Origin of the sequence: Paracoccus sp. DMF-8 (genome assembly GCF_029309835.1) — a bacterium.
Lineage (GTDB): Bacteria > Pseudomonadota > Alphaproteobacteria > Rhodobacterales > Rhodobacteraceae > Paracoccus.
Window position 1 is genome coordinate 1 of the sequence record NZ_JARJHL010000015.1, and the last position, 55,124, is coordinate 55,124.

60 protein-coding genes and 11 pseudogenes (1 of these 71 running past the window's edge) are annotated in these 55,124 nt (G+C 64.7%); 26 read left to right on the forward strand and 45 right to left on the reverse strand.

The features are described 5' to 3' along the window. Positions 1-8 precede the first annotated feature (8 nt). From ahpF to PE067_RS16415, 4 genes and pseudogenes are all read right to left on the reverse strand, one after another. Positions 9-1,499, reverse strand: coding sequence for an alkyl hydroperoxide reductase subunit F (gene ahpF / locus PE067_RS16400; RefSeq protein ID WP_276190785.1), 1,491 nt, complete (start codon positions 1,497-1,499; stop codon positions 9-11). Positions 1,500-1,640: 141 nt separating this feature from the next. After that, a pseudogene (ahpC, locus tag PE067_RS16405) lies at positions 1,641-2,202 on the reverse strand (alkyl hydroperoxide reductase subunit C). 188 nt (positions 2,203-2,390) lie between these two features. Continuing rightward, the gene (locus PE067_RS16410; RefSeq protein WP_276190786.1) at positions 2,391-3,464 is read right to left on the reverse strand and encodes a sulfotransferase; all 1,074 of its coding nucleotides are present in this window, start codon (positions 3,462-3,464) and stop codon (positions 2,391-2,393) included. Beyond that, positions 3,464-4,057 carry a TetR/AcrR family transcriptional regulator gene (locus tag PE067_RS16415; RefSeq protein WP_276190787.1) on the reverse strand — a complete coding sequence of 198 codons (594 nt, stop codon included), beginning with the start codon at positions 4,055-4,057 and terminating at the stop codon, positions 3,464-3,466. The genes PE067_RS16410 and PE067_RS16415 overlap by 1 nt, the downstream gene beginning before the upstream one ends. Positions 4,058-4,365: 308 nt before the next feature. On the opposite strand from PE067_RS16415, the pseudogene PE067_RS16420 reads away from it, so the two are divergent. From PE067_RS16420 to PE067_RS16445, 6 genes and pseudogenes are all read left to right on the forward strand, one after another. After that, a pseudogene (locus tag PE067_RS16420) lies at positions 4,366-4,656 on the forward strand (ketoacyl-ACP synthase III); the annotation flags it as partial. A gap of 313 nt (positions 4,657-4,969) precedes the next feature. Further along, positions 4,970-5,164: a 3-oxoacyl-[acyl-carrier-protein] synthase III C-terminal domain-containing protein gene (locus PE067_RS16425; protein ID WP_276190851.1), complete on the forward strand. Its 195-nt coding sequence runs from the start codon at positions 4,970-4,972 to the stop codon at positions 5,162-5,164. 120 nt (positions 5,165-5,284) lie between these two features. Continuing rightward, positions 5,285-7,252, forward strand: coding sequence for an NAD-dependent epimerase/dehydratase family protein (locus PE067_RS16430; protein WP_276190788.1), 1,968 nt, complete (start codon positions 5,285-5,287; stop codon positions 7,250-7,252). Positions 7,253-7,366: 114 nt separating this feature from the next. Then, positions 7,367-7,603: a hypothetical protein gene (locus tag PE067_RS16435; RefSeq protein WP_276190789.1), complete on the forward strand. Its 237-nt coding sequence runs from the start codon at positions 7,367-7,369 to the stop codon at positions 7,601-7,603. Between the two features lie 212 nt (positions 7,604-7,815). Next, a complete protein-coding gene (gene ybaK, locus PE067_RS16440) occupies positions 7,816-9,117 on the forward strand; it encodes a Cys-tRNA(Pro) deacylase (RefSeq protein ID WP_276190790.1) in 1,302 nt (433 codons plus the stop codon). Between the two features lie 60 nt (positions 9,118-9,177). Further along, the gene (locus tag PE067_RS16445) at positions 9,178-9,393 is read left to right on the forward strand and encodes a hypothetical protein (protein WP_276190791.1); all 216 of its coding nucleotides are present in this window, start codon (positions 9,178-9,180) and stop codon (positions 9,391-9,393) included. Positions 9,394-9,653: 260 nt separating this feature from the next. Here PE067_RS16445 and PE067_RS16450 read toward each other — a convergent pair whose 3' ends face one another. The 10 genes and pseudogenes from PE067_RS16450 to PE067_RS16495 all read right to left on the reverse strand — a co-directional run. Beyond that, positions 9,654-10,427, reverse strand: coding sequence for a hypothetical protein (locus PE067_RS16450; RefSeq protein WP_276190792.1), 774 nt, complete (start codon positions 10,425-10,427; stop codon positions 9,654-9,656). A gap of 194 nt (positions 10,428-10,621) precedes the next feature. Next, positions 10,622-11,110, reverse strand: coding sequence for a hypothetical protein (locus PE067_RS16455; protein ID WP_276190793.1), 489 nt, complete (start codon positions 11,108-11,110; stop codon positions 10,622-10,624). A 71-nt stretch (positions 11,111-11,181) separates the two neighbouring features. Next, complete coding sequence (locus PE067_RS16460) at positions 11,182-12,183, reverse strand: RHS repeat-associated core domain-containing protein (protein WP_276190794.1); 1,002 nt, start codon at positions 12,181-12,183, stop codon at positions 11,182-11,184. Beyond that, positions 12,110-12,703, reverse strand: a complete 594-nt coding sequence (locus PE067_RS16465; RefSeq protein WP_276190795.1) for a hypothetical protein — start codon at positions 12,701-12,703, stop codon at positions 12,110-12,112. The genes PE067_RS16460 and PE067_RS16465 overlap by 74 nt, the downstream gene beginning before the upstream one ends. After that, on the reverse strand, positions 12,636-13,955 hold the full coding sequence (locus PE067_RS16470; protein ID WP_276190796.1) for a hypothetical protein: 1,320 nt from the start codon (positions 13,953-13,955) through the stop codon (positions 12,636-12,638). Before PE067_RS16470 ends, PE067_RS16465 begins: the two co-directional genes overlap by 68 nt. A gap of 151 nt (positions 13,956-14,106) precedes the next feature. Continuing rightward, positions 14,107-15,921, reverse strand: coding sequence for a PAAR domain-containing protein (locus PE067_RS16475; RefSeq protein ID WP_276190797.1), 1,815 nt, complete (start codon positions 15,919-15,921; stop codon positions 14,107-14,109). Between the two features lie 4 nt (positions 15,922-15,925). Then, entirely contained in the window at positions 15,926-16,354 is a 429-nt protein-coding gene (locus PE067_RS16480; protein ID WP_276190798.1) for a DUF1795 domain-containing protein, read from the reverse strand. Positions 16,355-16,356: 2 nt separating this feature from the next. Then, positions 16,357-17,454: a type VI secretion system tip protein TssI/VgrG gene (gene tssI, locus PE067_RS16485; protein WP_276190799.1), complete on the reverse strand. Its 1,098-nt coding sequence runs from the start codon at positions 17,452-17,454 to the stop codon at positions 16,357-16,359. Next, on the reverse strand, positions 17,381-18,007 hold the full coding sequence (locus PE067_RS16490) for a phage late control D family protein (RefSeq protein ID WP_276190800.1): 627 nt from the start codon (positions 18,005-18,007) through the stop codon (positions 17,381-17,383). The genes tssI and PE067_RS16490 overlap by 74 nt, the downstream gene beginning before the upstream one ends. A 52-nt stretch (positions 18,008-18,059) precedes the next feature. Next, positions 18,060-18,392 (reverse strand): annotated as a pseudogene (locus PE067_RS16495) (contractile injection system protein, VgrG/Pvc8 family); the annotation flags it as partial. A gap of 524 nt (positions 18,393-18,916) precedes the next feature. Here PE067_RS16495 and PE067_RS16500 point away from each other — a divergent pair. From PE067_RS16500 to PE067_RS16535, 8 genes are all read left to right on the forward strand, one after another. Then, positions 18,917-19,240: an alkaline phosphatase gene (locus PE067_RS16500; RefSeq protein ID WP_276190801.1), complete on the forward strand. Its 324-nt coding sequence runs from the start codon at positions 18,917-18,919 to the stop codon at positions 19,238-19,240. Further along, on the forward strand, positions 19,185-19,484 hold the full coding sequence (locus PE067_RS16505; protein WP_276190802.1) for an alkaline phosphatase: 300 nt from the start codon (positions 19,185-19,187) through the stop codon (positions 19,482-19,484). Before PE067_RS16500 ends, PE067_RS16505 begins: the two co-directional genes overlap by 56 nt. Continuing rightward, positions 19,420-20,418: an alkaline phosphatase gene (locus PE067_RS16510; protein WP_276190803.1), complete on the forward strand. Its 999-nt coding sequence runs from the start codon at positions 19,420-19,422 to the stop codon at positions 20,416-20,418. The genes PE067_RS16505 and PE067_RS16510 overlap by 65 nt, the downstream gene beginning before the upstream one ends. A 70-nt stretch (positions 20,419-20,488) precedes the next feature. Then, complete coding sequence (locus PE067_RS16515) at positions 20,489-20,914, forward strand: hypothetical protein (RefSeq protein ID WP_276190804.1); 426 nt, start codon at positions 20,489-20,491, stop codon at positions 20,912-20,914. 99 nt (positions 20,915-21,013) lie between these two features. Next, on the forward strand, positions 21,014-21,583 hold the full coding sequence (locus tag PE067_RS16520; protein ID WP_276190805.1) for an ATP-binding cassette domain-containing protein: 570 nt from the start codon (positions 21,014-21,016) through the stop codon (positions 21,581-21,583). Continuing rightward, positions 21,580-22,917 carry an FtsX-like permease family protein gene (locus PE067_RS16525; protein WP_276190806.1) on the forward strand — a complete coding sequence of 446 codons (1,338 nt, stop codon included), beginning with the start codon at positions 21,580-21,582 and terminating at the stop codon, positions 22,915-22,917. The genes PE067_RS16520 and PE067_RS16525 overlap by 4 nt, the downstream gene beginning before the upstream one ends. A 348-nt stretch (positions 22,918-23,265) precedes the next feature. Then, positions 23,266-24,471: a PepSY-associated TM helix domain-containing protein gene (locus PE067_RS16530; protein ID WP_276190807.1), complete on the forward strand. Its 1,206-nt coding sequence runs from the start codon at positions 23,266-23,268 to the stop codon at positions 24,469-24,471. 46 nt (positions 24,472-24,517) lie between these two features. Further along, positions 24,518-25,009 (forward strand): thiamine pyrophosphate-binding protein, encoded by a 492-nt coding sequence (locus PE067_RS16535; RefSeq protein ID WP_276190808.1) that lies wholly within the window; start codon positions 24,518-24,520, stop codon positions 25,007-25,009. 72 nt (positions 25,010-25,081) lie between these two features. Here the strand turns inward: PE067_RS16535 and PE067_RS16540 are convergent, their stop codons facing one another. The 11 genes and pseudogenes from PE067_RS16540 to PE067_RS16595 form a co-directional block, all read right to left on the reverse strand. Continuing rightward, the gene (locus PE067_RS16540; protein ID WP_276190809.1) at positions 25,082-27,049 is read right to left on the reverse strand and encodes an ABC transporter permease; all 1,968 of its coding nucleotides are present in this window, start codon (positions 27,047-27,049) and stop codon (positions 25,082-25,084) included. An 8-nt stretch (positions 27,050-27,057) separates the two neighbouring features. Further along, complete coding sequence (locus PE067_RS16545) at positions 27,058-27,636, reverse strand: efflux RND transporter periplasmic adaptor subunit (protein WP_276190810.1); 579 nt, start codon at positions 27,634-27,636, stop codon at positions 27,058-27,060. Next, the gene (locus tag PE067_RS16550) at positions 27,564-28,268 is read right to left on the reverse strand and encodes a biotin/lipoyl-binding protein (RefSeq protein ID WP_276190811.1); all 705 of its coding nucleotides are present in this window, start codon (positions 28,266-28,268) and stop codon (positions 27,564-27,566) included. The genes PE067_RS16545 and PE067_RS16550 overlap by 73 nt, the downstream gene beginning before the upstream one ends. After that, entirely contained in the window at positions 28,265-29,260 is a 996-nt protein-coding gene (locus PE067_RS16555) for a zinc ABC transporter substrate-binding protein (RefSeq protein ID WP_276190812.1), read from the reverse strand. The genes PE067_RS16550 and PE067_RS16555 overlap by 4 nt, the downstream gene beginning before the upstream one ends. After that, a pseudogene (locus tag PE067_RS21940) lies at positions 29,250-30,150 on the reverse strand (metal ABC transporter permease). Before PE067_RS21940 ends, PE067_RS16555 begins: the two are co-directional and overlap by 11 nt. Beyond that, positions 30,147-30,638: an ATP-binding cassette domain-containing protein gene (locus tag PE067_RS16570; protein ID WP_276190815.1), complete on the reverse strand. Its 492-nt coding sequence runs from the start codon at positions 30,636-30,638 to the stop codon at positions 30,147-30,149. The pseudogene PE067_RS21940 and the gene PE067_RS16570 overlap by 4 nt, the downstream one beginning before the upstream one ends. A gap of 151 nt (positions 30,639-30,789) precedes the next feature. Further along, a pseudogene (locus PE067_RS16575) lies at positions 30,790-30,975 on the reverse strand (hypothetical protein); the annotation flags it as partial. Continuing rightward, entirely contained in the window at positions 30,975-31,808 is an 834-nt protein-coding gene (locus PE067_RS16580; RefSeq protein WP_276190816.1) for a zinc ABC transporter substrate-binding protein, read from the reverse strand. The pseudogene PE067_RS16575 and the gene PE067_RS16580, both read right to left, overlap by 1 nt. A gap of 94 nt (positions 31,809-31,902) precedes the next feature. After that, entirely contained in the window at positions 31,903-32,184 is a 282-nt protein-coding gene (locus tag PE067_RS16585) for a hypothetical protein (RefSeq protein WP_276190817.1), read from the reverse strand. Then, positions 32,144-32,485, reverse strand: coding sequence for a DUF6162 family protein (locus PE067_RS16590; protein ID WP_276190818.1), 342 nt, complete (start codon positions 32,483-32,485; stop codon positions 32,144-32,146). Before PE067_RS16590 ends, PE067_RS16585 begins: the two co-directional genes overlap by 41 nt. Next, positions 32,482-32,814 (reverse strand): hypothetical protein, encoded by a 333-nt coding sequence (locus PE067_RS16595; protein ID WP_276190819.1) that lies wholly within the window; start codon positions 32,812-32,814, stop codon positions 32,482-32,484. The genes PE067_RS16590 and PE067_RS16595 overlap by 4 nt, the downstream gene beginning before the upstream one ends. A gap of 294 nt (positions 32,815-33,108) precedes the next feature. On the opposite strand from PE067_RS16595, the gene PE067_RS16600 reads away from it, so the two are divergent. The 3 genes and pseudogenes from PE067_RS16600 to PE067_RS21945 form a co-directional block, all read left to right on the forward strand. Beyond that, a complete protein-coding gene (locus PE067_RS16600; protein WP_276190820.1) occupies positions 33,109-34,077 on the forward strand; it encodes a TRAP transporter substrate-binding protein in 969 nt (322 codons plus the stop codon). Between the two features lie 6 nt (positions 34,078-34,083). Further along, positions 34,084-34,578 carry a TRAP transporter small permease gene (locus PE067_RS16605; RefSeq protein ID WP_276190821.1) on the forward strand — a complete coding sequence of 165 codons (495 nt, stop codon included), beginning with the start codon at positions 34,084-34,086 and terminating at the stop codon, positions 34,576-34,578. Next, positions 34,571-35,853: pseudogene (locus PE067_RS21945) on the forward strand (TRAP transporter large permease); the annotation flags it as partial. The gene PE067_RS16605 and the pseudogene PE067_RS21945, both read left to right, overlap by 8 nt. A 242-nt stretch (positions 35,854-36,095) precedes the next feature. Here PE067_RS21945 and PE067_RS16620 read toward each other — a convergent pair. The 14 genes and pseudogenes from PE067_RS16620 to PE067_RS21975 all read right to left on the reverse strand — a co-directional run. Then, the gene (locus tag PE067_RS16620) at positions 36,096-36,863 is read right to left on the reverse strand and encodes a hypothetical protein (RefSeq protein ID WP_276190823.1); all 768 of its coding nucleotides are present in this window, start codon (positions 36,861-36,863) and stop codon (positions 36,096-36,098) included. Between the two features lie 80 nt (positions 36,864-36,943). Further along, positions 36,944-37,489 (reverse strand): hypothetical protein, encoded by a 546-nt coding sequence (locus PE067_RS16625; RefSeq protein ID WP_276190824.1) that lies wholly within the window; start codon positions 37,487-37,489, stop codon positions 36,944-36,946. 221 nt (positions 37,490-37,710) lie between these two features. After that, on the reverse strand, positions 37,711-38,070 hold the full coding sequence (locus PE067_RS16630; RefSeq protein WP_276190825.1) for a hypothetical protein: 360 nt from the start codon (positions 38,068-38,070) through the stop codon (positions 37,711-37,713). Positions 38,071-38,108: 38 nt separating this feature from the next. Then, positions 38,109-38,825, reverse strand: coding sequence for a DUF4123 domain-containing protein (locus PE067_RS16635; protein WP_276190826.1), 717 nt, complete (start codon positions 38,823-38,825; stop codon positions 38,109-38,111). Between the two features lie 687 nt (positions 38,826-39,512). After that, positions 39,513-39,728 (reverse strand): annotated as a pseudogene (locus tag PE067_RS16640) (transposase); the annotation flags it as partial. Between the two features lie 253 nt (positions 39,729-39,981). Beyond that, positions 39,982-40,338, reverse strand: coding sequence for a DUF1850 domain-containing protein (locus tag PE067_RS16645; RefSeq protein ID WP_276190827.1), 357 nt, complete (start codon positions 40,336-40,338; stop codon positions 39,982-39,984). Beyond that, complete coding sequence (locus PE067_RS21950) at positions 40,293-40,910, reverse strand: TRAP transporter large permease subunit (RefSeq protein ID WP_346429713.1); 618 nt, start codon at positions 40,908-40,910, stop codon at positions 40,293-40,295. Before PE067_RS21950 ends, PE067_RS16645 begins: the two co-directional genes overlap by 46 nt. 5 nt (positions 40,911-40,915) lie before the next feature. After that, positions 40,916-41,284, reverse strand: a complete 369-nt coding sequence (locus PE067_RS21955; protein ID WP_346429714.1) for a hypothetical protein — start codon at positions 41,282-41,284, stop codon at positions 40,916-40,918. A 15-nt stretch (positions 41,285-41,299) separates the two neighbouring features. Beyond that, on the reverse strand, positions 41,300-41,974 hold the full coding sequence (locus PE067_RS21960; protein ID WP_346429715.1) for a TRAP transporter large permease subunit: 675 nt from the start codon (positions 41,972-41,974) through the stop codon (positions 41,300-41,302). After that, positions 41,952-42,203, reverse strand: coding sequence for a hypothetical protein (locus PE067_RS21965; protein ID WP_346429716.1), 252 nt, complete (start codon positions 42,201-42,203; stop codon positions 41,952-41,954). Before PE067_RS21965 ends, PE067_RS21960 begins: the two co-directional genes overlap by 23 nt. Before the next feature lie 345 nt (positions 42,204-42,548). Beyond that, a complete protein-coding gene (locus PE067_RS16655) occupies positions 42,549-42,668 on the reverse strand; it encodes a TAXI family TRAP transporter solute-binding subunit (RefSeq protein ID WP_346429717.1) in 120 nt (39 codons plus the stop codon). 62 nt (positions 42,669-42,730) lie between these two features. After that, the gene (locus PE067_RS16660; protein ID WP_276190828.1) at positions 42,731-42,985 is read right to left on the reverse strand and encodes a hypothetical protein; all 255 of its coding nucleotides are present in this window, start codon (positions 42,983-42,985) and stop codon (positions 42,731-42,733) included. A gap of 72 nt (positions 42,986-43,057) precedes the next feature. Continuing rightward, positions 43,058-43,201 carry a TAXI family TRAP transporter solute-binding subunit gene (locus PE067_RS21970; RefSeq protein WP_346429718.1) on the reverse strand — a complete coding sequence of 48 codons (144 nt, stop codon included), beginning with the start codon at positions 43,199-43,201 and terminating at the stop codon, positions 43,058-43,060. 77 nt (positions 43,202-43,278) lie between these two features. Further along, positions 43,279-43,386: pseudogene (locus tag PE067_RS21975) on the reverse strand (hypothetical protein); the annotation flags it as partial. Positions 43,387-44,136: 750 nt separating this feature from the next. Here PE067_RS21975 and PE067_RS16675 point away from each other — a divergent pair. Both PE067_RS16675 and PE067_RS16680 read left to right on the forward strand, forming a co-directional pair. Further along, complete coding sequence (locus tag PE067_RS16675; protein WP_276190829.1) at positions 44,137-44,388, forward strand: type II toxin-antitoxin system CcdA family antitoxin; 252 nt, start codon at positions 44,137-44,139, stop codon at positions 44,386-44,388. After that, positions 44,333-44,674: a CcdB family protein gene (locus tag PE067_RS16680; RefSeq protein WP_276190830.1), complete on the forward strand. Its 342-nt coding sequence runs from the start codon at positions 44,333-44,335 to the stop codon at positions 44,672-44,674. The genes PE067_RS16675 and PE067_RS16680 overlap by 56 nt, the downstream gene beginning before the upstream one ends. A 164-nt stretch (positions 44,675-44,838) precedes the next feature. Here PE067_RS16680 and PE067_RS16685 read toward each other — a convergent pair whose 3' ends face one another. The 4 genes from PE067_RS16685 to PE067_RS16700 form a co-directional block, all read right to left on the reverse strand. Next, on the reverse strand, positions 44,839-45,030 hold the full coding sequence (locus PE067_RS16685) for a hypothetical protein (protein ID WP_276190831.1): 192 nt from the start codon (positions 45,028-45,030) through the stop codon (positions 44,839-44,841). Between the two features lie 87 nt (positions 45,031-45,117). After that, positions 45,118-47,184 carry a TRAP transporter permease gene (locus PE067_RS16690; RefSeq protein WP_276190832.1) on the reverse strand — a complete coding sequence of 689 codons (2,067 nt, stop codon included), beginning with the start codon at positions 47,182-47,184 and terminating at the stop codon, positions 45,118-45,120. A 76-nt stretch (positions 47,185-47,260) separates the two neighbouring features. Then, the gene (locus PE067_RS16695) at positions 47,261-48,268 is read right to left on the reverse strand and encodes a TAXI family TRAP transporter solute-binding subunit (RefSeq protein WP_276190833.1); all 1,008 of its coding nucleotides are present in this window, start codon (positions 48,266-48,268) and stop codon (positions 47,261-47,263) included. A gap of 382 nt (positions 48,269-48,650) precedes the next feature. Beyond that, positions 48,651-50,072 (reverse strand): sodium:alanine symporter family protein, encoded by a 1,422-nt coding sequence (locus PE067_RS16700; RefSeq protein ID WP_276190834.1) that lies wholly within the window; start codon positions 50,070-50,072, stop codon positions 48,651-48,653. On the opposite strand from PE067_RS16700, the gene PE067_RS16705 reads away from it, so the two are divergent. From PE067_RS16705 to PE067_RS16715, 3 genes are all read left to right on the forward strand, one after another. After that, positions 50,059-50,835: an ATP-binding protein gene (locus PE067_RS16705; protein WP_276190835.1), complete on the forward strand. Its 777-nt coding sequence runs from the start codon at positions 50,059-50,061 to the stop codon at positions 50,833-50,835. The two genes, PE067_RS16700 and PE067_RS16705, sit on opposite strands and share 14 nt — an antisense overlap. Further along, positions 50,826-51,095, forward strand: a complete 270-nt coding sequence (locus PE067_RS16710; RefSeq protein ID WP_276190859.1) for a hypothetical protein — start codon at positions 50,826-50,828, stop codon at positions 51,093-51,095. The genes PE067_RS16705 and PE067_RS16710 overlap by 10 nt, the downstream gene beginning before the upstream one ends. A gap of 439 nt (positions 51,096-51,534) precedes the next feature. After that, positions 51,535-52,263, forward strand: a complete 729-nt coding sequence (locus PE067_RS16715) for an IclR family transcriptional regulator (RefSeq protein ID WP_276190854.1) — start codon at positions 51,535-51,537, stop codon at positions 52,261-52,263. 6 nt (positions 52,264-52,269) lie between these two features. Here PE067_RS16715 and PE067_RS16720 read toward each other — a convergent pair whose 3' ends face one another. Next, positions 52,270-52,455 carry an FAD-linked oxidase C-terminal domain-containing protein gene (locus tag PE067_RS16720; RefSeq protein WP_276190855.1) on the reverse strand — a complete coding sequence of 62 codons (186 nt, stop codon included), beginning with the start codon at positions 52,453-52,455 and terminating at the stop codon, positions 52,270-52,272. Beyond that, a complete protein-coding gene (locus PE067_RS16725) occupies positions 52,379-53,665 on the reverse strand; it encodes an FAD-binding oxidoreductase (RefSeq protein ID WP_276190836.1) in 1,287 nt (428 codons plus the stop codon). Before PE067_RS16725 ends, PE067_RS16720 begins: the two co-directional genes overlap by 77 nt. A 304-nt stretch (positions 53,666-53,969) precedes the next feature. Between PE067_RS16725 and PE067_RS16730 the strand changes: the two are divergent. The 4 genes and pseudogenes from PE067_RS16730 to PE067_RS16745 form a co-directional block, all read left to right on the forward strand. After that, positions 53,970-54,064: pseudogene (locus PE067_RS16730) on the forward strand (hypothetical protein); the annotation flags it as partial. A gap of 11 nt (positions 54,065-54,075) precedes the next feature. Then, positions 54,076-54,228, forward strand: a pseudogene (locus tag PE067_RS16735) (hypothetical protein); the annotation flags it as partial. A 133-nt stretch (positions 54,229-54,361) separates the two neighbouring features. Beyond that, positions 54,362-54,898, forward strand: coding sequence for a TRAP transporter substrate-binding protein DctP (gene dctP, locus PE067_RS16740; RefSeq protein WP_276190837.1), 537 nt, complete (start codon positions 54,362-54,364; stop codon positions 54,896-54,898). A gap of 193 nt (positions 54,899-55,091) precedes the next feature. Then, positions 55,092-55,124 (forward strand): annotated as a pseudogene (locus PE067_RS16745) (TRAP transporter small permease) (it continues 347 nt past the right edge of the window).

Here is a 55,124-nt window from a genome sequence, read left to right on the forward strand (position 1 = left end):
GTCGCCGTTCAGTTACGTAGTACTAGGTTAAGAACGACTATACTCGTGTGACAGCACCTAAGACGCCGGGGACCGAGGATCGCGCCGTGGCCGTCCATGACGATCTCGCCCCGCGCGGTCAGATCGACGACGCCTTTCAGCCAGTCGGTATTGGGCAGCAGGCCGATCTGGACGAAAATCCCCTGCACCTCCAGATCATGCGCCTGATCGGCGGCACGGTCGCGCCAGGCAAGGCCGGTGACGCGGGCGCCGTCGCCCTTGACCTCGGTGGTCAGCGCATTGGTGATGACGGCGACATTCGGCAGGCTGCGCAGTTTGCGCTGCAACACGTCATCGGCGCGCAGCACCTTGTCATATTCGATCAGCGTGACATGGCTGACGATGCCGGCCAGATCAATCGCCGCCTCGACCCCCGAATTGCCGCCGCCGATCACCGCGACCGATTTGCCCTTGAACAGCGGGCCGTCGCAATGCGGGCAATAGGTCACGCCCTTGTTGCGGTATTCCTGTTCGCCGGGCACCCCCATCGACCGCCAGCGCGCCCCGGTCGACAGGATCACGCTGCGCGCCGACAGGGTGGCGCCGCTTTCCAGCCCGATCTGCACCAGATCGCCCGACAGGCTCAGCGATTTGGCGGTTTGCAGGGTCATGATGTCCACGTCATATTCGCGGATGTGGTTTTCCAGCGCCTGCGCCAGTTTCGGCCCTTCGGTATGGGGGACGGAAATCAGGTTTTCGATGGACATGGTGTCCAGCACCTGCCCGCCAAGTCGTTCGGCGACGATGCCGGTGCGGATGCCCTTGCGCGCGGCATAGATCGCGGCGGCTGCACCGGCAGGCCCGCCGCCGACGACCAGCACGTCATAGGTTTCCCGCGCCGCCAGCTTTTCGGCGTCGCGCGCGGCGGCGCCGGTGTCGATCTTCGACAGGATTTCTTCCAGCGCCATGCGGCCCTGACCGAACACCTTGCCGTTCAGATAGATCGTCGGCACGGCCATGACCTGCCGCTTTTCGACCTCTTGCTGGAAATCGGAACCGTCGATGGCGACATGCCGGATGCGCGGGTTCAGCACCGCCATCAGGTTCAGCGCCTGCACCACGTCGGGGCAGTTCTGGCAGGATTGCGAGAAATAGGTTTCAAAGGTGAAATCGCCGGGCAGGTTGGCGATCTGGTCCAGAATCTCGCGTTCCGCCTTGGGCGGGTGGCCGCCGACCTGCAGCAGCGCCAGCACCAGCGATGTGAATTCATGCCCCATCGGCAGGCCCGCAAAGCTCAGCGAGATATCATGGCCGGGGCTGGTCAGCGAAAATGACGGGCGGCGGTCGTCCTGCCCGTCAAGGCTGACGGATACCTTGTCCGACAGTTCCGCGATTTCATGCAGCAAGCCCACCATCTCGGCCGATTTCGCCGATGCGCTGGTCGAGGCGATCGGCACGACCGGCCGCGTCAGCCGTTCCAGATAGGCACGCAACTGGGTTTTGAGATTGGCGTCAAGCATGGGAAATCCTCGGGCGAATAAGGGGCGGATGGACGCCCCGCGCCGGTGGCGCGGGACGGGTTCAGGGCCGCAGACAAGCGGAAACCGGAAATCGTGAACTGCGGCCCATGAAGTCAGGACGATGACGTCACGGTGCGGCGATCAGATCTTGCCGACCAGCTCCAGCCGAGGGGCCAGCGTCTGTTCGCCTTCCTGCCATTTGGCGGGGCAGACTTCGCCCGGATGGGCGCGGACATATTGCGCGGCCTTGATCTTGCGGACCAGATCGGTGGCGTCGCGGCCAATGCCTTCGGCGGTGATTTCCATCGCCTGAATGATGCCGTCCGGGTCGACGATAAAGGTGGCGCGGTCGGCCAGACCTTCTTCTTCGCGCATCGCGTCGAAGTTGCGGGTGATGATGCCCACCGGGTCGCCGATCATCGCATGTTGAATCTTGCCGATGGTGTCCGAGCTGTCATGCCAGGCCTTGTGGGTGAAATGGGTGTCGGTCGAAACCGAAAACACCTCGACGCCCAGTTTCTGCAACTCGTCGTAATGGTCGGCGACGTCGCCCAGTTCGGTCGGGCAGACAAAGGTGAAGTCGGCCGGATAGAAAGAACACCGCCCATTTGCCCGCGATATCGGCGTCCGAGACATTGATGAACTTGCCCTGCTTGAAGGCGGTGGCGGTAAAGGGTTTGATCCGGGTGTTGATAAGGGCCATGTGAACACCTGTCTGCTTGAAACGGTCGGGGCGGGGAATCGCCCGTATCCTCTGCGTTGCAGCATAGCGGTTGCGCGGCTTGGGGTGAAATAGATCGGGCGGCAGATTTCGATAGGTTTTGGCTATTGATAATTCCGCGGGTAATTTGCCCTGCCGTTGCCCGGTTCTGCCGTGATTTGATATTCGTATTATAATTCAGTGCGTTGATCTGGTTTCGCGCCAAAGCGCCGGGCCAGAAAGGCGGCAATCGCTGCTTCGCCCATGGCGCAGGATTCCCGTAGCCGCTGGCGGTCGGGCTGCGACAAATCGTCCAGTCGGGACGGGCGCTTTTGCGGCAGCGCGGCGGCCCGGTCCAGCCAGTCGTCCGGCGCCTCTCCCGCCAGAAACCTGCCCACGGCCCGCAACTGGCGGCGGGGGTCCGCGACCAGCGATTCATAGGACAGATGGGCCAGATCGCCGGGCGGAATCGCCGCCATCGCCTGCGTGCCGCGCTGCATCATCGCCGACCAGAAGGCGCCGACATCGGCCGGATCCGGGCGCGTGTCCAGAATCCGCGTGACCGGAAAGATCCGGCCCGAAGCCTGCAGCGCCCGCCAGATCCGCCCCCGCCCGTAATGGCTGCCGGGTGCCATCAGGTCGATGCCAAGCGGGCGCAGGCGTTTCCACATCCAGACGGCGATGCGGGTCGCGGGGTAATCGGCCATCGACAGCACCGTATCCGGCCCGTTGCGGGTCAGCAGCAGGTGGCGCGCGCCGGGAAACAGGCGCAGCAGCGTGCGGGTCGCGATGATCGAGCCGCCCGATCTTTCGACCCAGACCCTGCGGCCCTGCTGCCGGGCCAGCGCCGAAAACAGGTCGCGATAATGCGCCCCCGCATCCTGACGCGGCGCGGCCAGCGCGCGCGATTGCAGCCAGTGAAACAGCGCGTCGGGATCGTCGGACAGATGGGGCAGGGCGATTTGCAGGATCGGCGGGCAGAACCACGGGTCAAACTGCGCCGGCCCCGCGCGCCCATACAGGAATTCGCGCGGCGCCCGGTCCGGGTTGGCGATGGCCGATGCAAAGCGCGTCGGCCGTGCCAGCCCGTGCCAGAACCGCCCTGCGCCGATCCGGCCTTGTGGAAAGGCGTTCGGGCCTGCGGTCGAAAACACCTCTGACAGGCTGAGGATGGCGGGGTGCAGGCGCAGGATATCCGACAGCAGCGTCGATCCGCAGCGGGCCGATCCCAGAACGAAACCGCCGTGAAGGGAATTGGCGCGCATCAGGTGCGGAACCGGGCCAGCATCATGTCCAGAATCGCCTCGGTCACATGGTTCAGGGGTTGCGGCGTCACCAGATCCAGCCGCCGCCCCAGATCCAGCGAGATCGCGCCATGGACCGCCAGATAAAGCTGTTCGGCCTGCGCCCAGGCCCGCGCGTCGTCGGTTTCCCCGGTCACTTCGCGCAGCATGTCGCGCAACTGGCCCAGCAGGAACCGGACAGAGGCCGTATACCAGTCGGGAAAGCTTTCGCGCTTGCGCGTGCCGCCGAACAGCGCCGCCCACAGCGCCGGATTGCGCTGCATGAAGGCGATATAGCGGCGCAAAAGTTCCTTGAGCCGGACATCGGGCGGGGCGCTTTCGGGCAGGTCGACAAAGATCAGCCGCAGGTCGGTCAGGGTGCGGCGGTTCACCTCGATCAGCAGGTCCGACATGGATTCAAAGACGTTGTAGATCGACGCCGCCGTATAGCCGACGCGCTTGGCAATGGCGCGCGCGGTCAGCGCATCGACGCCCTCGTCGCGCAGGATATCCTGTGCGGCGTCAAGGATGGCCTGTCGCAATTCCTCGCGGGGCAGGCGTTGGGGGCGGGCCATGTCGATCCTTTCTGAACAATGTTCAAAAATTCGCTTGACGGAAACGGAAAGGCAAGGCAAATTTTGTTGAACAGTGTTCAATAATGGTGAACCCGATGCTTTCCAAGGCCATGACGACGAATCGGCCAGCCGGGATGCGAATTCTGGGGACAGGGAAATACCTGCCTGTTCAAAGGGTTGGGTCGGATGAAATCGACGGGCGGCTTGGCTGGCCGCGCGGGACCACCGAAAACCGCTATGGTCTGGCGGCGCGTCATGTCGCAGGCGATGGCGAGACCAGTTCCATGATGGCGGCTCAGGCCGCGCGCATGGCGCTGGACAATGCCGGGCTGGACGCCCGCGACCTCGATCTGATCCTTGGCGGCTGCGGCGTGATGGAACAGGCGATCCCGTCAACCGCGACGCTGGTGCAGGCGCGGCTTGGTCTGGGGGACACGGGCATTCCCGCCTATGACGTGAATGCGACCTGCCTGAGCTTTGTTCAGGCGCTGGATCTGGCCGCGATGAAGATCCGCTGCGGGCAGGCGCGGCATGTGCTGGTCTTCGCGGCCGATATCGCCTCGGTCGGGCTGGATTGGGCGGAACCCGATACGGCGGCGATCTTTGGCGATGGCGCGGCGGCGGTGGTGCTGGGCGCCGATGGCGACGGCCCGCTGGCCGCGCGGTTCGAAACCTATGGCGCGGCGCGCGATGCCTGCGTGCTGGAAGGTGGCGGCACCCGGATCACGGCGGCCGTGGACCCCGAGGCCGCGATCCGCGCATCCTATTTCCGCATGGACGGGCAGGCGGCCTTTCGCGCCGCCGCCCGCCATCTGCCGCGCTTTCTGAAACGCCTGCTTGGCGATGCCGGGGCCAGCCTGTCGGATCTGGCCTGTATCGTGCCCCATCAGGCCAGCGGGCTGGCGCTGGAACATGGGCTTGCGCGGCTTGGCCTGCCGGTGCAGCGCGTCATCAAGACCTTCGCGCTATGGCAACCAGATCGCCGCATCCATCCCGACGGCGCTGCATACCGCGGTCGAGGAAGGCCGGATCCAGCGTGGCGATCTGGTCTTGCTGCTTGGCACATCCGCCGGGGTGTCGATCGGCGGCATGGTGGTGCGTTACTGATGGGCCGGGTTCTGGTCACAGGGGCAACCGGATGCCTTGGCGGCGCGCTGGTCCGCGCCTTGCTGGATCGTGGCGACAGCGTCATCGCGCAGGGCCGCGACCTGCGGGCCGGGGCCGCGCTTGGCCCATGCCGGGGCGCAGTTCCTGCCGCTGGACCTGTGCGATCCCGCGCCGCTGACCCCGCATCTGGCCGGGGTCGAGACGATCCACCATTGCGCTGCCCTGTCATCGGCATGGGGCCGGCCCGAGGATTTTCAGGCGATCAACGTCACCGCCACCCGTCGCCTGCTGATCGCCGCGCGCAGATCGGGGGTGCGGCGGTTCATCTTGCCTCGTCCCCGCAGCATTTACGTGGATGGCAGTGACCGGCTGAACCTGACCGAGGACGCGGCCCTGCCCACTCCGCTTCGCCAGCGATTACGCGCACCAAACACGCAGCCGAGGCGGCTGGTGCTGGCAGCCGACGGGCATGGGCTGCGCACCGCCGCGCTGCGGCCCCGTGCGATCTATGGCGCGGGGGACCGCGCGCTGCTGCCCTGGCTGGAAACCGCGATCCGGCGCGGCACCGTGCCGCTGATCGGCGGCGGGCGCAGCCTGATCGACGTCACCCATGTCAGCGATGCGGCCCATGCCATGCTGCTGGCGGCCGAGCGCGCGGATGCGGCGGGGGCCGGGCCTTCAACATCACCTCGGGGCGGGCCTATCCGTTCACCGAATTGCTGGATGCCGCCTGCGCGATCTATGACGCGCAGTGCTCGCCGCCGCGTGCTGCCCTATGGGCGTGGCGATGGCGCTGGCGGCGATGCTGGAAACGGCGCACCGGCGTGTTTCGCCCCGATATCGAACCCATTCTGGACGCGTCAGGCGGTCGCCTCTCTGGGCCGCAGCCTGACGCTGGACATCTCGGCCGCGCGGAAGGTTTGGGGTTCCTTCCACGGGTCGAGCTGGCGCAGGGGATCCGCGACTATGCCTGAGTTGCATCCCCTGCGCATCGGCCATTGCCGCGGCCCCGAATCCCTCACCCGGCGCGGCGGGCGCTGGCGCATCGCGACATTCCCGGCGGGCGCCGGCCTGATCCGCCACTGGCAGGGTGATGTGCTGTTCGATACGGGCTATGGCAGCGCCTTCTGGCGCGCGACGGCCCGCCTGCCGGAACGGCTGTATCGCTGGACGACGCCCGCGACGCTGTGCATGGGCGAACGCCTGCCCGAACAGTTGCGCCACATGGGCGCCCGGCCCGCGCTGGTCATCCTGTCGCATCTGCATGCCGATCACGTCGCGGGCCTGTTCGACATCCCCGACGTCCCGGTCCTGACATCGCGCGCGGCATTCGCGGCGCTGGAGCGGGGCGAGCGGCTGGCGACGCTGAAGGCCGGGGTGCCTGAGCCCCTGCGCCGCCGCCTGCGCGCCCTGTCCCCGCGCTTTGTCGAGGATTGCCCGCAGGTCGCCCCACCCCCCGGTTTCGCGGGTTTCGGCCCGGTCCATGACCTGCTGAACGATGGCCAGCTGCTGGCCGTGCCGCTGCCCGGACATGGCGCGGGGCAGTTCGGTCTTTACCTGCCCGACACGCCCGCAGGGCCGCAATTCCTGATCGCAGATGCCGCATGGAGCCGCGCCGCCCTGCGCGACGACGCCCCGCCGCCCGATCTGACCCTGAATCGCCCGGGGGATCGCGCGGCCTATCTGCAGACCTTCGCCCGCCTGCGCCGCCTGATGGCGGATCGCCCCGATATCACGCTGTGGCCGTCCCATTGCGACGAAGCCTTTCCCGCCCGCGACCCGGCCCGCGCCGTGGAACCGGCGACGCTGTCACAGCCCCCGCATTCCCAAACGGCCGGTTCCGGCCCGGTCGGGAATATGCGGCAGCAGGCCGGATGGCCGTCTGCCGCACCTGCTGCCCCTGTCCTTTCCCAGTTCCCTGTTTCCCATTCCACTGTTTCCCGGTTCGATGTTCACCCGTTCCCTTCCGTTGGGGCAGTTCTGGACGGGGCCCCTGCACAGGGGGCCCTGGCTTTCCCGCATCGCGGCGATCCTGGGCGCGATCCGGCAGCACTGGCCGCCGCTTTCGAAACCCTTTCATCAAGGTGATGCCGTGACGCCCCTTTCCGCTTTCTGGCAGGCCCGCTATGGCCGAGGCTTCCCCACCCGCGACGCGGTCGCCGCCCATCAGGCGCGGGGCTGGACCGCCTGCGCCGCCAGATCATGCCGCAATCGCCCTTTTACGCCGCATATGCCGACCGTCCCGTCGGGGAATGGCCGTTGATGAACAAGGCGCGGCTGATGCACCATTTCAGCGAAATCAATACCCGCAACCTGCCCCGCGACACCGCCCTTGCCGTCGCTCTGCAGGCCGAGGAAAGCCGCGATTTCACCCCCTGCTGGGCGAGCTGGCCGTGGGGCTTTCGACCGGCACATCGGGCCAGCGCGGGCTGTTTCTGACCAACAGGCGCGAGCGCGCGCTTGGGCTGCCACCATGCTGGGGCGGTTCTGGCCCGGCCCGCTGCTGTCGCGCCAGCGCATCGGTTTTTTCCTGCGCGCCAACAATGCGCTGTATGAAAGCCTTGGCAACCCGTTGATGCGGTTTGAATTTTACGACCTGCTGCAGCCGCTGGAAGATCACCTGCCCGCTCTCTGCCAATCAGGATCCGACCGTGCTGATCGCACCCGCCCAGATCCTGTGCAAACTGGCCGAGGCGCATCTGGCCCGCGTCCTGACCCTGCGCCCGCAGCGCGTGATTTCCGTGGCCGAAGTGCTGTCGCCCGAAGACGCCGCCCTGATCGCCCGCGCCTTTGGCCGCGCCCCCGATCAGGTCTATCAATGCACCGAAGGGGTGCTTGGCCAGACCTGCCGCGCCGGAAACCTGCATCTGAACGAAGCATTCGTCCATTTCGACCGCGATGTGATCGACGCGGCGACCGGCGCCTCTTGCCCGATCATCACCGATTTCACCCGCGAGACCCTGCCGATCCTGCGCTATCGGCTGGATGACGTGCTGATCCCCGACCCCGAGCCTTGCCCCTGCGGCTGCGCCAGCCAGCGCCTGAAACGGATCGAGGGGCGGGCCGATGATATCCTGTGGTGGGCCGCATCGAATGGGGCGCGGCGGATGATCCCGTCCGATGCGATCCGCCAGGCGATTGCCGTTCTCAGCGTGCCGGTGCGCGACTATCGCGCGATTCCAGGCGGATGGCGCGCTGACGATCTGGCTGGACACCGACGCCATCGGCGCGGCCGAATCCGGCCTGCGCGCCGGGCTGACGCAGCTTGCCGCCCGCTTTGGCGCGCGCCCGCCGGTTATCCATATCCGTCGCGGCCTGCCCGCCGATCCCGGCGCCAAGCGCCGCCGCGTCATCAACATCCCCGACAGCGCCCCCGCCCTGCAAACCGCCTGACGCTTGCCTTTGATCGCCCGGTTTGGCTAAGGGCGTGCGGGAGCAAAGGGGGTCAGGGGGCGCGGATGAGCACTCAGACACCGGCAACGCGGGCGCTGACGCAGGCGAAAATCGCCTTTCGCGTGATCGAATATGATTATGCGGCGGGAACGGGCGCCATCGGCCTGCAGGCCGCGCAGGCGATTGGTGCCGATCCCGCGCGGGTGTTCAAGACGCTGATGGTCGACATCGACGGCAAGCCGGGCTGCGCCGTCATCCCCTCGGACCGGACGCTGTCGATGAAGCGCGCGGCGGCGGCCTTTGGCGGCAAATCCGCGCAGATGATGCCCCCCGACGGGGCCGAGCGCCTGACCGGCTACCACACTGGCGGCATCAGCCCCTTTGGCCAGAAACGCGCCGTGCCGGTGGTTTTCGACGACAGTATCCGGGCGTTTGAACAGGTCGTTCTGAATGGCGGCAAGCGCGGGATGATGGTCGAGCTGGCGGTGTCGGACGCGGTGGCGGCGGCCCGCGTCCTGCCGCTGATCAGCGCGGTCCCGGGCCTGTCAGGCCGCATATGATGATGATTCAGGATCCGGGGCGGCTTAATCCGGGGAAAGCGCGGGCTAAGGCACCAATAGTTGCTGCAGGAAACCCTCGACCGCGGCATTGCCGGCAACAAGGAATCTCGGATATTTCCCCTGTTCCTCGGGCCCTATGTTGCGCAACAACTGGTCGCCTTGATAAAGGCTTGCGCCGACCTGTTGGACCAGCAGATCAAGATCCGCATCGGTGACGGCAAGCTGTCCGATCACCGGCCAGATCTTTCTTTCGTGACGTTTTTCTTGTCGCAATAAATGACGGTCGCGGATTGCCCCATGACCGTAAACCGCTGATATGGCCCGTCATTGATCCGCACATCCGCAACGCTGTCAAAGACACCCGGCAAGACGACCATGCCCATGACATCCCTGGATCTGTTCGAGAGCCAGATCACCTTGCAGGCAAATATCCGGCTTGCGGCCGGGATAGCGATCACGGCGCCGGATTGGATTTGGCCGGTTGTCATCATCCTTCAACACATTTTTGCAGATCGGAAAAGGCCAGCACTTTGCGATCAGCGCGATAAAACGCCCTCTGGCAGCTTTTCGAAACCGGCCAGTGAAGCAGGGTCCAGCGCGACGATCCGTCCGTCATCGTGAAGACCACAAGGGTAAAGGCCGCAAATATAGATCTGAAACAGCCGTTCCAGAAAGGGCTCTCCGCTCTCGCCTTTGACGAAGCGTCCAAGCGAAACATATTGTAGATTCTCAAGAATTGAGTAGGCGACCGTAGCCCAGAATTCCTCGAAAGGCGTGATCGTCTTGCGAATCTTTTTCTTGTTCAGCGCGCGCTGAAACTCGCCCCGGCTGGTCCAAACCGCATCTGCTTCGGGCTCAATGATCGCGCGCCCCTGCTGGCCCTCTTCAGTTGCGTAGAAGTCATATACCCCCCCTTCGATCGCATCCGCCCAGACACCGTATCCTTCAGGCAGATCCTGCGAATTTTCCAAAACCATTGCGCGATCAAGATCACTTGTAACCTCGACATCTGCGGGCAACAAACACCGTCCCTCCCCCGACAGGAGCCGCGCGCTGGCAAAAAAACCGACGGGTTCAAGAATGTGTTGTAGTTGATCGCTCAAAATCCTGCGCCCCTTAGAATATTGTCCCAATAGGCCTGCGCGCGGGCCGTTCCCGTGCGCGTCCCGCCGGGCGTCTGTGAGCCGATCCAGTCTGAGCTGTGGATCGGAACGCCATTCATCATCTTTCTCTTCATGACGTTTTTCTTGTCGCAATAAATGGCGGTCGCGGACTGTCCCATGACCGTCAACCTCTGATATGCCCGTCATTGACCTGCACATCCTCAGCGCTTTCAAAGACACCGGGTAAGACGACCATACCCATGACATCCCTGAATCTGTCCGACAGCCCAATGACCTTGCAGGGAAAAAATCATTCCAGATATGGGAACGGTTATTACGGTGCCGGAATCAACTTCTGCCATGGCTCTCACATACATCGGCAGGATAGAGGGATGATCGCCCTAATCCGCGACGACATCACGCCAAAATGTCAGATAGGCTTCGATATTTTCATAACGAACGATTTCTGACCCCGCATCCAGAACAAAATAGCTGCGGGGTTCAGGGAATACAAAGTAGGCTCTTTGAAAAATAGACGGCAGATAATCATAGGCGAAAAGCACAGAATTGTTCTTTTTCGCTGGTTCGAACAGCAGAAGGCCCTTGTCAAAGTCGCTGCACAGCAGTTCCGATATATTGGGGTTTTTCAAAAGATCGGGCATTTCGGCGGCGGATAGCCAGACCTGTTCGACGCTGCACAGGCTCGAGGGTGAACCGAATTGATAGAACTCTTGAATATCTTCGGGCGCTTCGATCCAGGTCGAGCCGTCGGCACATAGCAGCCGCTCGACCGGTCCGGCGGACTTGCCCGGCTTTGCGCTTTGCGATTCTGCGTCGCAATACAGGGCATTCAGCGTTTGGATTTCTGCCAGCAGGTCCGTAATGCTCATATCAGCTTTCCTTTCCAGACATCAAAACCACGTTACGCCGGTATAACTGGTTCCCGGATCGACGCCCTGCGTCAAGCCGCCGATATAGCTGTTGACATCACGATCAAGCGGCACCCGGCATCGCCGGGATCCGCCAGCCCACCCCATGCGGTATCGGGCAAATGCCCCGGCGCAAGATCGGTCATACCGCGTTCGTCCAACCACCGCCGTGCCCGCGACCGGAATCGGTTCGCATCCCTCGTCAATTGTGGCGTCATCCTCTGCCGGGTAAAGCCATTCGGAGAAGCCTGTGCCTGTTCATTCCATAGCTGCACGAAGGCGTCGAATTCATCTGCCTTTGCCGGATCATAAGCGGGGTCATTTGGATCCGCGAATTTGTTGCGTAAATTCAGCGTGCCATTGTCATCGACATAGGCGCAGGCCGATAGTCCCAGAGGGTCGATATAGCCGTTGGGATTGGCGACATAGGCCTGCGGGCGCACCCCCCCCAGCAGTCTCAGCGGGTCGCTTGACAGGTATTGTGCCGCATCCGGATCGTAATAGCGGTGGTTGTTGTAATGTAGTCCGCTTTCCGCATCATACCATTGACCCTGAAAGCGGATCGGGCATGATCCGGGGGCGCTGTCGGTGTTGGCGGCGTATTTGCGGGTCGCGGCCTTCTGGTCATCGCCCCACAGGTCCAGATCCTGACGCCAGATAACGGCGGCACCATCCTGGGTTACCAGTTCCCGCGGCGTGCCGATATGATCGTTGACGACATAATTCAACTCGCCCGAGGCATTTTGTGCCAGCGGGGCATGCGAGCCTGTCTCATACACCCATGAGGTTGCCATATCCCAGTTCGCGGTGCCGTCGGCGGCGATCACCGATTCGGCCACGATCCGGCGGCCCTCCCATTGATATGCCTTGCCGTCCGGGACGGTATGGCCGTCATCCGGGGATTTGTTCCCGGCATCGCCGCTGACGATACGAAGGCTTTGGATCCGTCGCCCGACCGCATCATAGACATAGCGCCAGACCTCGCCTTCGGGCGTTTCCAGGCGGGCAAGCTGGCCCCGGGCGTTCCAGCCCATGCGCCAGACGCGCGGGCGGAAGCCGGGTTCCTCGACGCGTTTTTCGATGACGCGACCGGCGTTGTCGTAGCGGTAATGGACCTTGTCCGCGCTGGCGGACGCGGCCGGCGTCCTGCACGACCTTTCGCGCCATGCCGGTGGCGATTTCGGTCAGGTTCTGGTTCGGGTCATAGCCGAAGCGGCTGAGCACCGGGTTTCCGCCCCGGCGGTCGAGCCTTTGGACGCCGACCACTTGCCCGCGCTGGTCGTAATCGAAACGCTTTTCGCCGGTGATCCGGTCGTTGACCGCAATCGCGCGATGGGCGCGGTCCCACAGATAGGTGCGATGGGCCAGCGCGCCCGCGCGGGTGATATGTTCGTTGCGGTGATCGCCGGTCAGGGCGCAAAAGCGGACCTCCTCGGGCAGGGCCGACAGGGGGCCCGCGATCTGTTCGACCAGCAGGCCGACATTGTTATAGCCCTGGGTCAGCGCGAAACCGGCATCCGAGCTCGCGCATGGTTTCCAGCCCGCGCGGGTCATAGGCAAAGCGCAGCGGAGCGTGGTCGCCGATGCGCAACTCCGCCAACTGGCCCGCGGCGTTGTAGCTGGCGGCAAGCGGCAGGACATCGCCGGTCCGGGCCACGCGGCCGACGCCATCGGCGGCATATTCGGAACGGATCTCGCGGCCGTTCTGCTTTTCGCTGATGACGCGGCCCATGATGTCATAGGCGTATTCGACCAGGCTTTCGGCGCTTTCGGCGCGGATGATCCGACCGGCGGCATCATAGGCAAAGCGGGTGCGCGACAGTTCCGCGCCACGGCGATAGCGCACCTCGGTCAACTGGCCAAGTGCGTCGCGGCTGTAGTCGCGCAGGGTGCCGTCGGGGGCCTGGCTGCGGATCAGCCGCCCGGCAATATCGTAGTCATAGGTGGTGACCAGACCGGAATAATCCCGTTCAGCCACGATGCGGCCGCAGGGGTCATAGGTCAGCTCGTAGCGTTCGCCCTTCTGGTTGATGACGGCGGTCAGGCGGGTCAGCGCGTCATGTTCAAAGCGCAGCTCATGGCCCTGTTCATCGGTCATGCCGGTGAACAGGTCAAAGGCGCCAAAGTGATAGCGCCGCGTTGCGCCAAGGCCGTTGGTCGCGGCGATCATCAGCCCTTCGCTGTCATATTCGGCGGTGGTGGTGCTGCCATCGGCCAGCCGGACGGCGCGCATGTTGCCGCGCGGGTTCAGGGCGTCGCGGGTATAGTCCCACCGCGTTTCCGCCCTGATTTCGTCGGTCATGCGGATCAGGCGGCCTTCGCCGTCGAATTGCATCTGCTGTTCGAAACCGGCGACGGTGCGCAGCATCCGGGGGCGGTTCAGCAGGTCGTAATAATAACGCTCCTGCCGGTTGCCGGGGTAATCGACGCGCAGCACCTGACCGTTTCCGGCGCGGCGATAGCGGGTGAAATTGCCATCCGGCTGTTCGACCGAGGCAAGGCTGCCCCTGTCGTCATAGCGAAAGACATGGGTCGCGCCCGTGACATCGGTATGGGACCGGATGCGGCCGGAAAGATAATAGCTCCAGCTTTCGCGATTGCCCTGAGGATCGGTTACGGCGACCAGATCGCCCCAGGCATCATAGTCGAATGTCGTGACATGGCCCAGGGGGTCGGTCCGGGAGAGCACGTTCAGATTGCGGCCCCATTCGGTCAGCCACTCGCCCCCTGCGGGGTCGATGCGGCGCCAGACCAGACCCTGATCGTTCCAGTCATAGATCGTGACATGGCCAAGCGCATCGGTCACGACCGTGCGTTTCGCCGCCAGATCGTAATCGAATGCGGTATTCAGATGGCCCGAATCCGACCAGTTGCGCGTGACCCGGCCATGCGCGCCATATTCGTAATGCGCGCGGGTCTGGTTGGTGTCGCCCCAACTGGTCAGCCGTTCCTGCGCGTCATAGCCGTAGCGCAGCGTGCCGGTCCTGGGACGAGATCGCCTCGGTCAGGATGTTGCGGCTGTCATAGGTCCAGACGAAACCGCAATCGGTGCTGTCCGGCGCGTTCAGCACGGCGCGGCGGATGACCATGTCGCGGCTTTCCACGGACAGGCTGAAGCCGTCGGAATGGCGCACCTCATGCAGGCCGTTTTCGTCATAGACCAGACGGATGCGGTTGCCGTTGCGGTCCTGAATGCGCGTCAGCAGCAGCCGGTCGCCGCGCCGGTGGCCAAAGATCGCGAACATCTGGCGGCGGCGGTCATAGACAAAGACCTCGCCCTCGCGGTTGCCTTCCAGGATCAGATGGGGAAAGCGGATGTTCTTGGCGCGGATATCGTCGCGCGGGGCGTGGAAATCGATCAGGACGCCGTCTTCGTCCTGATAGGTGATTGTTTCGCCGTCGAATTTCAGATGCTGCGCCCATGTGCCCGCCCAGTGGCGGCCCTGAATCCCCTCGCATCCGGGGCGGTAGCTGCGGGTCAGGACCAGCGGGATCGTGCCCGGAATCGCGATATCGGTGCGGGTTTCGGCCACCAGCCCCGAGGCGACATCGACCGGGTCGCCATCGGTCGTGCGGTCCGGGTTCGGCGTGTTGTCATGGTTCGACGACTGGTCCGGCGTCCGGTTCTGGTTGGGCGTGTCGGCATCCGGCGTGCGGGCGGGATCTGGCCCGTCGCCATCGGGACGGTTGCCGGGCGTGGACCCGCCGTCGCCATCGCCCGCGTGATTGGTGCGGTCGCCGACCGGATCGGGACGGGCGGCGGTGTCGCCGCCGTCAGGGCGGTTGTGGGTCGGGGACGGGCCATCGGCATCGGGCCGGGGCGTCGGCCCATCGGCATCGGGGCCCTTGTTGCCTTTCGGAAAGGGCAGCAGATCGGCCGTGATCATCCCCGTGCGAAAGGCGCGGTCGATCCAGCCCGAATCGATGTCCATCTGCATCGCGCTGGTATCCAGCGTGATCGCGATCGAGGCGACCCCGTCATTGATCGTGCCGTCGCAGGTCGTCTTGTGGCCGACGCGGGCGATGGGCAGACCGTTGGCAAAGACGGTTTCCGCGCCCTGTGCGACGAATTGCGGCCCGCCGTGGTTCTTGCACAGAACCTTGTCGGTAACGCGGGCGACGGGCTTGTTCTTGAAATAGACGTCGGGCGAGCCCTGGGCGATCTCGCCCTTGTTGGTGCCGTATTGCCCCGCGGCCGAGGCAAAGCCCGCCGTCGCGCCAAGCGCCAGCCCGGCCACCACGGCGATGGCCAATGCGCCGGTGCCAAGCGTGGCGATCCCCACGACCGCGATCAGCGCACCAAGCGCGACCGCGCCCAGCAAACCCCAACCGCTGGTATGGGCAACCGGATGGCCGACGGTCGCGGGCATTTCCGCATCGCCCATCTGATCCATGCCGAAGATGCCGCCCATCACGACATGGCCCATCGCGCTGCCGAATTTCTCGCCGACCCAACCGGCGGCGAAACCCGCCGCCGCCAGCCCCGCCGCAGGCAGCAGCGCCGCCCCTGCCGCCGATCCGGCCGCCGCGAGCGTCGCCCTGCCCGCCAGCGCGCTGCCCCCGGCAAAGGCCGCAGGCAGCGCGACGCCGCCGACCAGCATGGTGTTCTGCACCAGATCGCTTTCGACGAAATCCAGCGTGGCGTCATAGCCCTGTTCGAAATCCGAACGGCCCGTGAAATCCGGCGTCGTCAGTTCCGTGCTGCCGGTATTTCCGGCCTGATCATGCGAGAAATCCGCGCCACTGGTCGCTGCCGTCGTCAGGCCGCTCATGCGGTCAGCTCCGTCGTTGCTGAAGGTTCAGGGTCGAGACGATGCGGCGCACCTCGGAGGCCTGGGTGGGCGACATGTTGCCGGGCTGCGATGCGGTCAGCACCATGGCCCGGTTTTCGGCGATCTGGACGATGGTGATGATCTGGTGGATGCGGCCCTGTTTCGCCTTCCATGTGCATTCCAGTTCGAACCCGGCGGCACGGCCGATCACGACCGGCTTGCGGCCCGACAGCGCGAAATCGTCCAGCGTGCCCTGAATCTGTTCGATCTGGTCAATGACATATTCGGAAAAGCCCATGCCCCAGGGGATGGTGTCGCGGGTGATGGTGATGGTCAGGCCCGGTTCCATCGGGCCGTTGCTGGACACCAGATTGACCGACTGATCCTGCCAGCTGTCGGGCAGATCAAGGGAGCCTTCGTTGAAATAGAACATGTTCAGCCAGCCGCATTCCTGTTGAGATGGATCATCCCCGCCACCTGATCCAGAACGTCCTTGGTCAGGGTGATCTGGGTGCCGCCGCATTTCAGGATGATCTGGGAGGTGGTCATTTCGATGACCGAATCGGCGGCCGCATCAGGTGCGCCGACGGCCAGCGTGATCCGTTCGCCGGCGGAAACCGAAATCACCTTGCCCGCGCTGTTGGTGATATTGTCCTTGGCCACCATGCTGGCAGAGGCCTTGGTTTCCTGTTCGATGTTGTTGGTCGCCAGTTGGGTGATCTTTTGCTTGGCGCTCATCTGGATGTTGTCATCGGCCTGATAGGTGATGTGCCCCGGCCCCGCCTGACCCGCGACGGCGGTTTCATTGATCGTGTTCGCCGTCACCGAACGCGCCAGCGCCACGGTTTCGGTCAGGTTGCCCGATTCGACGGCCTTGCTTTCATCGCCGGTCGCCACCGTGATCGAGCGGTCGCCGTTGTTCACCCGGGTCGTTTCATTATCCTCGATCACGCGGTTCATGTCTTTCTGGGCGTGCAGAAAGATTTCCTCGCTCCCCAGCTCGTCTTCGAACATCAGCTCGTTGAAGCCGCCGCCGTTATGGGATTTGGTCTCGAAACCCGACCGCGTCTTGTTCGCGGGCAGGCCGTAGATATTGGCGTTGGAGGCATTGACGACGCAGCCGGTGATCAGCGGCTTGTCGGGGTCGCCGTCGATGAAATCGACGATCACCTCCATCCCGATCCTCGGGATGACGACCTGACCCAGACCCGCGCCCGCCCATTGCTGGCTGACCCGGCAGCGCATGGAAATCGCGCCTTCCAGATCCCAGTGGAAACGCACCAGAACCCGGCCATATTCGTCGCAGTCGATTTCGCCGTCGCCCACCACCATCGCGGTCTGCGGCCCCTGCACGATCGAGGTCGGCGTCCGGCGCGGCGGCGCCAGCGGGGCGGATGCGGGCATCATCACGAAACTGCCGCTATAGGAATAGCCGTCGCTGACCGTCGTGCCCGACCCACTAGGCCTCGAAGACGAACGTATGATGCGCGGCCAGACATAGCTGGCGCGGATCGCCCAGGTTTTCGACGCCATTGGCCACGACATTCACGATCATCCCCGCGCTGAGCGAGACGCAATCGCCCACCGCCCGGTTGCGTCGGTCGCCGCCCTGAAACTGGTCGTTGCGGATGCGGGCGACCTTGCGGCCTTCCTCGCGGTCCAGATAGACGCCGGGATATTCATAGCTTTCCAACTGGCCGAAGGCATGGGCCGCCTGACCCACCCGTTCGGCCATCATGTCGGCGCGCGGGGTCTTGAAATTGTAGTCGATCAGCCGGACCGCGCCGGTCTTGATGTTGCGCTCGGGTTCCAGGTCCCAGAAATGTTCCTCGTCGGGCTGGTGGTGGCCGTCGGCGGGCTTGAAGGCGCGGCTGCCGCCCGCAACCTCCTTGTGGTTGGTGTCGCTGTCGGTCAGGACCATCGTGTGATTCCCTTCGCTGTGCACGAAGTGATACGAGATCCCGAACCGCTCCATCATCCGGCAGGCAAAGGCGAAATCGCTTTCGCGATATTGCACCGTATATTCCAGTTCCGGGTAATCGCCGGTCAGTTGCAGATCCAGCGCCGGATTGCCCGCGCCCCGCATAGGGGGCCAGAACCTCGCGGATGATCTGGTCCACGGGTTTGTTGTGGAAAATCTTCTGGTTGAACCGCTGATCCGCCAGCCAGAACCACGGTTTCAGCGTCAGGTTGAAGCGATAGCCGTTTTCCCCCGCACCCGCGTAACGCCCGCGCGTCACGATCCCGTCGAAATGGCGCGGCCCGTGGCGGCTGTCCACGATCACCGTCGCATGGGTGCCCAGAATCTGGTCGAAATCCACGGATGGGGACGCCGACAGCGCCTCGACATCATATTCGAACAGGGCGTTCATATAGTCGCTGCCGTAAAAGCGCAGCAGCACAAGAACGTCAGGGCCAAGAACGGTGCTCAGACGGCCAAGCCGGGCGTCCTGCTTGAAAGGCATGTTCATATCAATCGACCTCGTCAATCGACCTCGGTCAGGGGTCAGCGTCAGAATTCTTGCGAATATGGCCCGGTTTGTACGTAGGAATAATAACCAAGCGCAAGCGGTGATCGTTTTCGGCAGTTTCCCGCCAGTTTTGCCGGTTCGGCGCGGATCACCCGTCCGTATGCGCCCTGGGTTGATCGCCTGCGCGCATGTGCAATCACGGCGATGCGGCCCGACAACTGCGGGTGGTCGGCGGCAGGGTGCGGGGCCGCAGGGGGCCAGAATCGCGGGAGCGTTGTTCCGCTGCGTCGTGATGGCGCGGTTGCCGTATCGCCGGGCCGGAACGCAGATCGCGCGGAGCCAGTCACCGCTGAAAATCGGTCACGACCGAAACCGGCTGATCTCGGCACCCCGCGACATCCGGCGCGTGTCGGCGCCTTGCGACATGTCTTCGGCCCGCCGGAAATCAGCCATGCTGACATGCTGGTGTCATATCGCGGCCCTAAAGGCAGGGCATCGTTAACCGACCCGATCAGAGGGGCATCATGACCACTATCATCCGCTCGCTGGCGCTTGGCGCTTCAGCTATCGCACTGGGCACCACCGCGATGGCGCAGGACGTCCAGCAGGCGCAGGACAGCTATTTCACCGCGGCGCGGGCCGAACTGCAAAAGAAACTGGCGACCGAGCCGAATACCGGCCGCGCCAAGAACGTCGTCCTGTTCGTCGTCGATGGCATGTCGGTCCCGACCATGACCGCCGCCCGCATCTGGAAGGCCAGCAGCGCGGCGTCGACGAGTGAGATCGAATGTCATGGTTTACGAAGACCTGCTGCCCTATACCGCGATGTCGAAAACCTACACCCATGACGCGCAGGTCGCCGACAGCGCGCCGACCGCCACGGCGATGGTGTCGGGCGTGAAACCGGTCAATGGCACCATCGGCGTCACGCAGGCGATCAAGGTCGGCGATTGCGCCAGCCAGCAGGGCGCCGAGGTCACGACGATCTTTGAACGCGCCGAAGGCGGCTGGTCTGGCGACCGGCATCGTGTCGACCGCGCGCATCACCCATGCGACCCCCGCCGCGACCTATGCCAAGGTCGCGGGCCGTGACTGGGAAGCCGACAAGGACCTGCCCGAGGACGCCAAGGCCGGCGGCTGCAAGGATATCGCCGCCCAGCTGATCGACTGGCCCGCCGGTGACGAGTTCGAGGTGATCTTTGGCGGCGGTCGCGGCTACTTCATGCTGGCCGACCAGCAAGACCCCGAGGATGAAACCGCCACCGGCGCGCGCACCGACGGTCGCGATCTGGTCGCCGAATGGACCGCGAAACACAGTGACGGCGTCTATGTCCGGAACCAGGAAGGTTTCGACGCCATCGACCCGGCCAATGTCAACCGCGCCTTCGGCCTGTTCAACCGCAGCCATATGCAATACAGCGTCGACCGCGAAAAGGATGCCGGGGGCGAACCCTCGCTGGCGGAAATGGCGGTCAAGGCCGTTGATCTGCTGGCGAAAAACGAAAACGGCTTTGTTCTGATGGTCGAAGGCGGCCGCGTCGACCACGCCCATCACGCGGGCAATGCCGCGCGCGCGCTGACCGACATGATCGCCGTCAACGAAGCGATCAAGGCCGTGTCGGAAAAGGTCAATCTGGAAGAAACCCTGTTCATCCTGACCGCCGACCACAGCCACGTCTTTTCGATCGCGGGCTATCCGGTGCGCGGGAACCCGATCCTGGGCATCGCGGGCACGGGCGACGACGGCAAGCCCTATACCACGCTTGGCTACATGAACGGCCCCGGCGCCCGTCTGGACGAACCGCGCGCCGATCTGACCGGTGTCGACACCACCGACGTCGATTTCCTGCAGCAGGCGCTGGTCCCGCTTGGTGAAAGCGAAACCCATGCCGGTGACGATGTCGTCATCATGGCGCAAGGCCCCTGGGCGCATCTGTTCCACGGCGTCGTCGAACAGAACCTGATCTATCATGTCATGGATCACGCGACCGGCATGTCCGAGCGCATCACCGCCGCAGGCCAGTAAGCCGCCGGTCACGACATCGAACTGCCGGGCCCGTCCCGGCAGTTCACGCATTTTCCGAAAGGCCCGTTTCATGCTTCGCCGCCAGTTCCTGACCGCCGCCGCCGCCCTGCCGTTCCTGCCCCGACTGGCCCATGCCGCGCCGGAGCAGTTGAAATTCCGCGACCTGTACAAACGTGGCCGCGACCTGACCGAACGCGCGCAGTCGCTGACCGGCCAGCGGGTCGAGATGGTCGGCTACATGGCCCCGCCGCTGAAGCCGGAAATCAGCTTTTTCGTGCTGACCAAGCTGCCCATGTCCGTCTGCCCCTTTTGCGAGACAGAGGCGCAATGGCCCGACGACATCGTGCTGGCCCTGACCGACCGGCCCGTCGAACCCGTCCGCTATACCGATCTGATCCGCGCATCCGGCACGTTCGAGACCGGCTTTGAAACCGATCCGGAAACCGGTTTCGTCAGCTTTGTCCGCCTGCGCGGCACCAGCTACGAGCGGCTGTGATGCCCCCCGGACACATGCTGCGGCTGCAGGATCTGCGCCATGACCTGCGCCCTATGAGCCCTGCTGACGCTGCCCGCGCTGGACATCGCGCCGGGCCGGATGGTGGTGCTGACCGGGCCTTCGGGGTCGGGCAAAACCACGCTGCTGTATCTGCTGTCGGGGCTGTTGGTGCCGACGGCGGGGCGGATCGACTGGCAGGGCTGCGATATCGCCCGGCTGTCGGGATCCGCGCGCGACCGCTGGCGGCGCGAGAATGCCAGCTTTGTCTTTCAGGATTTCCAGCTGGTGCCGGAACTTTCGCCCGTCGACAATGTTCTGGTGCCCGCGTGGTTTACCAGCTTTTCCGCCGCCCGGCTGCGCGACCGCGCCGGGTCCCTGCTGCGCCGTTTCGGCGTCCCCGACCGGCGCCGCGCCAGCCTGCTGTCGCGCGGCGAACAGCAGCGCGTCGCGCTGGCCCGCGCGCTGCTGCTGTCGCCCGCCGTGATCTTTGCCGACGAGCCCACCGCCAGCCTTGACGCCGCATCGGGGGCCGAGGTCATCGCCACCCTGTCCGCGCTGGCCCGCGACGAAGGCCACAGCATCATCATTGCCAGCCACGACCCGGCGCTGATCGCCCGCGCCGATCTGCGGCTGGAACTGGAACGCGGCCAGAAGGTGACCATCCGATGAACCCGCTGCCTCTGGTGCGCGCCAGCCTTGCGCGCGATCCCTTTACCTCGATCCTGTTCACGCTCTTGATCGCGCTGGCCGTGGCGCTTGGGATTTCGATCAGCGTGCAGGAACGCGCGCTGCGGCAGGGCTCGGCCCGGGCGGCGGATCGGTTCGACCTGATCGTCGCCGCCCCCGGCAGCCAGACCGACCTGCTGTTTTCCACTGTCCTTCTGCGCCCCACCGCGGTCGAGCTGCTGCCCGGTCCCCTTGCCGCGCAGATCCTGTCCGACCCCGATGCGGAATTCGCGGCCCCCGTCGCCTTTGGCGACAGCCACGGCGATCTGCCCGTCGTCGGCACCACCGCCGATTTCGCCCTGCATCTCAGCGACGGGCTGGCCGAGGGCGTGCCCTTTGCCGCGATCAATCAGGCGATTGTCGGGTCCTTGGTTCAGGCGGAACTGGGGCAGGTGCTGGAAATCAGGCATGGCCATGCCGACGATCTGACCGGCGGGCTTGACGCCGACGCCTATGAGAGCGGTTCGGACGACCACGACCACGACCACGACCACGACCACGACCACGAAGATGGGGATGGGGATGGGCATGCCCATGATGACGCCCATCACGGTGAAGACGATCACGATCACGATCTGCACGGGCATGAACCCGTGACCATCACCGGCCGGATGAAGCCGACCGGCACGCCATGGGATCGCGCCGTCATCGTCCCGGTGGAATATATCTGGAACGCCCATGCGATGGGCACGGGCCATGCGCCGGGCGATGACCGGATCGGCGCGCCCCGGGATGCCGCCCTGATGCCCGGCCTGCCCGCCATCGTCATGCACCCCGCCAGCATCCCCGCCGCCTATGGCCTGCGCGGGCGCTATCGCACCGCCGAATCCACCGCCTTTTTCCCGGCGGAAACGCTGGTCGATCTGTATCAGCTGATGGGCGGGGCGGTCCGGATCATGTCGGCGCTGACCTCGGCCGCGCAGGTGCTGGTCGTCGCGGCGATCCTGGCCGGGCTGCTGGCCGTGCTGGACCTGCAACGCCGCCGCTTTGCCGTGCTGCGCGCGCTTGGGGCGCCGGCGGGTTTCGTGCTGCTGACGGTCTGGCTGTATGTCGGCGCGATGATCGTGGCGGGGGCGGGCATCGGGCTGGTTCTTGGCTGGGCGGGTTCCGCCGCGCTGACCCGCATCGTCGCGGATTGGAGCGGGGTCGCCATGACCGCAACCCTTGGCGCGCGCGAATTCGCGGCGGGCGGCACGCCGATCGCGGTCGGCCTCGCGCTGGCGATCCTGCCCGCATGGCGGATCTATCGCGCCTCGCCGGTTGAAACGCTGCGCTGACGGGTGAAGGCGCAGGGGCGGGGCATTCCATCGCCCGGCCCCGCGCGGATAGCGGATTTGCGACAGTTGCGCGGATCGCGGTCGCATCCCGCGCGACCCAGACTTCGCGCGCCCCAGATCCCACGCACCCTGACAGGGGCCGCGCATCAGGCCGGTGCCGTTGCGATGGCAGGGGTTGAAGACGGGAATCGCACCGCTCCGGTTCTGCCCCGGTTTGGCCGCATGATGCCAAGGGCCGTCTTGGCATTCGGTGCCGATCATGGAATCTGATTCTTCCTGTCAGGATTGATTCGGCGTAAACTGCGCACGAATCCGTGCCCGGCAAAAAGGGCTGCAACAAGGGCTGCGATGACCACCACGACCAAACCGGCCATGCCGCGCAAAAAGGAAAAAGGCGGATTGGCACGCCTGTGGCTGCTGCTGCATGGCTGGCTGGCGCTGCCGATCTGGGCCTTTGTCTTTCTGGTCTGCGTGACCGGCACGCTGGCGACGGTCAGCCATGAAATCATCTGGGCGATCAATTCCGATGTCCGCGCGCTGCGTCCCGAAGGCGTCACCGGCGAACGCATCGGCGCGGGCCAGCTTGTCGCCGCCGTGCAGGACCAGCGGCCCGGCGCGCAGGTCACCGGCCTGTTCTGGCCCGCCGAAAGCCATTTCGCCCCGACCGTATCGGTCACCGATCCGCAGGGCGTCGAAAGCACCTATTACGTCAACCCCTATGACGGCCATATCCAGGGCGAGGCGGCGACCGTCACGCTCAGCACCTTTTTGCGGGCGCTGCATGGCTGGATGTTCCTGCCCTGGACCAGCGGCTATTCTTGGGGCTGGTATGCGGTGTCCTTCGTCGGCATTCCGATGATGGGATCGCTGATCACCGGTATTCTGGTCTACAAGAAATTCTGGCGCGCCTATCTGAATCCGCGCCTGCGCTTCGGCAAGGGCGCGCGCATCTTCTGGGGGGATTTCCATCGCCTTGCCGGGATCTGGTCGATCCCGTTTATTGCCATTATTTCCGTGACTTCGATCTGGTTCCTGATCCAGGCTGTGCTGTCGGACGTGGGGGTCACGCTGTCGACGGCCGGGGCGCCTCAGGTGCTGGGACGGGATGACGTGCCGCAGGTGTCGCGCCAGTCGGACCTGCCCCCGGTGCGGCTGGACGAGGTGCTGGCCCGCGTCGAAACCGAACAGCCCGGCATCCGCGTGCGCAGCATCGGGATGCCGTCCCACGCCTTTGACCCGGTCCATGCCTGGGGCAATGCCGCGGGCTTTCCGCTGATCTGGGGCAATGTGGCGCTGAGCCCCTATGATTACAGCGTCATCACCAGCCGCAGCCTTGGCGACAAAAGCGCGGCGGAGCTGGTCACGGAATCCATGCGGCCGCTGCATACCGGCGATTTCATGGGGCTGGGGCTGAAGATCGTCTATTTCATATTCGGCGTGCTGTTGTCGATGATGGTCCTGTCGGGCATGCTGATCTGGACCAGGCGCACCGTGCGGTCCACCCGCGAATTCATCCGCCCGACCCCCAACCCCGTCATGGAGCCCGCGGAATGAGCGCCGGTGTCACGCGCGGCGCGGGCCGCACCCGTCTTGGCCGCTGGTGGGGGACTGGCGTTTTCACCTGACTGCGGCGACGGTTCTGATCCCGGCGCTGGCCTTTCCCGCCTATTACCAGCAGCAGCGGCTGTTTTCCGGTCAGGCGGGGCTGGGCGCGCGCGACGCGGGCATGGTCGAGGTCGGCCCCTATCTGTTGCGGCTGGCCGAATTCGACGTGACGCCGCCGCTGGATTCCGGTGTCGCGGGTGTTCACAAAGCCTTTACCCTTGCGCTGTGCGAGGGCTGCGACGACCAGATCCGCGCCGTCTATGCCCGTTTCGGCAAGCCGCGTTCGCTGCGGGCGGCGGGCACGATCTTTTCGGGGCCGCCGGCCCGGAAATTCGCCGATGTCATCCTGCCCGCCCGGCTGACCGAACGCGACGATCTGTGGATCACGGTCGAGGACTGGGACGGAGAGGTGCATATGGCCGGCGTGCCAGTCGCGCAGGCCTCGCCCGTCACGGCAAGCTGGATCGAAAAGCGTGCATCACGCTAAGGCAGACTGAAAAATGGGGGCGCATTGCGCCCCCAAATCATTCGTGTGGCCCCTATGCGCAACTGCCCGCCGCTAGCGGTCGGTCAGCGCCGCGACCGGGTCCATACGGGCGGCGCGCAACGCGGGCATCAGGCCAGATCCGACCCCCATCAGCGCCGCGCCCGCCAGCGCGACCAGCGACAGCTTGACCGAAAAGATCACCGTCATGCCAAAGCCATAGGCCGCGATGGCGCCGATCGCCACGGCCAGCACCAGCCCGGCGATGCCGCCGATGGCGGACAGGGCGACGGCCTCGGTCAGGAACTGGATCAGGATGTCGCGCACCCTTGCCCCGGTGGCCAGACGGATGCCGATTTCGCGGGTGCGTTCGCGCACGGTGATCAGCATGATGTTCATCACGCCGATGCCGCCGACCAGCATCGAAATCATTGCGATGGCGCCCAGCAACAGGTTTTGCGCGGCCTGTTTTTCTTCGGCGCGCTGAAAGGCGCTGGCGGCGTCATGCAGCCAGAAATCCTCGCGGCCGTGGCGGGAAATCATCACGTCGCGCACCGCTTGCGTGGTTTCAGCCAGCCGGGCCATGTCGTCCAGCGACACGATGATCAGCGACAGCATCCCCATGCCGTAGACCCGCGTTTCAGCCGTGGTCAGGGGCATGACGACCAGTGCATCGCGGTCGTCGCCATCTTCGGCCATGCCCTTGGATCTCAAAGCACCCCTCGACACCAGAAAGGACGTGCCGTTGACCAGCACGAATTCGCCCGAAGGGTCGGGTTTGTCGGGAAACAGCTTTTCCGCGACGGTCGTGCCCAGCACCAGCACCGGCGCCCCGGAAATCTGGTCCTGTTCCGAAAAGAACGAGCCGCGCACCGTGTCCCATTCGTGGACGATGCGGAAATCGCGGTCGGTCGCCAGCACGTTCGAGGTGTATTCCACGCCCTCGCGGCGCAGGGTGGCCTGTTCCCACCATGCCGACATTGCGCCCGAGACATTGGGTACGCCGCGCAGCGCCTCGGTATCGCCGACGGTCAGGGGCATGCTGGTCGCGTTGCTGTCGCCGGTGCGCCCGATGGCCAGCCAGTTCGTGCCGATGGCGGATGCGGTCCTGATGTAATCGGCGCGGGCCCCCGCCCCGATCGCCATCATCGCCACGACCGAGGCGACGCCGATCACGATCCCCGACAGGGTCAGCGCGGTCCTGACCGGGCTGGCGCCAAGCGCCGCCAGCGCCGAACGCGCCGCATTGCCAAGCGAGGCCAGCAGCGACGGCCCCCGCCCCGGCTGGCCGCCGCGCGGGTTGTCATGGGTGCGAGGGGCAGGGCCGCTGTCATGGGTGATGCGGCCGTCCTCGATCCGGATGACGCGGTCGGCGCGGTCGGCCACGCCCTGATCATGGGTGATCAGGATGACGGTATGGCCCTCGTGCGACAGGTCCTGCAACAGCGCCATGACCTCCTGCCCGCTGTGGCTGTCCAGCGCGCCGGTGGGCTCGTCGGCCAGAATGACGGACCCGCCGTTCATCAGCGCCCGCGCAATCGAGACGCGCTGCTGCTGGCCGCCCGACATTTCGCCGGGATGGGCCTGCAAACGGTGGCCAAGGCCAAGCCGGCGCAACAGCCCCGCCGCCCGCGACCGGCGGTAGGGGCGGGGCGCCCCGGCATGGATCGCGGGCAGTTCGACATTGCCCACCGCATCCAGCGACGCGATCAGGTGGTATTGCTGAAAGACGAAACCGAACAGCTCGCGCCGCTGCCCGGCCAGTTCCTCGCGCGTCATCGTCGCGGTATCGGTGCCCGCGATGCGGTATTCGCCGCCATCCGGCCGGTCCAGCAGCCCGAGGATGTTCATCAGCGTCGATTTCCCCGACCCCGAGGCCCCGACGATGGCCACGAATTCCCCGGCGCGGATGGTCAGGTCGACCCCGCGCAGCGCATGGACCCGCCCCGCCCCCCGGCCAAGCCAGCGGTGCAGGTCGGTGACATGGATCAGCGGCGGCGCCGGGGTGTCGCCCGTCACCGGCCCGCTTACGGGGCGGCTCATGGGGCTACTCATGGGGCGACCTGCAACAGCGGCGCCGCGCCGTCGCGGATTTCGGCGGTGACGACCTTTTCGCCTTCGGACAGGCCCGAGGTGACCTCGGCCTCGAACCGGGTGCGCAGACCGATGCCGATCTCGCGGCGGCTGATCTGGCCCGCGCCGTCCATCACCCGCACCTGACCCCGTTCGTCCAGCGCGGACAGCGGGATCGCCAGCACGCCGGGGGCGCTTTGCGACACGAAAAAGACCTGCGCGGTCATGCCCGCAAACAGCTCTCCGCCCGGATTGGCGACCTGAAACAGCGCGGTATAGGTGACGGCGTCGCGTTTCGCGGTCTCATCGCCATCCTTGGCGATGGGGGGCACGGGCAGCACCTGCTGCAGGCTGGCCTGCCATTTGCGATCGGGATCGCCAAGCGTGGTGAACCAGACATCCATGCCGGGCCGCAGCCGGGTCACATCCGCCTCTGACACGTCGCTGCGCACGATCATCGACGACAGATCGGCGATGCGCAGGATCAGCGGCGTGTCGTAATTGGCGTTGAGCGTCTGGCCCTCGCGCGCCTCGATGGCGACGACGATGCCGGGCATGGGGGCGGGATGCGGGCATGTTCCAGCGCCAGTTTCTCGGCGCGCAGGCTGGCCTCGGTGCGGCGGATTTCGGCATTGGTCGCCTCGATCCGGGCGGCCATGACATCGCGGTCACGCTCGGCCTCCTCCAGCGTGACGCCGGTGGCGGCATTGGCGGCGGCAAGGCGCGACAGCCGCGTGACCTGACGTTCGGCAAAGACGCGGCCCGCGTGATATTCGGCCTGCGCGGCCTGCAGCCGGGCCAGATCGGCCTCGATCCCCTCGACCTGGGCGGCCTGCACCTTGGCGTCGATTTCGGCCAGCAGCTGGCCCGGCTCGACCAGATCGCCGACACGGACATGCAGCCTTTCCAACTGGCCCGAGACCTGCGCGCCGACATCGACATAGGCGCGGGGTTGCAGCTTTCCGGTGGCGGAAATGGCGATTTCCAGATCGCGCCGGACCACGGGCGCGGTTTCATGGCGCACCGATACGGGGTTGCGCAGCATCGCCCATGCCCCGCCACAGGCAAGGACGATCAGCAGGGCGGCGGCGCCGATCAGGCGGCCACGGCGGGAACGGCCCGCAGCGCGGTCGCGCCGGGGCAGGGGGATGTCCGAAGCCGGGGCCTCGGACGAATTCGGGGCATTCATTTTGCGGAATCCGGGGTAAAGACGCGGGCCAGCCGGTCGAGGTTTTCGGCAAGAATGGGTGTCGGGTCTGTCGCATCGGCCGGAATTTCGACCAGTTCGACCAGCCCGATGCCGGCGGATTGCAGCGCGCTTTGGACATCGTCCAGGGCGCCGCCATGCAGGACGACCCGCGTGTCGTGATCCGACAGCCAGGCCAGCAGGCGCCGGATGCGGTCGGGCGTCCATTCGCGGGGGGCCGCGATGATTTCGCCCAGCAGGTCCAGCCCCAGATCGGCGGCCAGATAGCTGGCGGCGGGGTCCAGCGTGACGCAGGACAGGTCACTGGCCTGTGCCAGCGCCAGATCGGCGCGGCTGCGGATATCGCGCAGCCGCGCCGACAGCGATTCGCGATTGGCGGCGATGCGCCCGGTCGAGGGGATATCCAGCCGCGCGAAATCCGCCGCCGTGATCGCCAGCATCTGGGTCAGCGTGGCGGGCGACAGCCACGGCGCCTGTTCGACCCCGCTGGCGACCATCGGGTCCAGATCCAGCGCCCGGTAGATCGCCGGATCGCTGGCCGGTTCATACAGCGCTATGCCGGGCAGTTCCTCGTCCAGCGGGCGGCCCGCGTCGATTTCGACGATGCGGATGCGCGAGCGGCGGGCATGCGCGAACAGCGGATCCTGCGGCCAGAAGCTGCGGAAGGTCAGCACCGCATCGGCATCGGTCGTCGCATCGGCCAGTTCCGCCGCGCCGCGCCCGCCCAGATAGCTGGCCAGCCGCGAGGCCGGCAGTTTCGCGGGCTGGACGGTGCGGATGGTGATGCCGGTGCCTTGGGCCAGCGCGCTGGCCAGCGCGAAGGCGGCGGGATGGGCGGTCAGGACATGGGTGCCGCCGTGATCGGCACGGGCGGGGCTGGCCGTCAGCAGGGCAGGGGATGCGAGCGCGGCGGTCAGCAGCGAACGGCGCGACGGGGCGGGGCGCAGGCGAGAAGGGGCGGGGTCATGCCGCATCTCCTTTCAGGGCGGGATGCAGCGCGCGCAGCGCCGTGCAGATCAGGAATATGCTGCCCGCGACCAGAATGATCGCCGCGCCAGAGGGCACGGGCAGGTCATATTGCATCGGCACCATGATCCCCGCGATGGTCGAAAAACCGGCGATCCCCACCGACAGCGCAACAAAGCTGCGCAGCGACCGGGCGAGGATGCGGGCGGCGGCGGCCGGGATGACCAGCAGCGCGCCGACCAGAACCGCGCCGATGATCTTGACCCCCGCGACCGTGACCACGGTGACCATGATGACGAACAGGTAATCCAGCGCCTTGGCATTGACGCCGCGCGCCTGTGCCAGCATCGGGTTGAAGCTGCCCGCGATCAGCCGGTTGAAATACAGCGCAAAGACCACCAGCAGCGGCAGCGAGACGGCGGCCAGCACCGCGATATCGCGGCCCGAAACGGTCAGGATCGACCCGAACAGCACGTTTTCAAGGATGTGGACATTCACCTTGCCCGCCAGGATCAGCGGGATGCTGGCGCCCATGGCCAGCGACATCGACAGAAACACCCCGATCAGCGTATCCGCCGACAGGCCGGTTGCGATTGCGCAGGTAATTCAAGGCGATGCCGAAGATCAGGCAATAGCCGAACAGCGACCCGTAGGGGCCGGTATAGGGCTCGCCCAGCAGGATGCCGATGGCGACGCCGGTCAGTGCGGCATGGCCCACGGCTTCGGAAAAAAAGGCATGGCGCTTGATCACGACAAGCGTGCCAAGCGCGCCCAGAACCGGGCCGATGATCAGCCCGGCGACCAGGGCATTGACGGCAAAGCCCCAGGCCAGAGAGGCGGGCAGCCAGCCTGCCTCGGCCCAGGATTGGACCAGTTGACGGAATGCGTCCCAGCTCATGCGGTTGTGCCCTTGGGGGTCTGGTCACGGGGGGTAGTCTGGTCGGGGGCGGCCTGGCCGCGCCGATGGGAAAACAGCGACAGGATGCGTTCGGGGGTCAGTTCCTGTTCCGGCGCGCCCTGAAACAGGATGCCGCCGTCGATGGCGGTGACGCGGCCGGCGATGCGCCGCACGGCGGCAAGGTCATGCTCGACCCAGATCACCGTCGCGCCGCGCTGGTGCAGGTCAGAGATGATGCGCTCGAATATCGCCGCCCCGGCCGCGTCCAGCGCGGCCATCGGCTCGTCGAGGACCAGCAGGTCGGGTTCGCGGCCCTTGTCGTCGATCAGAGCCTGCGCCAGCAGCACGCGCTGGCGTTCGCCACCCGACAGCGCGCCCATGCGGCGCCCCGCCTTGCCGGTCAGCCCGACCCGGTCCAGCATCGCGTCGATGCGGGCCGACAGCGTCGTGCCCGCACGCAAGAAGGCGGGGCGATTGGTCGTCAGCACCGCCGAGGAAATCGCGCACGGTCATCGGCAAGGCACGGTCGAATTCAACGACTTGCGGGACAAAACCGATGCGGCCAGGCGTGCCGGGCCAGTCCAGCGCGATCTGGCCGCGATGGGCCGCCTGTCCCATCAGGCAGCGCAGCAGCGACGATTTCCCGCCGCCGTTCGGCCCGACAATCGCCTGCAGCGCGCCGGGTTCGATGCGCAGGTCGATCCCCTGCAGGATCGAGGACCCGCCGATGGTCAGCGCGACGCCATCGAACTGCACGGCAGGACCGCCAAGCCGTACCGCCGCGCTCTGGGGCCGCATCTGTTCGGAAGCAGGGGCCATGTTCATCACGTCTGTTCCCGGATGGCGCGCAGGACGGTGGCATAGTTCTGGGCCATCTCGACCTCGAATTTCTCGGGGGCGTAGGGGCCGTAGATGATGTGCGACAGCGGATAAAGCCGGATGCCGGTTTCGCGCTCGATCGTCTCGACATAGGGCGAGGGGAAATTCAGTTCCGAAAAGATCACCCGCACATCCAGCTCGCGGATCTGTTCGATGGTCTTGGTCAGTTGCGCGGGGCTGGGCTCGATCCCGTGGGCGGGTTCGACGACGGCGGTGACCTCCAGCCCGAATTCGCGCAGCAGGTAATCATAGGCGCCGTGAATCGTGGCAATGCGGAATGAGGCATCAGGGATTTCGGCCAGCCCGGCCATCGCCTCGGCCCGCATCCGGCGCAGACGTTGGGCATAGGCGCGGGCGTTGTCGCGGTAAAGCGTGGCGTTTTCGGGCTGCAACGCACCCAGGTCGCGGGCGATGGTCTGGATCTGCCGGATCGCGCCCGTGGTCGACAGGAAGGTGTGCGAATTCACGATCTTGCCGCCGACCATGCGGTTGTTGCCCATGCGGCTGGAGGCGCCGCCCGTCGCGGCCAGCAGGGGCACGTCGCGGTTCGCCTCGATCACCGGCAGGTCGGGGCGGGACGAGGCCTGTATCATCCGCTCGGCGAAATCGTCATGGCCGATGCCGTTCAGGACGACGACATCCAAAGCGTCCAGGCGGCGGATGTCTTCGGCGCGGGGTTCATAGGCATGGGGGTTGAAGCCCTCGGGGATCAGGGGCACGGCCTGACCCGCGGGGCCAAGGATATTGGCCAGCCAGGAATGATAGGGGTGCAGCGTCACGCCGACCCGCAGGGTTCGGCAGACAACGGCGCGGCGGACAGGGCGCGGCTGGCCAGCAGGATCGCGGGGGCGGCAAGCAGGGCGCGGCGGGAAATCATGGGTGGTCCTTGCTGTGGCGCGTGACGCTGGCGTCATAGCTGGTGACGATTTCGTGCCAGCCGGAACTGGTCAGGTCATCCGGCAGATTGGCGGGCAGGTCGCCGCCCCGGCCAAGCCAGACGGTCGCGGGCCGCGCCCCGGTCGGATCGACCAGCAGCAGCATGTCGCCCGCGCGGGACGGATCGGCGCTGCGGCCCAGATAGGCCAGCAGCCCGCCGGTTTGCGTCAGCGTCCAGTCATGCCCGCCGCGCGTCGCGGTTTTCCGGGCCGCTGGCAAAGGGCGGCAGACCTTCGGCGGCCAGATCGGCGGGGGTAGGGGCCGTGTCGTTTCCGGTGCCGCTTTCTGCCAGATAGGCGATATCTTCGGCGGCGATGCGCAGATCGGCCAGAATGCCCTGTTCGCCGGGCGTCAGGTCCGAACGCGCATCAACCTGCCCCTGCGCGGTCGCCGTCTCCTCGGGCGCGCTGCGGTGCAGGCTGATGATCCCGGCGGACAGCAGCAGGATGGCAAGGCACAGCCCCAGCACCGCGACGCTTTCGCGCCCCGGTCCGGCAGGCCGGACGATGACCTGGGTCATCGGCTGAAGCCCTCGATATCGGGATAATCGACTTCGAGGACGTGACCGGGTCCGGCGTCGAAAAGGATGTAGAATTCGCCCTCGGGCGCGGGAAAGCTGACACGGCTTTCTTCGCCGAACTTGCCGGGGACAAGGACTTCCTCGTCATAGGAAATCACGTCCAGCGTCACCCCCTGCGCGCTGGACCCGTCCGAAAAACCGCCGGTGCAGGTGATTTCGTCGCCATCCGCCTCGCAGGTGCAGAACGGGTAATGCGCCAGAGCCGGTGCGGCGCAGAGCATCAGGACGCGAGGAATCAGGGCGAATGTGGTCAGAATCGGAATGCGCATCTGTGGCCCTCGTCAGGTTCTGGCGAAAAATCAGCGGGTGCTGGGGCTAACGTGGCCAATGGTCAGGGGCCAATGATCACCTGGCATTCTGCAAATTGCCGTTACAGGTTTTGATCGTCAACCGCAACCGGCCATCAGGGGCCGCCGTTTCCGGTATCCGGTTTCCGGCATCCGGCATCCGGCCGGAGCGCGCGCGAAGAGATCTTGCGCACAACCCCCGCCGCGCGGCTTTGGGATTGCGTCAAATCACGTTATCGCGCTAGACCGCGTCCCGATCATGGGAGGAAGCCCGCAATGAAACATATTCTGGCCGCATCGCTGCTTGGTGCCGTATTCGCCCTGCCTGCCGCCGCGCAGGAAATCAAGATCGGCTATGCGCTGGCCGAAGACAGCCATTACGGCGCCGGTGCCAAGGCGTTCGAGGCCTCGCTGAAGGACAGCCTTGGCGACGGTTTCACATTCCGGCATTTCCCGTCCTCCGGTCTGGGCGGCGAGCGCGAGGTGCTGGAAGGGCTGCAACTGGGCACGGTCGAGATGACCATCGCCTCGGACGGGACGCTGACGAATTTCGTGCCCGAGGTGGGCGTTCTGGGCATCCCCTTCCTGCTGCGCGACAAGGACCACGCGCGCAAGGTGCTGGACGGCGAAATCGGTCAGGAAATGCTGGCGAAATTCGACGATGCGGGCCTGCATGCGCTGGCTTGGGGCGAACAGGGTTTCCGCCATATCACCTCGAACCGCGGCCCGGTCGAAACCCCGGCGGACATGGCCGGGCTGAAGATCCGCACCATGGAAAACCCGATCCATATCGAGGCATTTCGCGCGCTTGGCGCCGCACCCACGCCAATGGCCTGGCCCGAGGTGATCGGCGCGCTGGAACAGGGCGCCATCGACGGACAGGAAAACCCGCTGTCGGTGATCGTCTCGGCCAAGCTGAACGAGGTGCAGAAAAACCTGACGCTGGACGGTCACGTCTATTCCTCGACCATCATTCTGGTGTCGCCCTCGCTGTGGGGTGGGCTGGACGAAACGCAGCAGGCCGCTTTCCACAAGGCCGCCGCCGATGCGGTGGTCGCCATGCGCGCTTATGTCGATGAGGTCGATGCCTCTGGCGTGGCCGAGATGCAGGAAAAGGGCATGGCGGTGAACGAGCTTTCGCCCGAGCAGAAGGCGGCGTTCCGCGACGCGCTGGCCGAGCCTTACAAATCCTATGAGGCCCAGTTCGGCAAGGAGCTGATGGACCGCATCCAGGCGGTCGAATAAACAGCCATGCAGCGGATCGAACGCGCCTTTCTTGCCCTTAACGGTGCCGTGCTGGTGCTGGCGCTGATGGCGATGGCCCTGATCCTGGGCTGGAATGTCGCCGGTCGCTACCTGACCGGCAATTCGCTGACCTGGGCCGATGAGGTGGCGCGCTATTCGATGATCTGGGTGACCTTCCTTGGCGCGGGGCTGGCGCTGCGCGAAGGCGCGCATGCCGCGATCACCAATGCGCAAGAGGCCCTGCCGACGCGGGGCCAGCGCATCCTGCGCGGTATCATCCTGTTGTTGCTGTTCAGTTTTTTCGGTTTCATGGTCTGGGTCGGGCTGGATTACATGGGCCGGATGTCGGTGCAGAAATCCGCCGCCCTGCGGGTGCCGATGAAATGGGTCTATGCCGCGATGCCGGTGGGGTTTTCCCTGCTGATCGTGCATCTGGCGCTGATCGCGCCGCGCTATCTGCGCGCGGGGCTTGAACATTCCGACGAGGCCGCCGTTGGTTGAGATCCTGATTGCCGCCTTCCTGATCCTGATGGTGATGGGGGTTCCGGTCGCCTTTTCGCTGGCGATGTCGGCCTTTGCCGCCGTGGCGATCAGCGGGCGCTATCCCATGGTCGTGGTCGTCAAGGAAATGTTCACCGGCCTTGACAGCTTTCCGCTGCTGGCCGTGCCTTTCTTCATCCTTGCGGCGGAAATCATGTCCACCGGGGCGATTTCGCGCATGCTCTTGCGCTTTGCCTCGCAATTCGTGGGCCATCTGCGCGGGGGGCTGGGCTATGCCAATATCCTGACCGGGACGCTGTTTGCCGGGATTTCCGGCTCGGCGCTGGCCTCGGCCGCCGGTCCGGGCGCGATGATGGCCCGGATGATGGAGCGGTCGGGCTATTCCAAGGGCTATGCCGGGGCGCTGACCATTTCGGTCGCGGTGGTCGATCCGATCATCCCGCCGTCGATCACCATGATCATCTATGCGCTGCAGGACCGCAATGTCTCGGTCGGGTCGCTGTTCATGGCCGGGTTGCTGCCGGGGCTGCTGATTTCGGGGCTGGTCGCGGTGGTGAACTGGTGGATCAGCCGCAAGCGCGATTACCGCAGTCTGGAGCCCCGCCCGCCATTGCGGCAGATGCTGGTCAACACCGGCGCGGCGCTGCCCGCGCTGCTGCTGATCGTGCTGATCGTCGGCGGCATCCGCGCCGGGATGTTCACCCCGACCGAGGCCTCGGTCATCGCGGTGTTCTATGCCATCGTGGTGTCGGCCTTCGTCTATCGCGGCTTCAGCTGGGCGGATCTGTGGGGGGCGTTCCTGCGGTCGGCGATCATGTCGGTTGCGGTGCTGATGATCCTGGCCGCCGCCCGCGCCTTTGCACTGGGTGCTGATCATCGAGGGCGTGCCGCAGGCCATGGCCGACACGGTGATCGCCATGAACCTGTCGCCCATCGCCTTTTTGCTGATGGTGAACCTGCTGCTGCTGGTCTTTGGCATGTTCATGGACCCGCTGCCGGGGGTGATGATCCTGGTCCCGATCCTTGCGCCCATCGCCCATGGCGCTGGAATCGCGGCGGATCATTTCGCGATCATCGTCATCGTCAACCTGACCTTTGGCCTGATGACGCCGCCGGTCGGCAGCCTGATCTTTGTCGTGGCCTCGGCCACGGCACACGACCTCGGCGCTGATCCGCGAACTGCCGCCCTTCTTCCTCGCGGCGATGGCGGCCCTGCTGATCCTGACCTTCGTCCCGGCCCTGTCGACCTGGCTGCCCCGGATCAGCGGCTTCGCCGATAGAGGCGGGGCAAGACGTGAAGTCAGCCGGCCGACGACGAAGCTGGGCGCATATATGGCGAAGATCGTTGTCGAATGCGCCCCTGCGAGGGCCTGCGCGGCTGTCAGCCGTCAGATCGCCGTGCGACCGAGACCAAACACAACTTTTTGTCGCGTCAGCCCCGGGAACTGCTTCAGCGCAGCTTACCGGTTGCGACAGGCTCGTCCAAGGCTTGCGACCTGGAATGGCTGGCGCGAGAGTCAGAAGCCGCCGCTCCATCCACGGGGTCTCCAGTCCGGGTCGTCCAGCCAGACGCTTGCCGGCAGTTTCTGATAGGCCGGATCCAGACCTTCGCTTGCGCGTCTGGCCGTGACCAGTTCACTGAGACTGTCAGAGATTTCCTGCGTGGCAGGAGAAAATGTCACATAGATCAGAAACAGGTCCGGTGCGTTTTCCGGAAGCTTTTCACTGAGAACTGCGGGCGGGGTGAAACTGCTGCCTGTCAGCGAATTGTAGTGCTGAACCGTGACAACAGCGCGTGCGGGACCAGCCTCGCATTCCCGCCACGCGCCGACGGTCGCGGATTTCGGACCGCTGTCGTCAGAGAAATCCTCTGGCCGAAGCGGTGATTGCACTGGCCGACCGGATCGCACCCAACCCGCATCATCAAACATCCTGACGATTGTGCTGACTTCGGTTTGCATCTCGTCCCAGGTCATCGGCTCCATCGGCAGGACCATCGAGGCGCGGGCGACGACCGGACCCTCGACCGCCGCCAGCATCTGGCGACCAGAGGGCAGCTCGATGGTGCAGTTCCTCGCCGCATATTGAAAGACGATGGGACCGCCGGTCATCGTGGGTTTCAGATTTCCCCCAGAAGCCATTTCCGTCAGATACAACGACGCCGTATCCCCACCATCCGGGCCGCGCAGATCCGTCTGATAATAGGCCATCGGCGGCTGCGCCAGCAGATCTGCGACTGGCTGAAGCAATGACACGGATACGAGCCGACCGTCGCGATGTTTCATTTCATTCTCCTGCGTCATAACCATTGTTGTCGTCCCGGCAAAGACAACCAGGCCCATGACAATCATCAGGGATCTTGCGTTTACCATTCACCTGACGCCCCACCGCCGCCGAAAGACCCTCCGCCCGCGTTTGGAGCCTTTTGTTGCAACATACGTTCGATCAGGCGATTGTAATATTTGACCCGGTCTGCCGGGTCGCGGATGTCCAGGCCGTCGATCGGCACCAGATTTTCCCGCGTGCAGTATTTCGCGATCGGGATACTTGTCTGATCGCCCGGCATGAGCGCCTCTGCGCGCATCAAGTCGCTGAACGTGTCGGCGTGGCGTTCATAGGCCGCACGGACCACGGTCATCTGTTCATATTCGGCAATCATGTCAGATGCTCTTCTGAGATTGCCGTTTTCAAGCTCGGTCAGCGCGTCAAGCAGCTCTTGCGGGACCTTGACCTGACCGCTCGCGACGCATCGCTTCAGCGCGTCTGCGCCGCATTTCTGCGCGAAACGCGCTGCGGGATAGATGCTTGAAAAAATGGTGCGATTGGCATCCTGCAAAGCATCCATCGCGTCGGATGGATTGACAACGACACGCCCGATTGTCTGCGCATCCAGCGCCTGAGTTCTTTTCATGGCGCAGCCACCCTGCACCGACACATAGCTTGCCAGTCTGACCCAGATATTGCGCGGCTCGTCCCTTGCAAGCTGATCGTAAGCGGCTGTTATTTTGCGGTTGCGTTCGACCGGGTCATCGCTGCGAAGCGCCTGATTGACCTCATCCTGAATGGCCGCCCAACCCCGCTCGCAGCTGCAATCACAGCCAGCAACGGCATCGCCCGCAGCACGCGTTGTTGCTAAACTCGTTCACTTTGCCCTCGTTCATCACGTCCGGTCAGGAAACGGCGGCGCAGCGCGAGCGCCTTTTCTTCACGCGACAGGAACGGTCGCATCATGATGGCGCGATAGTCCGGATCGTCGATGACACCATCGCCGTTTACAATCATTATCTCAAGATGGTCCAGAATGTGCTGTTGTGCGACAATACCGTGACGTTCCAGCCAGCCCCGTTTGCGCCTGACCCATGCAAGACATTCCTCACGACGCCAGTCCGACGCGCGCGCATGGTTTCTGACCAGGATATCCGCGATCTCATTGTCGAAATCATCGGCCTGGCTGTCTGCCAAAGCCGCAAGAAAACCGCTGGAAAGACGCATCGGATATTCCTTCAAGGGACGCGTTTGCCGTCGGCCGGTCAAACGGCAGCGTCGTTCGTCACCAGCTCGGCTTTGCCGCGCGGGTCGATTGCGACAAGACCCGAGATACCGGCCAGAAATCTCTCTGAGTCCGCAGCATCCATGTTATTGACGACCGCGCGCAAGCGGCGTGGCTCCCAGAACCTGAAATAAAACCAGTTCCCGGCCTCATCCTGTATGCGGGTGAATTTCCGGAAGTGACGCCAGAGGTCATCCAGTGACGCCCGCGACCGGATATAGATGCCCGGCTGACTGTCCCACAGGTGCCAGCAAGCCTGCCCGCGGGTGAACAGACGGCGGGCAAAGGTATTTCCCTCTTCAAGGCGCACGATCCAAGGGGCTGCATGTTTCAGATCCTCGTAAGCTTTTCCTGAGAACAGGCACCGATGTTCCAGCCGACTGCTCTCCAGAACCTCCGGCAGGTTCGTGACCCGGGCAGCGTCCAGAATAGCGTAGGTGCCCATCGGGGGCACATCAGAGGCGACCCCGCCGGCCGACCCGATCTCTGCCACAGTCGGCAAGGGCTGGCCGAACAGGGCATCACGCAGCTGATCGGGCACCGTTTTCTTGCGCGGCACACCGGTCTGCGCATCAAGAGGAAGCACATATTCGATCACCGCAATCCGTGCCCCGGCCTGCGCGAGAACGCCCGACCCGGCGCCCGTTTGCGCGGCCACGTCAAGCCAGGGGTCGTCGTCAGGGGCAGTCCGCGTCATCAAGACCTCCGTCACGAGTGGGACCAGTTTATGCAAATATCAGCCGCGTGCGGCAAGGTCCCGTTGGCCGACGGCTTGCATACCGATCATGTCATGACCTTGACGCGATTTTTCAGTTGGATCTACCCAGAGGCCCGCGCCCCTATAGGCCGGACAGGCGAATCGCTTGTGGACGATGTCGTGACCCCGGTTGATGTCGCGACCTGCGCGACCAGTTTTCCGATGCCCATCGTAAACCCGTCACGGCATTGAAACCGCGATATCTGCGGTTAAGCGCAAGATCTTTCTTACAGATGTCAAGGACGTCAGAATTGACCCTGCGGATTGCGATTATTCTATACAGTATACTGAATTATAATCAGAAATTTATTTCTGAAGTGCTGTAATCGTGTCTAAACCGCACATTTGAGTATCCACGCACTGGTCCAACCCGCCGTCTTCCAGACGGGACAGGCTGCGCGGCGCAGTGACCCGATTGGTCGTCGCCCGCGCCGCAACGCTCGATACCGAGTACGATGCCGCCGTCAGGGCGTGGATCGATTGGTAGATGTCAGGAGCGCCAGCATTAGGGTCGTCATGGCCGAAAGCGTGTCGGGGTGATGGCGAGGGCTGCCTGTCAGGATCGAGCCACGTGCATGGGTCCTGACAGAAAAATTTTCGTCCGGAAGCTAGTCCGCCGCAACAGCCGAGCATCGTGTCTGCCAGCCGCCGCTTCGGCCTGGCATTCTCATCTTCCAGCGCCTTCAGCCGCGCAGCCTCCGAAACCTCCATACCTGGACTTCAGCTTGTAAAAGGTCGCCGGGCTCAGGCCGTGCCGACGGCCACCTCCGCTGTCGGCATCCCGGCTTCCTGCTCTTTGATTATCCCGATGATTTGCGCATCGGTGAAACGGCTCTTACGCATTCGTCTGCTCCTACATAGTTGGACAGACTCTACTTCATGGTGAGGGATTTTGCGGGGGCAGGTCAGTCGCTTGTTTGCCGTTTTCGATCCTCCGTTTCCTAAACATAACGGTGGACCACTTCACGGGGGGAGGATCAGCTGACCTCAGGACTGGACCCCGATGTGCAGGCCGAGCGCCGCGCCGCAAGGTTGACGCATCGGGGCGAGGAACCGGATCCCCAGCCCCGCGACAGGTTGTCGGGGCGTCGCCGCATCACTTTGGTATCGTCCCCTCGGGGCAGGGCGCGAGGATGAGCGGCTCGGCCCGCCTTGGCGCCGGAGTCCGGCAGCCCTGATCGGTGCAAAGCCGCCAGCCGTCCCCGGTCGCCCCCGATGCCGCCAGAGACAGCGCCGGGACCGAGACATCCGGCGACCAGATCCACCAGCCGTCTTTCAGCACCGCGCCTTCGCCCGGCTCCATCCCCGCGCCCGAGCCGCGAATGGCCGCTTGCGTCAGGTGCAGGCGGCCGTCCCTGACCTGCCAGTTTTCGACCCATTCGATGCGCTCGACCGAATGGGTCCAGCTCAGCGTAAAGCCGTGGCTGACGGCGAGCGCGACCGCCCCCGCCATGAGGCAGCCGCTCGTGCCGTGACGCGCGGGCGGCGGATGAACCAGATCGCGACGAACGCCACCACCAGAACCGCGCCGATCGTATCGCTGAGCGCGCCCGCCGCGGCCAGGGTGAAGGCGGCGGCGACGGCCAGGGCCCGCTCATACAGTTTCAGGCCGTGACCCAGCCAGCCGATCACCGCGACCCCCCAAAGGCCGATGGCGACGACGGCCTTGACGACGATATAGGCTACCGCCGGCCAATAGCCGATGGCCGAGGCCAATGGACCGCCATCCTGCAACATCAGCGCCGGCGTATAGACCGCCATGAACGGCACGACAAAGCCGGCGGCGGCGATCTTGATCGCCTCCATGCTGATCTTGAGGCCGCTTTCCTTGGCGATCGGTGCGGCGGCGAAACAGGCAAGCGCCACCGGCGGCGTCAGATCGGCGAGGATGCCGAAATAGAAGACGAACATATGGCTGATGATCAGCGGCACGCCCAGTTCCAGCAGCGCCGCCCCGGCGATCGAACTGGTGATGATGTAATTCGGGATCGTCGGAATCCCCATCCCCAGGACGATGCAGGTCACCGTGGTCAGCAGCAGCGACAGGAACAGGCTGCCCGCGCCGATCTGAGACGATGAAACTGGCCGAAGGTGGTGGCCAGCCCGGTCAGCGTCATGGTGCCGATGACGATGCCGACAAGCGCGCAGGCGACGCCCACCGGCAGCGCGGTCTTAGCGCCTTCGGCGAGAGCTTTCGACCACGCTACCACAGGGTTGCGCGCGCCGCCACTGGCTGACGGCGTTGATCGCCAGCAGCCCCAGCACGATAAAGCCGGTCCAGCCGATCGCGGACCCCTGAGGCCAAGGCTGAACAGCCCCGCCATCACCAGCCCGAGCCCGATCCACAGGATCATGCGGATCACCCGTCCGGGCAGGCGCAGGATCGATCGACCTGGCAAGGATCAGCACCACCGTCAGCGCCAGCCCCACCGTGCCCGCATAAAGCGGCGTATAGCCGGAAAACAGCAGCCAGACCAGCGCGGCCAGGGGCAGCAACAGATACCAGCTCGACCCGGATCGCCGCCTCGCGCACTGGGCAACTGGTCGCGGCGCATCCCGACCAGACCCTTTCGGCCCGCCTCCAGATGGGCCATCCAGAAGGCCGCGCCGAAATAGAGGATCGCCGGGATCAGCGCCGCCTTGACCACCTCGACATAGGCGATGCCCAAAGTCTCGGCCATGATGAAGGCGACCGCCCCCATCACCGGCGGCATGAGTTGCCCGCCCATCGAGGCCGTCGCCTCGACGCCCCCCGCGAAGGCCGGGCGATAGCCGAAACGCTTCATCAGCGGGATGGTGAACTGGCCGGTGGTGACGACATTGGCCACGCCCGAGCCGGAAATCGTCCCCATCATCGCCGAACTGATGACCGCCACCTTGGCCGGCCCGCCCAGAAGATGCCCGACCAGACCCAACGAGACATCGGTGAACAGCTTGATCATTCCGGCCTTTTCAAGAAAGGCGCCGAACAGGATGAAGAGGAAGATATAGGTCGAGCTGACATAGATCGGGATGCCGTAAATGCCCTCGGTCCCGTAGGCCATATGCTCGATCACCTGACCGAAATCATAGCCGCGGGTCTGCAGCATCCCCGGCAGATGCTGCGCCGAAGAAGCAATAGGCCAGAAACAGCCCGGAGATGATCGGCAGCGCCGCCCCCATCAGCCACCATGCGGCCAGAAACACCGTGGCGATGCTGATGACGCCCATCGCCAGATCCATCCGGTTCAGGGCGCCGGCGCGCAGCAAAAGCTCGGTATATTCCCATGACTGATAGGCGGCGACCGCGATGCCGCCGGCGGCGAGACGCCCATGCAAGCGCCACGATGGCCGGGCCGCGCTTGCGGAAGCCAGGTGCCAGCAGCGGAAATGTCAGCACAAGCAGAAAGGCGACATGGACCGCGCGCACGACCTGACTGGCGAAATCGACCAGATGCGCCGCCGTGGCGATCTGGAACAGCGAGAATGCCACCGCGATCCAGAACAGCAGACGGCCTTGCAGGCTATGCGGAAAGCTGTCCGCCAAAGGGTCATGCAGACCCAGATCGACCTGTCCCTTGGGATCGGGATGTTCGGGCATTGTGGATTGGGACATCGCGACCTCCAGCGAAAGAAGGCCCGGCGCGGGGAGCGCCGGGACGGTGGAATGTCAGCGACGGATCATCACTGAAGGATTCCGGCCTCGCGGTAATAACGCTCGGCGCCCGGATGCAGGGGCAGCGGCAGGCTCGCGGCGGCCTTCGCGAGGTCGATGTCATTGGCCGCCGAATGTGCGGCCTTCAGCGTGTCGAGATTGTCGTAACAGCAGCTTGGTCATCTGATAGGCGGTCTCGTCCGAGACCCCGTCATGCGTGACGAGGATATTGATGACCGAGACCGCTCGGCACATCGGCCTCCTGGCCCGTCATAGGTGCCGGCCGGGATCGGCGCGGGGATGATAGGCCGCGCCCGGCCTTGGCCGCGACATCGGCTCGGGCACCGCCACGACCGTCGATCGGGAGCGAGGTCGCCAGATCCTTCAGCGAGGCGACGCCCAGGCCGGCCGATTGCAGCGTGGCGTCGAGCTGGCGGTTCTTGATCAGCTCGACCGATTTCAGCAAAGGGCAGATATTCGACCTTTGCCCAGGTCGTCATAGGACATGCCGGCGGCCGGTCGAGGATGGCGCGCGCGTTCAGCTCGGTGCCCGACCGGCGGCGCCGACCGACAGCCGCTTGCCCTTCAGATCCTCAAGCGTCTTGATACCCGACTCTTTCGAGGCGACGATCTGGATATAGTTCGGATAGATCGCGGCGATGGCGCGCAGCTTGTCCAGCAGGCGCGGGTAAAGCCCGCCTCGGGATCGCCCGCCACGGCCATCTCGACGGGATCGCCAAGGGCAAAGCCGATCTCGCCCTTGGCCTGTTGCAGCAGGTTCAGGTTCTCGACCGAGGCCTTCGTCGCCTGCACCTGCGTGCGCGACCCTCGATACTCTTCGCCGTCAGATATCCGACAGCGCCGCACCCATCGGATAATACACGCCCGAGGTGCCGCCGGTCAGGACGTTGATGAATTCCCGTGCCTGCACCGAAAAAGGCGCGGCTGCGATTGCGGCTGCAAAGCCGCGGCGCGGAATGCGCGCCGGGTCAGTCTGGCCATGTGTCTCTCCCTTTGACAGCCCGCTCTCACGGCCGGCATGTCTCCTTCGGTTATTCTTAGCGATCCTCGCCCATAGCGCAACTGCGGTTCCAGTGTTGGGTGCCGCTGCGTCAAGCTATCCGCTGCCCGGTTTCCCCGGAACGCGGACGGTTTCGGTCTCGGTTTCCAGGTCCGGCGCAGACCGTGGGAGCGGCCGCCCCTGCCGGGAGGCTCCGATGCCGGCCGGATGGCTGAGGTGCGGCGACCGAAGACGCAGATCCGTTCATTCCGATTGTCGAGGGCTGGCTGGCGGCGGACCGGTTGATGCCGCACAAGCAGCGGCATAGGGCCAAGCGGGTGTTTGACCGGTTCCGCGAGGAATGCGGCTTCACCGGCGGCTATGCGATCATCGTAGGATGAAGGCCGTGCCCGCCATCGGTTCGAGGGCTTGGTCGACGATTCGGGAACGTGAGCGGCGGGGATCGACCGGGAGACCGTTTGTTCATGTGGATCCCGGCTCTACACACAATCAGCGCCATAAGCCCAATCTTGCATGCCGTTCCCCTGTCGCACTGGAGTACTGCGCATGCTTGCCCCGCAGTATTCATGCGCATATATTTCCCGGAGATATGGGGGATGATCATGGCGCAATCCGGTCGCCGGGCGGTAAACCTGACACTTGATCAATCGCTGCTGAGCGATGCCCGCGCGCTCGGCATCAGCCTGTCGCGCGCCGCCGAAGCAGGGCTGCGTCAGGCTGTGCATGAAGCGCGTGCCGAGCGGTGGCGGCAGGAGAATGCGGCCGCCTTGGCCGCTTCGAATGCCTGGGTCGATGAAAAAGGCCCGCCTCTCGGCTGCCTGTCGTCCTTTCTTGATGGCGCGGTTTGATCTGTATCGGAATCCGGACCGGGGTGGCTATCTTCTGGATGTGCAAAGCGATCTGCTTTCGGATCTGAACACGCGGGTCGTTGTGCCCTTGATGCCGCTCGACCATGCGCCAAGGCCGGCAACAATCCTCAACCCCGTGTTTGACATCCATGAGATCCCCCATGTCATGGTGACACAGTTTCTCTCTGCAGTGCCCACCGGCTTGCTTCGCCGACCGGCAGGATCAATGGTTCGCCAATCCGAAACGGTGACCCGCGCGCTTGACTTTCTCTATCAGGGGTTTTGAGCGGGCATAAATGGTGGTTTATCAATGCCGTCACGACAGCTTGCTTGGCATGGATGTGCAGAAGAGAGATTGAGCGCCCTCGACATTGTGAAACAGTGTCCAATGCATGCCCCCGCAACGAGAAATTCCGCACTTTTCATAACCTCCTGTTCGCAGGAGGTTTTTTACATTCCGGATGCCTGGTCCGCATTCAGGATCAGGGCCAGGATCCCGGCCAGATCGCCGTGACGCACCAGATCGAGTGCCATCCGCTTGCCCCTGATCGGCACCGGTGTCGCCACGATCTTCTCGATCAGGCCCCGGATCGCCTCGCGGGCATCGCTTTCCTGATCGGGTTCGGTCAGTCCGGCGATCATCGCGCGGATGCGGTCGTGATAGGTGTCGGCCGTCTTCGGATGGATCCGCAGGGTCGTGTTGCCACCGTTCCGCTGTCGCTTTTGCTGTTACACGGCTGTTTGCGGCCGTTGTCCCGATTGCCCCGACAGATATTGCCGCAAGAGAACGACGCCAAGGATCGCCGCGCCGATCAGGGTCGAGACGATTTCCGGCGCGATCATCAGCAGCGCCGCGATGGGCAACAGCAGCCGTTCGACCGTCAGCAGCGGCCCCAACAGCCAGTTGGTGATCGCCGCCGACAGCGCCACGATGCCCAGAACCGCGCCCGCGAAGGCCAGCACGAAATCGGGCAGCGTGAAGGCCTGCGTCACCAACAGCAGCGACGGCGAGAAGACGAAGACGAACGGCACCAGCGCCTTGCCCATCGAAAGCCGAAACGCCGTGTTCCCGGCCTTGAAGCCATTGGCCCCCGCGATCCCGGCCCCCGCATAAGCCGCCAGCGCGACCGGCGGCGTCACATCGGCCAGCACGCCGAAATAGAAAACGAAGAAATGCGCGACCAGCGGCTCGACATTCATCATGCCCAGGACCGGGGCAGCGACGGCGACCATGATGATGTAATTCGCCGTCGTCGGCACGCCGCAGCCCATCAGCACGCAGACCACGGCGGTCATCAGCAGCGTGAACAGCAGCGTCAGCGTCTGGATGCTGAACAGTTCGAACGGCAGGACCGCCAGCACGCCATGAAGCGACGTGGCCCAGTTCGCCGCGACCGAGGTGACCATGAAGGCGATCTTGAAACCCACGCCGGTCAGGGTGACGATGCCGATCACCACGCCGACCAGCGCCGCCGCCGCCGTCACCGCCAGCGATTGACGGGCGCCGGCCACGAAGCCTTCATAGATGCCGATGGCGGTTTCGCGGACGCCCTGCACGGCACCCGCCGCCGTGATCCGCTGGATCAGATAGACGACCATGCAGGCGGCAATGGCCCAGAAGGCCGACAGGAACGGCGTGCGGCCCGACATCAGCATCCACACCAGCAGCACCAGCGGAAATACCGACAGCCAGCCTTCGCGCAGGACTTTCCACGCCTTGGGCAGTTCTTCCTGCCGCAGGCCGCGGATGCCGAGGCGCGCGGCCTCCAGATGGACCTGAACCAGCACGCCGAAGAAATGCATGAAGGCCGGCACGATGGCGGCGATCAGGATGGTGCGCAGCGGGATGCCCAGATATTCGACCATCAGAAAGGCCACCGCACCCATGACCGGCGGTGTGATCTGCCCGCCGGTCGAGGAGGCCGCCTCGACCGCCGCCGCGAAATGGCGCTTGAAGCCGATCTTGATCATGGCCGGAATCGTCAGCGCGCCGGTGGTCACGGTATTGGCGATGGACGAGCCCGAGATCGTGCCGAGCATGGCCGAGGAGATGACCGAGACCTTGGCCGGTCCGCCCGCGAAACGGCCAGCCAGCGCGGTTGCCAGGTCGATGAACAACTGCCCCAGACCGATCTTTTGCGCCATCACGCCGAACAGCACGAAATGGAATACATAGGTGGCGATGACCCCAAGCGCGGTGCCGTAGATCCCCTGCGAAGTCAGGTAAAGATGGCTGACGATGGTGGCCCAGTCCGCGCCGGGATGGACCAGGATCCCCGGCATCGACTTGCCGAAATACGCATAGGCGATGAACAGCGCCGCGATGACCGGCAGCGGCCAGCCCATCGAACGGCGCACCGCCTCCATCAGGACCAGCAGCAGAACCGTGCCCATGACAATGTCGATGGCCAGCGGGTTGCCGACGCGGAACTGCAACTGCGCATAGATCCACGGCACATAGAAGGCGCTGACCGCGCCGCCGATGGCCAGAACCCAGTCGGTCACCGGCACGCCCAGGATGGCGAAGCCGTCGGTCTTGTGGCGGTTGCGCGCCAGCGCCGAGAAGCTGAGGAAGATGATGAACAGCGACACGCCCATATGCAGCCCGCGATGGGTGGTGGCGCGCGGTATGCCGAAGCCGGCGGTATAGAAGTGATAAACCGACAGCAGGAACAGGATGATCCCCGACAGGATGGCGACGGGACGGATGACCGTCCGGAAACGTGCCTCGGGGTCGTATTCTTCCTCCAGCGCGCGCAGGTCGGCGTCGGAAAGCTGGCGGGGGGCGTCGGTCATGCGGTCATCCTGCGTTTCTGGTCGCTGGTGCGGGCGCGGACCGGTCGGACCGCGCCCTTGATGGACGGGGTCGCGCCTATTCCAGCGCGCCGGCTTCCTTGTAGAAACGTTCAGCACCCGGATGGAAGGGGATGCCCGCGCCCTGCGTGGCATTTTCCAGCGTGATCATCTTGCCCTTGGCGTGGCCCGCGGCGAACAGCTTTTGCGTGTTCTCGTTGTAAAGCGCCTTGACGATGCCGTAGATCAGTTCATCGGACTGGTCGGCGCTGGTCACAAGCTGGGCGCCAACCGACAGCGTGGCGACATCGGCATCCTGCCCGTCATAGGTTCCGGCGGGAACGGTATCGGTGGCGAAGAACGTATAGGCCTCGCGCAGCTTGTCGGCCTCGGCGCCCGCAATGGGCACCAGCGTCACGTCATGCTGGCTGGCCAGTTCGGCGATAGCCCCCGCCGGATAACCGCCGACGAAGAAAAAGGCGTCCATCGCCCCGTCACGCATCCGGTCCGCGGCCTGATCGGGTTTCAGATATTCGGGCCGGATGTCGGATTCGGACAGGCCGAAAGCCTCAAGGATGATCTTGGCATCGACCAGCGTGCCGGAACCCGGCTCATCCAGCGAGACCCGCTTGCCCTTCAGGTCCGCGACCGAGGCGATTCCGGCATCCTTGCGCGCCACCAGATGGATGCTTTCCGGGTAGAGGTTGGCGATCAGGCGCAGCTTTTCGACTGCGGGCTGGCCTTCCCACAGGCCGGTGCCGGTCTGCGCCCAATAGGCGACGTCCGACTGACTGAATCCTGCCTCCATCGCGCCGCCATTGATGGCATTCACGTTGCCGACCGACCCGTTCGAAGCCACCGCCGTCGAGACCAGCCCCGGCACCCCGCAAGAACCACCGTCCTCGCAAGCCCGCGAGCCGGGCGGATTCGAGATCGAATTCGCGATCAGCCCGCCGATCGGGTAACAGGTGCCCGCCGTTCCGCCGGTGCCGATGCGGAAGAACGACATTTCCTGTGCCGCCACGACCTGACCGAACGATGCGGCCACGGCAAGTGCGGCGAACAATGACCTGAGCTTCATGAGCATATCCCTGTGCTTTGGTGTTCTGGGGCAGGTTAGCCCCGAGCTACAGGCATCGACAACCGTCATGTCCTGAAAACTGCATCCTGATCGGATATCGGGCACATGATGCGGGTGCTTGATCATTGGCCGGCGCCAGCACCCGCCCCAGATCATCGAGACCGATTGCCAGATCGAACCGGACAATATCAAGGGCAGCACGCCTGTCGCCTTCGGCATCCACGGCCCGGTCCTCATGGTCAGGCAATGGCGGTTTCAACCGGATTGCCTTTCGCCTTGGTGCTGCGGGCGGGCCTGCTGCTGGCAAAGCGGTGGGAACCGGGCTGACATGAAAGGCGAGCGGCGACAATCCGGCGCCGCTCGTCCTCCCGGCAAAAACGACCCTGCGTCAGTCCCAGATGCGGGGATCGACGCCCTTCGCTATGCCGGGATGGTCCCTCAGGCTGAAATGGGGCACCTCTCCGGTCTTGCGCTGTGCGAAATAGTCGCGGGTCAGCGCCACAACCGTGCCCGACAGCGCCATGATGGCGATCAGGTTGATCGTCGCCATCAGCCCCATCGAGGCATCGGCAAGATTGAACACCGTCGCCACCGCCTGAAGCGCGCCCCAGATCACCATGACCAGCACCAGCACGCGCAATACCGTCAAGCCAGTCCGGTTCCCGATCCCCAGAAAGGCCAGGGCCATCTCGGAATAGGCATAGTTGCCGATGATCGAGGTAAAGGCAAAGAAGAAGATCGCCACCGCCACGAACCACGGCCCGATCCCGCCGATATGATCGGCCAGCGCCGATTGCGTCAGTTGCGTGCCGGTCAGTTCCCCGCCCGGAACATAGACGCCCGACAGCAGGATCATCAGCGCTGTGCAGGTGCAGATCAGGATCGTGTCGATAAAGACGCCGAAAGCCTGCACGAACCCCTGGCTGGACGGGTGGTGCGGGTTGGGCGTCGCGGCAGCGGCGATGTTCGGGGCCGAGCCCATCCCGGCCTCGTTCGAGAACAACCCGCGCTTTACCCCGTTCAGCATCGCGGCCATGACGCCGCCGGTGATGCCGCCCGCCGCCTCGACCAGGCCGAAGGCATTGGCGATGATCTGCCACAGCATGGCGGGCACATGGCCAAGGTTCATGGCCACCACGATCAGCGCGACCAGCAGATAGACCCCGGCCATGAAGGGGACGACCTTTTCCGCCACCACGGCGATCTGCCGGATGCCGCCGAAGATGACGATGGCGGTCAGCGCGGCCAGCCCCGGGCCCGTGACCAGCTTGGGGATGCCGAAGGCCCCGACCATCGCATCGGCGATGGAATTGGCCTGCACCGCGTTGAAGACCAGCCCGAAGGACAGGATCAGGCAGACCGAGAAGATCCCGCCCAGCCAGGGCAGGCCCAGTCCCCGCGCGATATAGAAGGCCGGGCCGCCGCGATAGACGGCATCGGCGTCGCTGGTATCGCGGACCTTGTAGAGCTGCGCCAGCGTCGATTCCGCATAGGCCGTGGCCATGCCGACCAGCGCCACCATCCACATCCAGAAGATCGCCCCCGGCCCGCCAAGCACCAGTGCGACCGCGACCCCGGCGATATTTCCGGTGCCCACGCGTGACGCCAGGCTGGTGCACAGCGCCTGGAAGGGCGAGATCCCCTGCCGGTCGGTCTCGGGCGCTGCCGAGATCGAGCGGACCATTTCGCCGAAATGCAGGATCTGCTGAAATCGCAGGCGGATGGTAAAGTATATCCCGACAGCCAACAGGCCGTAGATCAGAATATATCCCCAGAAAATTGTGTTCAGAAAGTCGATGATCGCTGTCATGGCACGTCCTTTCTTATTTCCGGCGGTGGGTTTCCCCGACGCCGTTCATGACATGAATGTGACACACCAGCGCCATCATGGGCAACGTGTGACCGTAAACACCTTGCTGGCCGCAGGGTTTCAGAGACTTTGCCGTGAAATCCTGCGGCGGTCGGGGTGCTACAGGTTCCATCATCTGACCGGTTGCGCCATCCGCCGGGGATGGCCGGTGCTTCGGTCCAACAGTCATTTCCGCGCCTTCGGCTTGTCGCAACTGCTCAAGGCCGAGATGGCTGAACGCGGGCTACGCTCGATCCCCTGTCACATGAAGGCCGCGCTTCCCGGCCTGCAAGGACCTGTCCGGCTCGACTTCGCCGCCAGCGAGATCAACAAAGCCCTCGTGCGCCAACCGCATCGACCCGAGTTCATGGACGCGGCCGGGAATGTGATCCTGATCGGCGCGCCCGGAACGGGGAAAAGCCATGTCGCGACCGCCCTCGACGTTCAGGCCATCGAGCATCACCGCAAATGCGTGCGCCTCTTTTCGACCGTCGAACTGGTGAATCCGCTGGAACAGGAAAAGGCGCAGGCAAAGGCCGGAAAGATCGCAGAGGCGCTGGTGGAGACCGAATTGGTGATCCTCGACGAGCTGGGATACCTGCCTTTCAGCGCCTCGGGCGGTGCGCTGTTGTTCCACCTTCTCGGCAAACTCTGCCAGCGCACTGCTCGATCTCCATGGCCTGAAGGTCTCGCCCGACTTGATCAGTCGCGTCGATGCACCTGATCCGGCATTCGCCGAACTTCTGCAGTTGGAAGGACCGCAAGGCCGTAGCTGCCGACCTGCGCCCGATCTACAAGGTCCCATCCGCCGAGGAGGCCGCAACCAAGCTGATCTCCGCCACCGCAACTTCGAGAAGGGCGGAGGTGCTGTCCGGAGAGTGGGTTGGCGCCCGCAATCAGCTGGCGATAATATTCGCCGGGCGCTTTGATCGCCTGACCGTATCTGAAAACCGCATGGGCAAAGTCAGATACACGGAGCAATAAGTTTAGGGTGACTCGCAACCGAATGTGGTCCACGCGAACGTGATCTGCAGGCACCAGACCCGGATCCTGCGCTCGGCCAGAACATCCCCGACATCGCGCAGGCTGGGCGAGAAGCAGTAAGACAACCAGACCGCGCAGCCAATCACGCTGCGCAGAAAACGATGCCCCTTCAGCCGGACGGTCTGGGGCGACAGAAACATATCCCGAATATGACCCCGCGCCCGGCCCGTGGAAAATTTGTCAGTGCCGCCAGAACCTTTGCGCCTGCAGGCGGCTGAAATGTCGGTGGCTTTTTCGAACCGGCCCTGGAAAGTCCCTCAGCCTCACCTACGGTTACAAAAACGAGTCCGCATCACCATGCCGTTCCTTCATTCCACGCCCGCCAACTCCGATCAGGCTGCGACCGGCCGCCAGCGCAGCCAGACCCTCGGTCCGGGGGCTGGCGATCATCGACGCCGTGGCCGATCAGCCGGCAACCATTGCCGATATCGCGGCCGCGACCGGGCTGAGCTATTCGACGGTTCACCGGATCGTCTCGGTTCTGGTCGAACAGCGCTATCTGAAGCTGCTGGCCAGCCGCAATGTCGGCCTGGGACCGCGCCTGATCGAACTGAACTTTGCGGCCCACTCGCGGCTTGACCTGGTCCAGCGGGCCCGCCCCTTTCTGGAAGAACTGTCCCGGCTAACGCGCGACACGGTGCATCTCGCGCGGCTGGAAGATGGCGAGGTCAGTTATCTGGACAAACTGGCCGGCAGCCGGGCGGTCGAAATCTCGTCTCGGATCGGCGGGCGCAAGCCGGTGATTTCCACCGGTGTTGGCAAGGCATTGATCCTGGATTACAGCGATGACCGCCTGAACGACCTTTACCGCAGCGATCACAGCCTGATGACCCATCCCGTCCCGCAGGAGGAATGGCTGCAGCGGATGCGGGACTATCGCCAGAGGGGGTTCACCTTCGACCTGGGCGAGGACGAAGCCTCGATCCGCTGCGTGGCGGCACCGCTGCGCGATACCACCGGACGGATCGTCGCCGCGATCTCGGTATCCTCGACCATCGAACATATGGGCCAGACGCGCATGAGCGGGCTTGTCGATCTGGTGGTCTCGGTGGCCGACCGGATCTCGGCCGATCTGGGCTATGGCCCCGCCCGGAAAAGGCAGGGCTGAGGACGTTCAGAAGACCTTGCCGGGGTTCAGGATGCCCCTAGGGTCCAGCATCTCGCGCATCCGGCGCAGCAGGGCCATCTCGGCCGGGCTGCGGCTGTAGGACAGCCACGGTCTTTTATGCAGGCCGATCCCGTGTTCGGCCGAAACCGAGCCGCCGAAATCGCGGATAATGCCATAGACGATGGATTCGATGCCGTGGCCGGCTCGGGTCCACCGGCTCGATCGGGCCGGCGACCAGATGGATATTGCTGTCCCCGGCATGGCCGAAGAAGATGAAGCGCAGATCGGGGAAGGCGGCGGTCAGGGCGGCGCGGATCCGGTCCACGCAATCGCCGATCCGGGCCAGCGGCACCGAAACGTCGAAATTGATCGTGGTGGCCCATTGCGACAGGATTTCGGCCACGCCGTCGCGCAGGGACCAGAAATCCTCGACCTCGCGTTGCGAGCGAGCAAGGGCGGCATCCTCGATCATGCCGGCCTCGAAGGCGGCCTCCAGCATGGTGTCAGAGCCGTCGCGGTCGCCGTCGGGATCGGCGCCCTGCATCTCGATCAGGGCATAAAGCGGATGATCCGGGAGCAGCGGCGCGCGGCGGCCGGTGGCAGCCAGGACGGCTCGATAATAGTCGTTCCACATTAGTTCGAACGCGGTGACGCGGCCCGATAGCGCCTTTTGCGCATGAGCCAGCAGCAGTGCCGCCTGGTCGAACCCGCGCAGCGCGACCAGCGCGGCATTCGCCCCCGCCACGCCGGGATGCAGCCGCAGCACCGCCCGCGTGATCACCCCAAGCGTGCCCTCCGAGCCGATGAACAGATGCGCCAGATCCAGCGCGGCATTGTTCTTGGGCATGCGGTTCATCATCGGCAGGACGGTGCCGTCGGCCTGGACCACCTCCAACCCCAGCACCAGATCGCGCGCCATGCCATAGCGGATCACCCGGTTTCCGCCGGCATTGGTGGCGATATTCCCGCCGATCTGCGCGCTGCCGCGGGCGCCCAGGTCAAGCTGAAAGCTGCAGCCTTGCCGGGCGGCGGCTTCTTGCAGGGTTTGCAGAACGCAGCCTGCCCGCACCACCATGAGCCCCGAGGTGATGTCGATCTCTTCGATCCGGTTCATGGCGGCCAGCGACAGAAGGACCGCTCCGTCCGAGGCCACCGCCCTGCCCGCAAGCCCGGTGCGCCTGCCCTGCGGAACGACCGGCAGGCCGGCCGCGTGGCACAGCCGCAGCACCGCCGAAACGCCCGCCGTATCCTGCGGTGTCACCAGGGCCAGCGGCGTGCCGGGAGCCTCGGCGCTCCAGTCGTGGCAGGCCGATTCGGGCAGGTCGGGGCCGGTCAGCACCTGTTCCGGCCCGATAGCTTGCGCCAGCTTTTCGACCAATCCCCCCGAATATGTCTGTGACATCGTGTTTCCCCACCAGATGATGTGTTGTCTGGATGGCATTATTTCTCACATTGTGCAAATGGATTGTAATATTTGACATCTCAGCCCGGAACGGCATAAATCGCCGCCAGAGAGGGTGCGGCCGGAGGTGCCGGGGACCGCCTGCCTCTTGGTTACATCGGGTCTGGGGTAGGGCAGCGATCCGCCGCAGCGCCATGGGAGGTTGAGCATGTCTATTTCTCCGTCGTTGCGCGTCTTGCGCGGTTCCATCGCATCTTTCGCCGTTTCGGCCGCCGCGTTGACCGGCCTTTCCGCTGCCCCGGCCATGGCCGAGCCGGAGATCCTGTTCCGGGCCGCCCATGCCTCGGCCCCCTCATCGACCGGCCATCTGGCGCTGGAATTTCTGGACAAGGATCTGCGCGAAAAGACCGATGGCCGTATCGGGCTGGAGATTTTCCCGTCCTCGCAACTGGGTGGAGAGCGCGAGGACGGTCGAGAATATCCAGTTCGGCAATATCGACCTGACCTTCGTGTCCTCAGCGCCGGTGGCGGCCTTCGCGCCGACCTTCTATGCCTTTGACATTCCCTTCCTGTTCAACGACCGCGCTCAGGCCTATGAGGTTCTGGACGGCGAGATCGGCACTGGAAATCCTCGGCCACGCTGGAGAGTTCTTCGGGGATCGTCGGCCTTGGCTATTGGGAAACGGTTTCCGGCAGTTGACCACCGCCAACAAGGAAGTGCATTCGCCCGGAGACCTGGCCGGGACCAAGATGCGCACGATGGAGAACGAGGTCCATATCGCCGCCTGGCGCGCGGTCGGCGCGAACCCGGCGCCGCTGGCCTTCAACGAGTTGTTCACCGCCCTGCAGCAGGGCACCTTCGACGCGCAGGAAGGTCCGATCAACCTGTTTTACGACATGAAGTTCAACGAGGTGCAGAACTTCATCATCAAGACCAACCACATCTATTCGCCCTGGCCCCTGCTGGCCAGCCCCGAAAAGCTGAACACGCTGTCGCCCGAGGATCGCGCGATCTTCGATCAGGCGGTGATCGATGCGACCGCCTATCAGCGCAAGCTGGCCGCCGAGGCCGACGACCAGGCCGAAGCCGCGATGACCACGGTGACCTTCATCGACCTGACTCCGGCCCAGAAAGAGACTTTCGCGGCCAAGGTCGCGCCGATCGCCGATCTGGTGCGCGAAAAGGCCGGTGCGGATCTGGTGAACCGGCTGTTGGCCGCGACCGGAAAATAACCGACGACCCGGCCCCGGCAACGACTGCCGGGGCCTTTCATTTCCCCGACGCCGGACACGCGCCCCGCGACCGGCCAGCCGGGAGCATGGGATGTTCAAACTTGTGGATGAACACTTTGAAGAGGCTTTGATCGTCGCGCTGATGGCGGTCATGTCTCTGCTGATCGGATTGCAGATCTTCATGCGCTATGTCATGGGGGCCTCGCTGTCCTGGTCCGGAGGAACT

Coding starts and splice junctions, on each gene's coding strand:
- PE067_RS16725 (WP_276190836.1), bottom strand. CDS start 53,665: ATGTCACAGACATATTCGGGGGGATTGGTCGAAAAGCTGGCGCAAGCT.
- PE067_RS16435 (WP_276190789.1), top strand. CDS start 7,367: ATGCCGCAATCGCCCTTTTACGCCGCATATGCCGACCGTCCCGTCGGG.
- PE067_RS16530 (WP_276190807.1), top strand. CDS start 23,266: ATGACCACCACGACCAAACCGGCCATGCCGCGCAAAAAGGAAAAAGGC.
- PE067_RS16710 (WP_276190859.1), top strand. CDS start 50,826: ATGCACCTGATCCGGCATTCGCCGAACTTCTGCAGTTGGAAGGACCGC.
- PE067_RS16480 (WP_276190798.1), bottom strand. CDS start 16,354: ATGTTCTATTTCAACGAAGGCTCCCTTGATCTGCCCGACAGCTGGCAG.
- PE067_RS16545 (WP_276190810.1), bottom strand. CDS start 27,636: ATGCCCGGCATCGTCGTCGCCATCGAGGCGCGCGAGGGCCAGACGCTC.
- PE067_RS16455 (WP_276190793.1), bottom strand. CDS start 11,110: ATGAGCATTACGGACCTGCTGGCAGAAATCCAAACGCTGAATGCCCTG.
- PE067_RS16590 (WP_276190818.1), bottom strand. CDS start 32,485: ATGACCCAGGTCATCGTCCGGCCTGCCGGACCGGGGCGCGAAAGCGTC.
- PE067_RS16605 (WP_276190821.1), top strand. CDS start 34,084: ATGCAGCGGATCGAACGCGCCTTTCTTGCCCTTAACGGTGCCGTGCTG.
- PE067_RS16460 (WP_276190794.1), bottom strand. CDS start 12,183: ATGGGCTGGAACGCCCGGGGCCAGCTTGCCCGCCTGGAAACGCCCGAA.
- PE067_RS16700 (WP_276190834.1), bottom strand. CDS start 50,072: ATGACAGCGATCATCGACTTTCTGAACACAATTTTCTGGGGATATATT.
- PE067_RS16690 (WP_276190832.1), bottom strand. CDS start 47,184: ATGACCGACGCCCCCCGCCAGCTTTCCGACGCCGACCTGCGCGCGCTG.
- PE067_RS16450 (WP_276190792.1), bottom strand. CDS start 10,427: ATGACGGGCATATCAGAGGTTGACGGTCATGGGACAGTCCGCGACCGC.
- PE067_RS21960 (WP_346429715.1), bottom strand. CDS start 41,974: ATGCTGCAGACCCGCGGCTATGATTTCGGTCAGGTGATCGAGCATATG.
- PE067_RS16705 (WP_276190835.1), top strand. CDS start 50,059: ATGATCGCTGTCATGGCACGTCCTTTCTTATTTCCGGCGGTGGGTTTC.
- PE067_RS16475 (WP_276190797.1), bottom strand. CDS start 15,921: ATGAGCGGCCTGACGACGGCAGCGACCAGTGGCGCGGATTTCTCGCAT.
- PE067_RS16490 (WP_276190800.1), bottom strand. CDS start 18,007: ATGCGGGGCGCGGGCAATCCGGCGCTGGATCTGCAACTGACCGGCGAT.
- PE067_RS16600 (WP_276190820.1), top strand. CDS start 33,109: ATGAAACATATTCTGGCCGCATCGCTGCTTGGTGCCGTATTCGCCCTG.
- PE067_RS16555 (WP_276190812.1), bottom strand. CDS start 29,260: ATGCGGCATGACCCCGCCCCTTCTCGCCTGCGCCCCGCCCCGTCGCGC.
- PE067_RS16500 (WP_276190801.1), top strand. CDS start 18,917: ATGACCACTATCATCCGCTCGCTGGCGCTTGGCGCTTCAGCTATCGCA.
- ahpF (WP_276190785.1), bottom strand. CDS start 1,499: ATGCTTGACGCCAATCTCAAAACCCAGTTGCGTGCCTATCTGGAACGG.
- PE067_RS16645 (WP_276190827.1), bottom strand. CDS start 40,338: ATGGCGGGGGCGGTCGCGCTCGCCGTCAGCCACGGCTTTACGCTGAGC.
- PE067_RS16520 (WP_276190805.1), top strand. CDS start 21,014: ATGGTGGTGCTGACCGGGCCTTCGGGGTCGGGCAAAACCACGCTGCTG.
- PE067_RS16415 (WP_276190787.1), bottom strand. CDS start 4,057: ATGGCCCGCCCCCAACGCCTGCCCCGCGAGGAATTGCGACAGGCCATC.
- PE067_RS16675 (WP_276190829.1), top strand. CDS start 44,137: ATGATCATGGCGCAATCCGGTCGCCGGGCGGTAAACCTGACACTTGAT.
- PE067_RS16515 (WP_276190804.1), top strand. CDS start 20,489: ATGCTTCGCCGCCAGTTCCTGACCGCCGCCGCCGCCCTGCCGTTCCTG.
- tssI (WP_276190799.1), bottom strand. CDS start 17,454: ATGGCGTCGAAAACCTGGGCGATCCGCGCCAGCTATGTCTGGCCGCGC.
- PE067_RS16595 (WP_276190819.1), bottom strand. CDS start 32,814: ATGCGCATTCCGATTCTGACCACATTCGCCCTGATTCCTCGCGTCCTG.
- PE067_RS16695 (WP_276190833.1), bottom strand. CDS start 48,268: ATGCTCATGAAGCTCAGGTCATTGTTCGCCGCACTTGCCGTGGCCGCA.
- PE067_RS16630 (WP_276190825.1), bottom strand. CDS start 38,070: ATGCGTCTTTCCAGCGGTTTTCTTGCGGCTTTGGCAGACAGCCAGGCC.
- PE067_RS16625 (WP_276190824.1), bottom strand. CDS start 37,489: ATGAAAAGAACTCAGGCGCTGGATGCGCAGACAATCGGGCGTGTCGTT.
- PE067_RS16685 (WP_276190831.1), bottom strand. CDS start 45,030: ATGATCGCCGGACTGACCGAACCCGATCAGGAAAGCGATGCCCGCGAG.
- PE067_RS16540 (WP_276190809.1), bottom strand. CDS start 27,049: ATGAGCCGCCCCGTAAGCGGGCCGGTGACGGGCGACACCCCGGCGCCG.
- PE067_RS16635 (WP_276190826.1), bottom strand. CDS start 38,825: ATGACGCGGACTGCCCCTGACGACGACCCCTGGCTTGACGTGGCCGCG.
- PE067_RS16505 (WP_276190802.1), top strand. CDS start 19,185: ATGGTTTACGAAGACCTGCTGCCCTATACCGCGATGTCGAAAACCTAC.
- PE067_RS16425 (WP_276190851.1), top strand. CDS start 4,970: ATGGGCTTGCGCGGCTTGGCCTGCCGGTGCAGCGCGTCATCAAGACCT.
- PE067_RS16550 (WP_276190811.1), bottom strand. CDS start 28,268: ATGAATGCCCCGAATTCGTCCGAGGCCCCGGCTTCGGACATCCCCCTG.
- PE067_RS16410 (WP_276190786.1), bottom strand. CDS start 3,464: ATGCGCGCCAATTCCCTTCACGGCGGTTTCGTTCTGGGATCGGCCCGC.
- PE067_RS16620 (WP_276190823.1), bottom strand. CDS start 36,863: ATGAAACATCGCGACGGTCGGCTCGTATCCGTGTCATTGCTTCAGCCA.
- PE067_RS16465 (WP_276190795.1), bottom strand. CDS start 12,703: ATGACCCGCGCGGGCTGGAAACCATGCGCGAGCTCGGATGCCGGTTTC.
- PE067_RS16525 (WP_276190806.1), top strand. CDS start 21,580: ATGAACCCGCTGCCTCTGGTGCGCGCCAGCCTTGCGCGCGATCCCTTT.
- PE067_RS16680 (WP_276190830.1), top strand. CDS start 44,333: ATGAAAAAGGCCCGCCTCTCGGCTGCCTGTCGTCCTTTCTTGATGGCG.